Here is a 44,787-nt window from a genome sequence, read left to right as displayed (position 1 = left end):
CATGCATGCGCAGCCGCGGCCTGCAGGATGTAGGCGAGTCCCGTCCGCTCCGCCAGAAAATGAAGAAGCCCGCCTCGCGCGGGCTTTTTCATTTGTGCTTCAGCGCGAGCGCCACCGTTGGCGCCGCTACGAGAAATTCGCGATTGCATCCGCCCGCGACTGCGTTATCGTGGCGGGATGCGTTCTTGACCCCTGCGCGATGCTCGATCCGACCGACCTGCGATTGTTGTACCAGCTCCGGCCTGCGGAGCCCGGCGATTTCCCGTTTGCCGAAGCGCTGACGCACGGCAACATGGGCGGCTATTACAAGCGCCATGGGCTTGTCTGGCGCAGCGACCTGTTCTATGCGAGCTGGCGCGAATCCGAGAATTTCATCCTGGAGGCCGACGGCGAACGCATCGGCGTGCTGCGCGTGACGGAGGAAGGCGATTCGCTGCATATCCGCGACGTGCAGATCGCGGCCGGCCATCGCGGGCAGGGCGCCGGTACCTACATGCTCGACATGTCGCATCGCTGGGCGCGCGCCCGCGGGTTGCACGAACTGCAGTTGCGCGTGTTCGTCGACAATCCCGCCGCCCGGCTCTACCAGCGCATGGGCTACCGCGTCACGGGGCCGAGGCTTGCCCAGCTCGGATCGATCCGCCACATGGTGCGCCCGGTCTGAGCGCGTAAAGATTCGACGCGCTCAGCGTCCGTTGCCGATCGCATCGTCGTCGGATACTTCGTCGTCCGACGCGATGCTGCCTTCCGGGCCGCGGTGTTCATAGCCGCGCAGCATGAACGCGCGCGGGCTTTCGCCGAATGCGCGCCGGAACATTGCCGAAAACGCACTCTGGCTTTGATAGCCGAGCTCGCGTGCGATATGCGACAGCGGTCGACCCTGGTTCAACAGCGGGATGGCGCGCGCGAGCAGCGCCTGCTGCCGCCATTGCGAGAAGCTCACACCGAGTTCCTGTTTGAACAGTCGCGAGATCGTGCGCGTGCTCGCGCCGACTTCGCTCGCCCAGTGTTCGAGCGACTCCGCATGCGCGGGTTGTGCGAGCACCGATTCGCACAGCGTGCGCAGTCGTTTCTCGTCGGGCATTGGCACCGCGAGCGGCAGCGGTTCGGCGTGGCTCAGTTCGTCGAGCACGAGCCCGCACAGCAGACGCTCGCGGGTGCTGCTCAGGTCGCGTGCGTCGAGCGCGACGATCAGCTCCCGCAGCAAGCCCGTCACTTCGACGACCCGGCATGCATCGAGCCCGCCCGGCACGATCGACTCGTCGATATACAGCGTGCGCAAATACGCCTCTTCGACAATCACGACCTCGTGCGTAATGTGCGGCGGCACCCAGATCGCACGGGACGGCGGCACCATCCACGTCGTCCCGGTCGTTGCGACCCGCAGCACGCCGCGCGACGCGTACGCGAGCTGCGCCCACGCGTGCGTGTGCAGTGGGATCCGGCGGCCGGCATCTACCTGCCGCGCGCGAACGCGCATCGGGTGAGCGCGCGTGGGCGCGAACTCGGGCGGGATGTCGATCACGTCGTAGGGATTCGATGCGTCGGCTTGGACAGGCGGATTCATGGACGACTCGGGCTGCGCGGCGGCGATGCCGTTATTTTAGAAGGCGCCGCTCAGGTGTATGCGGCGGTTTTTCGTCCGATAATGCACCGTTCAAATGAACTTTGTATGGGGCCGTGCGAATTCCGGCGTGCGGCACGAGCCGGCACCGGGCAGTGCCGCCCGTCGACAAGAACCTTCGGGCCGCCGCTGCGGTCTATCGATGCGGCCGTGTTTTGTGCGTTTTGCGGGCGAGCGACGCGCACGCGGCGTCCGGTCCGGCAAGACCTGAATCGAAGAGGAGAACCAGATGCGCTACGTATTCGTCTACGGCACGTTGAGAGCGGGAGAGGCCAACGACATCGGTCATGCGGCCACGCGGCACGGGATCGCCGCGCCGGCGCTGCTCGGTGCGGCTGCGCTGCCCGGCGAACTGTACGATTTCGGCACGTATCCGGGGATGATCGCCGGCTCGGCCAGCCAGTCGCTCGTATGGGGCGACGTGTATGAAATCGACGAGCAGTTGATGCCCGTGCTCGACGAGATCGAGCGCGTCTATCCGGGCGTCGACACGCTGTTCCGTCAGGAGCCGGTGAGCGTCGAACTCGGCGGCCGTGAGTACGCGTGCGTCTACTATCCGGTTGCCGCGCACGCGGCGGCCGACCGTCCGCGCATCGCGTCGGGCGACTGGGTGCAGCATCGCCGCGAGCGGGAAGCCGCCTGAGCCTCCATACGACCGGCAACAGCACCACCAATGAAAACAGCGCCCCGCAGGGCGCTGTTTTCATTGGTGGTGCATAGGGCAGGCGGGTAGAACGGCGAAGACCAGACCAGACCAGACCAGACCAGACCAGACCAGACCAGACCAGACCAGACCAGACCGGGCAGGGCCCGGTCCGGCCGTCAGATTTCCTCGTACAGCGGCAGCGTCAGGAATTCGGTGAAGCCTTCCGACGTCGACATCTGTTCGAAGATCGCCGCGGCACGCTCGTACGGCTGCGTGTTGCCGCCGACAGAGCGCTTCACGTTGTCGAGCTCGACCTTCGCGTATTCGCGCACGAGTTCCGCAGTGACCTTGCGGCCGTCGTCGAGCACGCCCTTCGGCGAGCGGATCCACTGCCACACCTGCGAGCGGGAGATCTCGGCCGTGGCCGCGTCTTCCATCAGGTTGTGGATCGGCACGCAGCCGTTGCCGTCGAGCCATGCGCCGAGATAGTGGATACCCACGTTGATGTTGTTGCGCAGGCCGGCTTCGGTGATCGGGGCTTCAGGCTGGAAGTCGAGCAGGTTCTTGCCTTCGACCTGCACGTCGTCGCGCTGCTTCGCGATCTGGTTCGGCTTGTCGCCGAGCACCTTGACGAATTCTTCCATCGCGATCGGCACGAGGCCCGGGTGCGCGACCCAGCCGCCGTCGTAGCCGTCGGTCGCGTCGCGCTGCTTGTCCGAGCGCACGCCGCCCATCGCCTTCTCGTTCGCTTCCGGATCGTTCTTGATCGGAATCAGTGCGCTCATCCCGCCGATCGCCGGCGCGTTGCGCTTGTGGCAGGTCTTCAGCAGCAGCAGCGCGTATGCGCGCATGAACGGCACCGTCATCGTGATCTTCGAACGGTCGGCCAGGCAGAAATCGCGGTCGTTCTTGAACTTCTTGATCGCCGAGAAGATGTAGTCCCAGCGGCCGGCGTTCAGGCCCGAGCTATGTTCGCGCAGTTCGTACAGGATTTCGTCCATCTCGAACGCGGCGAGGATCGTTTCGATCAGCACGGTCGCGCGGATCGTGCCGCGCGGCACGCCGACCACTTCCTGTGCGGCGACGAAGATGTCGTTCCACAGGCGTGCCTCGAGATGGCTTTCCATCTTCGGCAGGTAGAAGTACGGGCCCGAGCCGCGCGCGATCAGTTCCTTCGCGTTGTGGAACAGGAACAGCGCGAAATCGAAGATGCCGCCGGACACGCGCTGGCCGTCGACCGTCACGTGCTTTTCGTCGAGGTGCCAGCCGCGCGGACGCACGATCAGCGTCGCGACCTTGTCGTTCAACTGGTACGACTTGCCGTTCTGCTCGAGCGAGATCGTGCGGCGCACCGCGTCCTTCAGGTTGATCTGGCCGTCGATCTGGTTCGTCCAGCTCGGTGCGTTCGAATCCTCGAAGTCCGTCATGTACGAGTCGGCGCCCGAGTTCAGCGCGTTGATGATCATCTTGCGCTCGACGGGGCCGGTGATCTCGACGCGGCGGCATTGCAGGTCGGCCGGCAGCGGCGCGACTTTCCAGTCGCCTTCGCGGATCGCCTTCGTGTCGGCCAGGAAATCGGGGCGTTCGCCGGCATCGAGGCGCTTGGTGCGCTCGACGCGGGCCTGCAGCAGCGCCTTGCGGCGAGGTTCGAACGTGCGGTGCAGCGCTGCGACGAGTGCGAGCGCTTCGGGCGTCAGGATCGCTTCGTAACCCGGCTTGATTTCGCCGGTGATCGCCATGCCTTGCGGCAGCGTGATCGGGGTGCTCATGAGTCTCATCTCCTTGGTCGGTCAGTTGCGGTTTCGGTGAAGGGGGAAGGCGGCAGCGCCGCGAACGTCATGCGCCCGGGCTGGGGCGCGCGCGGTTTGCGGGTTTGCCGGACGGAGCCGGGGTGGCGAGGAATGCGAGCAGGTCGGCCATGCCGGTGCCGGTGCCGTCGGGCGGCGCGCCGAGTTCCTCGGCGGGCGCGCCCGTGCGGTTGAGCCAGAACGTCGTGTAGCCGAACCACGCGGCCCCCGCGACGTCCCATGCGTTCGACGACACGAACACGATGTCGCGCGGGTTCGCGCCGAACGCGGCAGTGCCGAGTGCGTACGCGACGGGGCTCGGTTTGTACGCGCGGACTGCATCGGCCGACAGCACGCGATCGAACAGGCCGTTCATGCCGGCGCTCTTGATCGCGATGTCGAGCATCTGCGGGGTGCCGTTCGACAGGATCGCGAGCGGCGGGCGCGGTTCGAGCGCGCGCAGCTTGCGCAGCGCGGGCAACGTGTCGGGATAGGTGGACAGGCACGCGTATTCGTCCATCAGCCGCTTTTCGGCCGCGCTGTTCAGCGCGAGCCCGAGCCGGCGTGCGGCGAACCGCAGCGCGTCGAGCGTGATGTCGCGGAACGGGCGATAGCGCGCGCCGGCCGGATCGGCCAGCGTGCGCAACTGCGAGTATTCGATTTGCTTGCGTCGCCACAGCTGCGACAACCGTTCCCCATGTCCGGGAAACATCTGCTCCGCAGCGGCCAGCACCGCACGCACGTCGAACAACGTGCCGAATGCGTCGAAGATGATTGCGTCGGGAGAGGAGAGTGTCGTTGTGGCCGACATAGCCTTGCGCTCCAGTTTCAGAGGTCGGATCGATTCTATTCGTGATCGCAGGTGCTAAAAAAGACGCTAATCATCACTTGATCTTTTACTTTCATATACCTAATCTTGAGCGGCTTCAGTCATGTGAAGGGCGGAAACCCCGTCCTTTCGAGTCATGGACCGGTTCAAACAGATCGAAACGTTCGCCGCGGTCGCGGCTAAGGGCAGCCTGTCGGCGGCCGCGCACGCGGAAGGCGTCGCGCCGGCCATCATCGGCCGTCGTCTCGATGCGCTCGAGGAGCGGCTCGGCGTCAAGCTGCTGGTGCGCACGACGCGCAAGCTCACGCTGACCTTCGAGGGCTCGGCATTCCTCGAGGATTGCCAGCGGATCATCAACGACATGCAGAACGCCGAGGCGAGCGTGTCCGCCGGCGGCGTGAAGGCGAGCGGCCACCTGCGCATTTCGGCGCCGGCCGGGTTCGGGCGACGTCACGTCGCGCCGCTCGTACCCGAATTCAGCGGCGCGCATCCGGACGTGTCGGTGACGCTGGATCTGTCCGACCGGATGGTCGACCTCGTCAACGAGGGGTTCGATTGCGCGGTGCGGCTCGGCGAGCTTCCCGACTCGTCCCTCGTGTCGCTCAAGCTCGGCGAGAACCGCCGCGTGTGCGTGGCGTCGCCCGCGTATCTCGCGCGGCGCGGCACGCCGGTCACGCTCGCGGAACTGGCACGCCACAACTGTCTCGCGCTTGCCGCGAACGCGAACCAGCAGCGCGGCTGGGCGTTCCAGGAGGACGACAAGGTCGTGTCGATTCGCGTGAACGGCACGATGGAGTGCTCGGACGGGGCGGTGCTGCACGAGTGGTGCCTCGCCGGTTACGGCCTCGCATGGCGATCGTGGTGGGAGGTGGGCGAGGACATCGCGGCCGGCCACCTCGTCAGCGTGCTCGACGCGTTCGCGGCGCCGCCGATCGGCATTCACGCGGTATTTCCGCAGCGCCGCCACCTGCCGTTGCGCGTGCGCCTTTTTCTCGATTACCTGAAACATACGTACGAAAGGCCCGGGTACTGGGGCGAGTAGGGTGTCTGCCGCTCGAGCCGATGCCGGTGGCGGGCCGTGCCGGCCCGCGTGTTTCCGATATGAGGGCGAACCCGCTGCCGGCGCCGGTCGCGCCGTTTCGCGCACTACAATCGAAACTGGCATGCGCGACGCGTCGCGGCCGGATCGCACGGGTTCGCGGCGCACGCGGTGCGACTGACGCAGGAGGGCGCGATGTTCCGGCACATCCTCGTTCCAACCGACGGTTCCGAACTGTCGCAAAAGGCGATCGACGGTGCGATCGATCTGGCGCGGGCGGTCGGCGCGCAGGTCACGGCCTATGCGTGCCTGCCGCAATATCCGTACTCGCCGTTTTCCGAAGTGATCATCGAGCCGCCCGCCGATTTCCGGGCGCGTAGCGAGCGTGAGGCACGTGCACATCTCGACGAGGTGCAGGCGGCCGCGCGGGAGGCCGGCGTCGTCTGCGACAGCTGGACGAGCGTGCATCCGTCGCCTTATCTCGGCATCATCGAGGCGGCCGAACGCGGCGGCTGCGACGTGATTTTCATGGCGTCCCACGGACGTCGCGGGCTCGGCAGCCTGTTGATCGGCAGCGAAACGCAGCGCGTGCTGACCCATACGAAAATTCCGGTGATCGTCTATCGGTAGGCTGGCGGCCGTCTTCGCCGCGCGGGCGGCAGCACGGCAGCGCCGCAGAAAAAGGGCGCGCCGGACGAAGCCGGCGCGCGTTGCGACTGGCGGCACGGAGCCGCGCGGCCGGTCGCGCGAATCATCGCGCGCCTGCCGTCTCCTCCCTGATTTTTATTCGGTACGGCCCGATGCGGCGCCGTCGCGTGACGGACGGGCACCGGTGCGACACTTGCGCGTGTCAGGCGACCTTCTTGCCGTCGAAGAACTGTTCATCTTCGGTCGAGCCGTGCAGCGCGGTCGTCGATGCTTCGCGCTCGACCGTCTGCGTCACCGCGTCGAAGTAGCCGGTGCCGACTTCGCGTTGATGCTTGACCGCCGTGAAGCCCTTGTCGGCCGCCGCGAACTCGGCTTGCTGCAACTCGACGAACGCGCTCATTTGCGTGCGGGCGTAGCCGTGCGCGAGGTTGAACATCGAGTAGTTCAGCGCATGGAAGCCGGCCAGCGTGATGAACTGGAACTTGTAGCCCATCGCGCCGAGTTCCTTCTGGAACTTCGCGATCGTCGCGTCGTCGAGGTTCTTCTTCCAGTTGAACGACGGCGAGCAGTTGTACGACAGCATTTTGCCCGGAAACTGCTTGTGGATCGCTTCCGCGAACTTCTTCGCGTACTCGAGATCCGGCTTGCCGGTTTCGCACCAGACGAGGTCGGCGTACGGCGCATAGGCGAGGCCGCGCGAGATCGCCTGCTCGATGCCCGGCTTCGTGCGGAAGAAGCCTTCGACCGTGCGCTCGCCCGTCAGGAACGGCTTGTCGTTGTCGTCGACGTCGGACGTGATCAGGTCCGCTGCTTCCGCGTCGGTACGTGCCACCAGCACGGTCGGCGTGCCCATTACGTCGGCCGCGAGACGCGCCGCCGAGAGCTTCGCGACCGCCTCGCGTGTCGGCACGAGCACCTTGCCGCCCATGTGTCCGCACTTCTTCACGGAAGCGAGCTGGTCTTCGAAGTGGACGCCCGATGCGCCGGCCTCGATCATCGCCTTCATCAGTTCGAACGCGTTCAGTACGCCGCCGAAGCCGGCTTCCGCGTCTGCGACGATCGGTGCGAAGAAGTCGACATAGCCTTCGTCGCCCGGGTTCTTGCCTTCCGACCACTGGATCTGGTCGGCACGCGTCAGCGTGTTATTGATGCGCTTGACGACGAGCGGCACCGAATTTGCCGGGTACAGCGACTGGTCCGGGTACATTTCGCCGGCGACGTTCGCGTCGCCCGCCACTTGCCAGCCGGACAGATAGATCGCCTTCAGGCCGGCTTTCACCTGCTGCATGGCCTGGTTGCCGGTCAGCGCGCCGAGGGCGTTGACGAACGGCTCTTCATTGATGAGGCGCCACAGTTTTTCGGCGCCGCGCCTGGCCAGCGTGTGCTCGACCACGATCGAGCCGCGCAGGCGGACCACGTCCTCAGCCGTGTAGCTGCGCTTGATGCCCTTCCAGCGCGAATCGGTTTCCCATTGTTTTTGCAGTTCCTGTGCCTGTTGCTGACGCGACATGATGCGCTCCTTGATGTGCGTGTTGCCTAATGGGTCAAAACGGACGGTGGCGATGCTGTTCTCGAAGCGGGCGGGTGCTGCGTTCCGGTTCGTGAAGTCTTGTATAAGAGTCTAGGTAAATCGACCGGAGCGGGACAGGGACTTTTTTAGGATGGGCGGAAAATATTTACTCTTATAAATCAATTGCTTGTGATTAACATTTCGCAATAAGGAACGTATTTTTCCATTCCGCAATTGTAAGGTTGTGCCACGCAGCATGATTTTTTACGACGCAAAAAAATTTTCCGCATCGTGAAATGTGGCGCGGGGCGAAAAAAAACCGGCGCGGATGCGCCGGTCTGCGGATGGTGGGGTGGCCATCCGTGGGGCGGCCGAGAGACCGCCCGTGCGTGCTTACGATGCGGAATTGCTGCGACGCGGGCCGCTGCTGCGCTGGCCGTCGCGACGCGGGCCGCCGTCACGGCTACCGCTCGGCTTGCCGCTCCAGCCGCCGCCATTGCCGCCGCCGTAGCTGCGGCCGTTGCCGCCGCCGTGACCGCCACCCGGCTTGCCGCCGAAACGACGACCGCCGTTACCGCCACCTGGACGGCCGCGGCCGCCGTTGCCGCGATCGTTGCGCGGGGGTGCCTTGCGCGGTTCGAAGCCTTCGATCACGTTGACCGGCAGCGGCGAGCGCACGAAGCGCTCGATGCGCTTGAGCGCACCTTGCTCGGCGTGGTGCACGAGGCTCACCGCGGTGCCCGAACGGCCGGCACGGCCCGTACGGCCGATACGGTGCACGTAGTCTTCCGCGAACTTCGGCAGGTCGTAGTTGAACACGTGCGTGATGCCGGGGATGTCGATACCGCGTGCCGCGACGTCGGTCGCAACCAGCACGCGCACGCGCCGCTCGCGCAGCGCACGGATCGTGCGGTTACGCGCGCCCTGCGGCAGGTCGCCGTGCAGCGCAGCCGATTCGAAGCCTGCGTCGGCGAGACGGCCGGCGAGCTGGTCGGCGTCGATCTTGGTCGCCGTGAAGATGATCGCCTGGTCGAGCGCGTCGTCGCGCAGCAGGTGATCGAGCAGGCGATCCTTGTGGTCGCGGTCGTCGACGTAATGCACGGTCTGCGCGATGTTCGCACGCGATTCGAGGCGTTGCTGGATTTCGATGCGCTCCGGATCCTTCAGCAGGCGGCTCGTCAGCGAACCGATCTTGCCGTCGAGCGTGGCCGAGAACAGCATTGTCTGGCGCGACTCGGGCGTTGCGGCGACGATCGTTTCGATGTCGTCGATGAAGCCCATGTCGAGCATGCGGTCGGCTTCGTCGAGCACGAGCATCTTCAGCTCGGACAGGTCGATGCGGCCACGCTCGAGGTGGTCGAGCAGACGGCCCGGCGTCGCAACCAGGATTTCCGGGTTCTTCGCGAGCAGCATCAGCTGCTGGCCGTAAGCGACGCCGCCGAGGATGCTGACCGTGCGCAGGCGCTTCAGGTGCTTGCCGTAGGTCGACGCGGCCGTGGTGACCTGCATCGCGAGTTCACGGGTCGGCGTCAGCACGAGCAGGCCAGGGCGGGCGACCGGCTGCGGGCGGCGCACACGGCGGTCGCCCTGGTTCGGTTCACGCGGCGCGCGCGGTTGCTGCGCCAGCGTCTTCTGGAGTTGCGCGAAGCGTTCGATCGCGGGCAGCATGAATGCGGCAGTCTTGCCCGAACCGGTCGGGCTCGATACCAACAGATCCCGACCGGCGATGCCGGCCGGAATCGCGCGCTGCTGGACCGGCGTCGGCTTGGCGTAGCCGGCGGCCTGCAGCGCGGAGACGATCTCCGGCGACAGCCCGAGCGACGCGAAAGTCGGCTCGTCCGACGCCGGTTCGACCGCGGCCGGTGCGGCGGCGTCGTCGAGACCGAGCGCCTGGTCGGCGATCGCGTTGAGCGGGCTGGTGTTGATGCTCGAAGTCATAACAATCCTTGAAACACAGTGGGTGAAACGTCGGCGCCAATCGCGCATACCCAAGTCGTCGGATTCAGCGAGCAAATCGGGAAACGGGTGCAATCCGCCGAACCTTCGGCGGATGAGGCATTAGAAGCTGTTTTGGGTGCGGCGCGCTTCTGGAGCGGGGCCGCCAGCCTAGTTGACGACCGCGAGGGTCGAAGCAGGAGGGGACAGGTTCTAAACCGGATTGGAGCTTAACGCTACGAGGCGTCAGGCCGGAACGGCTTACGAGCCGAGCGCGGAGGTGACGCAGGCCGCATTATAAAGAATTTTGCTGCGCTGCGCCACTGATTTGATTGCCTATTGCGGGCGGAGGCGTAGCGATCAGGACGCCGTGCCGTTCTTTAGCGATTCGACGAGCTCGATGTACTGCTGCTTCGCCGCATCCTGCGACGTGCCTTTCAGCGCTTCCCACGCATCGTACTTGTACTTGCCGACGATGTCGGTGAAGCCCGGCTTGTCGCCGTGCGCGTCGCCGTCGGTGGCCTGCTTGAAGAGTGCGTACAGGCGCAGCAGGGTCAGGTTGCCGGGGCGCTCGGTCAGTTGCTTGACGTCGACCTGGGCCTGGTCGAATTGGCTGGTGAGTTCGCTCATCGCGTGTCTCCGTAAGGGTTTCAAGTCGGGCGATCTTAACAAGCGAAGCGCCACGCGGGGTCGAGCGATCCTTCCAAACCGCCGGCGGCACGGGTGCACGTGGTGGAATCGGGCCCGATCGTCCGTGGGAGCGGGGCGCCGCATTACAATATCGGCCATGACGCAAACAGTGCTCCTCGCCATCGATACGTCGACCGAATACTGCTCGGTCGCGCTGCTGCGCTCGGCTCAGGCCGATGACGCCCTTTCCACCCCGCAAACCTGGGTCCGCCACGAGCCGACGGGCGCCGTGTCGAGCACGCGCGTGCTGCCGGCAATCCAGGAGCTTTTCGCCGAGTCGGGCCTGACGCTCGCCGACTGCGACGCGATCGCGTTCGGCGCGGGCCCCGGCTCGTTTACCGGGCTGCGTACCGCGACCGGCATTACCCAGGGACTCGCGTTCGGGCGCGGGCTGCCGGTCGTGCCGATCGGCACGCTGCTCGCGTGCGCGGAGCACGCGCGGCTGCGGGCGCCTGACACGACGCGTGTGCTGACTGTGCTCGACGCGCGAATGGACGAGGCGTACTGGGCCGACTTCGCGTGGGACGACAGTACGGGCGACTGGCGCACGCTGCATCCGGCTTCGCTCGATGCGCCGGGTGCCGTCGGCGTGCCCGACGCGCGGTTTACGCTCGCGGGCAACGCGGCGGCTGCATTCGGCGCGCAGTTGCCGGCCGCGGCACGCGCGGCCGTGATCGACGGCGAAGCGCTGCCACATGCGCTGGCGGTCGCGCATGCCGCGCTGCGGGCGTTTCGCGCCGGCCGTGCGGTGCCGGCCGACCAGGCCGCGCCCGAATACGTACGCGACAAGGTCGCGCAGACCACCGCAGAGCGGGTCGCGGCGCGTGCCGAGCAGGCGGGCGGAGCGAAAGGATGACCGGCGTACTGCTGAGCGACCGCTATCTGTCGCCGATGACCGATACGGATCTCGACGAGGTCGTCGCGATCGAGCAGGTCGCATACGAATTCCCGTGGAGCCGCGGCAACTTCGAGGATTCGCTGCGCAACGGCTATTTCGGCGTGTGCCTGCGGCACGTGACGGGCGCGCTCGTAGGTTACTGTGTGCTCATGCCGGTGATCGACGAGATGCATCTGCTGAACCTGTGCGTCGCGCCGGCCGCCCAGCAATCGGGCGCGGGTCTCGCGCTGCTGCGTGAAGCCGTGCGCGTTTCACGCGCGGAAGGGCTCGACGGCGTGCTGCTCGAGGTGCGACCGTCCAATCTGCGCGCGGTCCATCTGTACGAACGCTTCGGTTTCGTCACGATCGGTCGGCGCAAGAACTACTATCCGGCGCGGCATCGCAGCCGGGAGGACGCGATCGTGATGCGTCTGACGCTGAACAAGGATGGAGGGGACGCGCATGGCGTGGGCTGAAGCAGCGCTCGAGGAGATGGGGCTCGCGCAGCGCTGGGTGCGGCGCGGGCAACACGCGGAAAGTGCCGCAGCGACCGGGGCGTCCGCTGCGGTGGACGAGCCGTCTGTCGTTGCGGCGGAAACCGTCGCGCAAGCGCCGCAGCCGGCGGTTGAGCCGGCGCGCGACACGCAGGTCCCGGTAGCCCGTGAACGCGCACGTGACGATGCGCCGCCGGTTGGCAGGCCCGCGCGCGCTGCGGTGCCGCCCGATGGCGCGGGCAATGCTGCCCGGGCGGCGATCGTTGAAGGTCGTGCTCCCGTGCAGCGCATGCCGGCGGCTGCCTCGGACGACATGCCGCCGGTCACCGACGACGATTTCGCGTGGTTCGACGCCGCGCCGCCGGGCGATCCGCTGCCGGCCGCCGAGCCGCGTCCTGCCGCAACGCCGGTTGCGGCGCTCGACTGGGATGCGCTCGCCGCGCGCGTGGCCGATTGCACGAGCTGCCGTCTGTGCGAGAAACGCACCAACACCGTGTTCGGTGTCGGCGATCGCGACGCGGACTGGATGCTGGTCGGCGAAGCGCCGGGCGAGAACGAGGACAAGCAGGGCGAGCCGTTCGTCGGTCAGGCCGGCAAGCTGCTCGACAACATGCTGCAGTCGTTGTCGCTCAAGCGCGGCGAGAACGTCTACATCGCGAACGTGATCAAGTGCCGGCCGCCCGGCAACCGCAATCCGGAACCCGACGAGGTCGCGCGTTGCGAGCCGTACCTGCAGCGCCAGGTCGCGCTCGTGAAGCCGAAGCTGATCGTCGCGCTTGGCCGTTTCGCCGCACAGACGCTGCTGAAGACGGACGCGAGCATCGCGTCGCTCCGTGGGCGCGTGCATCAGTACGAGGGCGTGCCGGTGATCGTTACCTACCACCCCGCGTATCTGCTGCGTAGCCTGCAGGACAAGTCGAAAGCCTGGGCCGACCTGTGCCTCGCCCGCGACACGTTCCTGCGCGCAGGCAGCGCCGACGCGAACGAGCCGTCCGGACAATGACGACCGGCGCGGCGTTCGCGTTCGTCGATACGCTGCGCGATGTCGCGGTTCGCGACCTGGGCTGGCTTCTCGCGAGCCCGAGCTTGCTCACCGCGGCGCCTGGCGCGCCGCTCGCGCATCCGTGGTCGGATGCGGTCGAACGGGTGGCCGTCGAAGCGTGGCTCGTCGCGCTCGACGCCGCGCCCGAGCCGCTGCACCGGGCGCTCGACGGGTTGCGTCCCGTACGGCTCGGCCGCTATGCCGAATGCCTGCTCGAATATTTCCTCACGCACGGGCCATCGCTGCGGCTCGTCGCCGCCAATTTGCCGCTGCGCAGCAACGGCAAGACGCTCGGCGAAGTCGACTTCCTTGTCGACGCGCCAGGCGGGCAGCGCCTGCACTGGGAGCTCGCGGTGAAGTGCTATCTGTGTGCACCGGTGCGCGGCGACGCATCGCTCTCGGATTTCGTCGGGCCGAATCTCGTCGACCGCCTCGATCGCAAGCGCAGCCGGCTGCTCGACCATCAGCTGAGGTTGAGCGATCGCCACGGATTTGCGTTGCTCGGCTACGGCGCGCCGACCGATGCGCAGATGTTCGTCAAGGGATGGTTGTTCTATCCGCATGGAGAGCCGCTGCCGCCGGTGTCCGCGGAAATCGCGGCGGATCATGCTCGCGGCTTCTGGCTCACGCATGCGCAGTGGCCGGACTGGGCTGCCGCGCAACCCGACGGCGTGGCCTGGAACGTACTGGCGCGACTCGCATGGCTTGCGCCGCGGTATGGTGCGGCCGACGTCGTGCCCGAACCGCTGGCGAACGCGCTTGCGCTGCCGTCGGTATTGACGGCGCGCCAGGCCCCCGCGCTGATCGGCGTTCATCGACAGGACGGCGACGGCGCATGGCGCGAGATGTCGCGCGGCTTCATCGTGCCGGACGACTGGCCTGCACGTGCGCAGGCGTTTGCGGCAGAATAAGACTGACGCCGCGTCACGCGGCGCTTACCACCAGCGATGGAAGTGATGGACGGGCCCGACGCCGTGGCCGACGTCGAGCTGGCCGCTCGCGACGATCGCACCGGTGAGATACGCCTTCGCTTCGCGTACCGCGCTGTCGAGATCGGGCTGCTGCGGCAGCAGCGCCGCGATCGCCGACGACAGCGTGCAGCCCGTGCCGTGTGTGTTGCTGACGGGCACGCGTGTGCCGTCGAGCCGCACGTCATGTGCCGCATCGACGAGCCAGTCGGGGCTTGCAGTTGCATCGGGCAGGTGACCGCCTTTCATCAGCACGGCGCGCGCGCCGGTCTTCAGCAGCGCGTGGCCTTGCCGGACCATGTCGTCTTCGGTCGTCGCTGGCGCATCGCCGAGCAGCGCTGCCGCTTCGGGCAGGTTCGGCGTGACGACGGTGGCGAGTGGCAGCAGGACGTCGCGCAACGCGTCGACTGCCTCGGACGCGAGCAGCGCATGCGAACTTTTCGAGATCATCACCGTGTCGAGCACGACGAAGCGCGGTGCATAACGCCGCAGCGCGTCGGCGACCGCGTGCACGATCGCCGCGTTCGCGAGCATGCCGATCTTGACCGCGTCGATGCGGATGTCGTCGAACACGGCGTCGAGTTGCGCGGTGACGAACGACGCGTCCGGCGTGTGGACACCGGTCACGCCGCGCGTGTTCTGCGCGGTCAGCGCGGTGATCACGCTCGCGCCGTACGCGCCTAGCGCGGAAAACGTCTTCAGGTCGGCCTGGATGCCTGCGCCGCCGCCCGAGTCGGAGCCGGCGATCGTCAGGACGTTGGGTATCGGGTGCGTCATGATGGCAAGGCGCCGGTTCGGAGACCGGCGCCGACGGACGGAAACGGGAAGTGTAGCGTCAGTGCCGCGATTCGCCGATCAGCGCGACCGAATCGAACTGACGCTGGTTCGCCTGGTGGCGGCGCATCACGAGCCACATCGTCAGGCACACGAATGTGCCGAACAGCACGATCACGACGCCGACCGGCACGTCGAGCCAGACCAGTACCGCGTACAGGCACAGCATCACGAGCACCGACAGGTTCTCGTTGAAGTTCTGGACCGCGATCGAGTGGCCGGCCGATAGCAGCACGTGGCCTCGATGCTGCAGCAGCGCATTCATCGGAACCACGAAATAGCCGGACAGTGCGCCGACGGCGATCAGGAACAGGTACGCGACGATCAGGTACACCGGCAGTCGCAGGTGGCCGAGGTGCAGTGCCCAGTGCGACGGGAACAGGTTGCGCGTATAGAACGCCATCAGCATGACGGCGATACCCATGATGATGCCCACGGGCAGCACGGTGAGCGACTTCTTCAGCGGGATGCGCGCGGCGGCCGCGATCGCGCCGCCCGCGACGCCGACCGCCACCACGGCCTGCAGGATCGCGCCTTCGGACAGCGACATGTTGAGCGAAACTTCGGCCCACTTCAGCACGATGAACTGCAGCGTCGCGCCCGCGCCCCAGAACAGCGTCGTGACGGCGAGCGAGATCTGGCCGAGCTTGTCGCGCCAGAGCACCATGAAACAGTCGGCGAAATCGGTGAGGAGCTTGACCGGGCCGCGCTCCTGCTTCGGGTAGCGCGCGCCGGTGTCGGGAATCCGCAGGTTGAAGATCGCGGCGATCACGTAGATCGCCATGATGATCACCATTGCCGCTTCGGCGGGCGTGCCGATCCAGGCGGGGGTGTGCGCGATCACGTGCGACGCGATGTGCGGGCTGATCAGCGCACCGCCGAGCACGGTGCCGAGAATGATCGAACTGACGGTCGTGCCTTCGATCCAGCCGTTCGCGGCGACGAGCCGGTCGGCCGGCAGCAGTTCGGTCAGAATGCCGTATTTCGCGGGCGAGTAGGCCGCGGCGCCGAATCCGACGATGCCGTACGCGATCAGCGGGTGGGCGCCGAACAACATGATCATGCAGCCGACCACCTTGATCGTGTTGGTGATGAACATCACGCGGCCCTTCGGGCGGGAATCGGCGAACGCACCGACATACGCCGCCAGCACCACATAGGACAACACGAAGAACAGCTTGAGCAGCGGTGTCATCCAGTTGGGAGCGTGTAAGTCTTTCAGCAGGGCGATGGCGGCGATGAGGAGCGCATTGTCGGCCAACGACGAGAAAAACTGCGCGGCCATGATGGTGTAAAAACCTTTTTTCATCTGATGCGATGCTTTCGTCGCTGCGGCAGGGCCGCGTAGGCCGCCTGGTATGCGATCGGCTTATTCCGTTCGAAATGGGTTGTGCGCACGGCTTTATAACACGAAAATACGACAATTCGGACTAGCAAGATTCCCCGATCGTTCCGCAAATTGTCGGCTTCGGTGCTCAAAAGGCGCGGTAAGCTGATGATTCGCAAGCGTCTTTACGTAAAATTCCCATGCCGCGCCCGATCTCCGCCACCATCCATACCGCCGCCCTCGCGAACAATCTCTCCGTCGTCCGCCGATTTGCCGGCCCGTCCAAGGTCTGGGCGGTCGTCAAGGCCAACGCGTACGGCCACGGTCTCGCACGTGCGTTTCCCGGCCTGCGCGGCACCGACGGCTTCGGCCTGCTCGACCTCGACGAGGCCGTGAAGCTGCGCGAGCTCGGCTGGGCCGGCCCGATTCTGCTGCTCGAAGGGTTCTTCCGCTCGACCGACATCGACGTGATCGACCGCTACAGCCTGACGACGACCGTCCATAACGACGAGCAGATGCGGATGCTGGAGACGGCACGGCTGTCGAAGCCCGTCAACGTCCAGCTCAAGATGAACAGCGGGATGAACCGGCTCGGCTACGCGCCGGAGAAATACCGTGCCGCGTGGGAACGTGCCCGTGCGTGCCCCGGCATCGGCCAGATCACGTTGATGACCCATTTTTCGGATGCCGACAACGAGCGCGGCGTCGCCGAGCAGCTCGCGACGTTCGAGCGCGGCGCGCAAAGCATTGCCGGTGCGCGCAGCCTCGCGAATTCGGCTGCCGTGCTGTGGCACCCGGATACGCATTTCGACTGGGTGCGTCCGGGGATCATGCTGTACGGCGCATCGCCGTCGGGGCTGTCGGCCGATATCGCCGATACCGGGCTGAAGCCCACGATGACGCTGGCGTCCGAGCTGATCGCGGTGCAGACGATCGCGAAGGGCCAGGCGATCGGCTATGGCTCGACGTTCTCCGCGCAAGCGCAAATGCGCATCGGCGTCGTCGCGTGCGGCTATGCGGACGGCTATCCGCGCGTCGCGCCCGAGGGCACGCCCGTGATCGTCGACGGCATCCGCACGCGGATCGTCGGCCGCGTGTCGATGGACATGATCACCGTCGACCTGACGCCGTGCCCGCAGGCCGGCGTCGGTGCGCGGGTCGAGCTGTGGGGCAACGCGCTGCCGATCGACGACGTCGCGCGCCATTGCGGGACCATCGGCTATGAACTGATGTGCGCGGTCGCCGCCCGCGTACCGGTGCGCGCGGAATAAGGGCGTCGCGCGTGGCCAAACAGAAAACCGTCTACGTCTGCAGCGAGTGCGGCGGACAAACGCCGAAGTGGCAGGGGCAATGCCCGTCGTGCCAGGCCTGGAACACCCTCGTCGAATCGGTTGCCGAATCGCCGGCGGCCCATCGCTTCCAGTCGCTCGCGAAGCGGGCGCCCGTGCAGCGTCTGGTCGACATCGAGGCGGCCGACGTGCCGCGCTTCTCGACGGGGATCGGCGAATTCGACCGCGTGCTCGGCGGCGGGCTGGTGCCGGGCGGCGTCGTGCTGATCGGCGGCGATCCGGGCATCGGCAAGTCGACACTGCTGCTGCAGTCGCTCGCGGACATCGCGAGCGAGCGGCGAGCACTCTATATCAGTGGCGAGGAATCGGCCGCGCAGATCGCGTTGCGCGCACAACGGCTCGCGCTGCTCGACGGCGGCGCGCCGGTGGCCGAGTTGCAGCTGCTCGCGGAGATCCAGCTCGAGAAGATCCAGGCGGCGATCGACGCCGAGCGGCCGGACGTGGCCGTCATCGACTCGATCCAGACCGTTTATTCGGAGGCGCTGACGTCGGCGCCCGGTTCGGTCGCGCAGGTGCGCGAATGCGCGGCGCAGCTCACGCGCATCGCGAAGCAGTCCGGCACCGCGATCATCATGGTCGGGCACGTGACGAAGGAGGGCAACCTTGCCGGCCCGCGCGTGCTCGAGCACATCGTCGACACGGTGCTGTACTTCGAAGGCGATACCCATTCGTCGTTCCGGCTCGTGCGCGCGTTCAAGAACCGCTTCGGTGCGGTCAACGAACTCGGCGTGTTTGCGATGACCGAGCGCGGGCTGCGCGGTGTCGCGAACCCGTCCGCGCTGTTCCTGTCGCAGCACGAGCAGGTCGTGCCGGGTTCGTGCGTGCTCGTCACGCAGGAAGGCACGCGCCCGCTGCTCGTCGAAATCCAGGCGCTCGTCGATACGGCGCACGTGCCGAACCCGCGCCGGCTCGCGGTCGGTCTCGAGCAGAACCGGCTCGCGATGCTGCTCGCGGTGCTGCACCGACACGCCGGCATCGCGTGCTTCGACCAGGACGTGTTTCTGAACGCGGTGGGCGGCGTGAAGATCACCGAGCCGGCCGCCGACCTGGCGGTGCTGCTCGCGATCCATTCGTCGATGCGCAACAAGGCGCTGCCGAAGGGGCTGATCGTGTTCGGCGAGGTGGGGCTGGCGGGTGAGATCCGGCCGTCCCCGCGCGGGCAGGAGCGGCTGCGGGAAGCCGCGAAGCTTGGATTCACGGCTGCGCTGATCCCTAAGGCGAACGCACCGAAGCAGCCGATCGAAGGACTGAACGTGATGGCCGTCGAGCGGCTCGAGCAGGCGATCGACCGCGTACGCGATCTCGAATGACCGCGCCTGGCCGGCGCCATCGCATGCCGGCACGCGGTGATCTGTCGCGTAATTCAATGTAAAGAATATGTAGGCTTCTGTAACCCGCCGGACATTGCTTTTCCCTATCCTTTGCCGGATTGTCGAACCGCGCAATGCGAAGGGAACCTATGTTGAAACAGTATGGGGAAGCGCCGAGCGGACGCCTTTACAACCTGCGCGGCTGCCGCGTGTCGGAGCCGATCGTCCACCCGTGGGGCGGCGGATGCCGGATCGTCGAATGGATCGATGACGAAGGGCGCCTCGCACGCCGCGTCGTCTCCGAGGACGTGACGGAAGCGGAAGTCGCCGCGGCGATTCGCCGCCCGACCGAAGGGCGGCGTTACTTGATGGGCGACGACGAGCAGATGCCGCGCGATACGTTACCGCGGCGTTGAGCGGGCGGCGTGGCGAAGCGCCGACCAGGCGGCCGGGCCAGGGTGCCCGGCTTTGTCGTTTACGGGCCTGGAGCAGGCTCGTCGCTCGCTGAAATGCCGCGTGCGCGGTGCTGCCGGTGGCGGGTCCGTCGGATGGCCGTCGGGCTGTGTCCGGCCTCAGCCGATCTGCTCGAGTTCTTCCTGTAACGCGAGCCAGTCTGCCTCGACGGTTTCGAGCCGCGTGTTGACTTCCCCGAGCGTGCGGATCACTTCGGTCAGTTCGGTCTTGCGCGCGGCCTCATAGCTCGCCGGATCGGCGACGAACGCGTCGAGGCGCGCCTTCTCCGCGTGCAGCGTTTCCATTTCTTTCTCGAGCTTCGTGATGCGGTTCTGCAGCGGTTTCTTCAGTTGCGACAGCCGCTGGCGCTCTTCGGCCGCCTGACGTTTCTGATCCTTGCGGTTGACGCCCGGATCCGCGCCCGCCGCCGCCGCACTATCGGCCTTGGCGGCCGCGCGCTGTTCGGCCGCGTGCTGCAGCAGCCAGTCGCGGTAGTCGTCGAGGTCGCCGTCGAACGGTTGCAGCCGGTGTTTCGCGACGAGCATGAACTGGTCGGTCGTCGCGCGCAGCAGATGGCGGTCGTGCGACACGAGGATCAGCGTGCCTTCGAACTGCGCGAGCGCCATCGTCAACGCGTGACGCGTTTCGAGGTCGAGGTGGTTCGTCGGTTCGTCGAGCAGCAGCAGGTTCGGCTTCTGCCAGATGATCAGCGCCAGCGCGAGCCGCGCCTTCTCGCCGCCGGAGAACGGGCCGACGGGGCTCGTCGCCATGTCGCCCGAGAAATTGAAGCCGCCGAGGAAGTCGCGCAGTTCCTGTTCGCGCGTGTCCGGCGCAAGCCGCGCCAGGTGCGCGAGCGGCGAATCGTCTTCGCGCAGCGTTTCGAGCTGGTGCTGCGCGAAATAGCCGATCGTCAGTCCCTTGCCGTCGCGCACGTGGCCCGACAGCGGCGCGAGCGTGCCGGCCAGCGTCTTGATCAGCGTCGACTTGCCCTGGCCGTTCGCGCCGAGCAGCCCGATGCGCTGGCCGTTCTGGATCGACAGTGCCACGCGTTCGACGATCGGGATTTCCGCGCCGTCGTCGGCATGGTAGCCGCAGCGGACATCTTCCATCACCATCATCGGGTTCGGCGCGGCATCGGGCGTGCGGAATTCGAACGTGAACGGCGACGCGATGTGCGCGGGCGCGATCAACTCCATTTTTTCGAGCGCCTTCATCCGGCTTTGCGCCTGCTTGGCCTTGGTCGCCTTGGCCTTGAAGCGGTCGACGAAGCTTTGCAGGTGTTCGATCGTCTTTTGCTGCTTTTCGTATGCGCTTTGCTGCAGCGCCAGCTGTTGCGCGCGCAGCACTTCGAACTGCGAGTAGTTGCCGCCGTAGCGCTTCACCTGGCGATTTTCCAGGTGCAGCGTGACGTTGCAGATCGAATCGAGGAATTCACGGTCGTGCGAGATCACGACGAGCGTGCCGGCATAACGGTGCAGCCAGTCTTCGAGCCAGACGATCGCGTCGAGGTCCAGGTGGTTGGTCGGTTCGTCGAGCAGCAGCAGGTCGGAGCGGCACATCAGCGCTTGCGCAAGGTTCAGGCGCATGCGCCAGCCGCCCGAGAAGCTGGCCACGGATTCGCGCGTTTGCGCGAGGGTGAAGCCGAGGCCGAGCAGCAGTGCTTCGGCACGCGCGGGCGCGGTATAGCCGTCGGCGTCGGCGAAAGCCGCGTGGGCGTCGGCTTCGGCTGCGCCGTCATGCGCGGCCGATGCGGCGGCGATGCGCGCTTCGATCTCGCGCAGCGCGGTGTCGCCGTCGAGCGTGTAGTCGAGCGCGGAGCGGTCGACGGCGGGCGTTTCCTGCGACACGTGGGCGATTCGCCACGACGGTGGCATCGAGAAATCGCCGGCGTCGGAATGCAGCTCGCCGCGCAGGACCGAGAACAGCGTCGATTTGCCGGCGCCGTTCGCGCCGATCAGGCCGGCTTTCTCGCCGGGATTGAGGACGAACGAGGCCGACTCGAACAGCGGCTTGGTGCCGCGCGCAAGGCTGAACTGATTGAAACGGATCACGGCGTGAATGACTGGCCAAAACCGCTATTCTAGACTGCGCGCGACTCGCCCCGGGCATCGGCCGCTCGGCGGATGCCGCAACGGCGCGATTTCGCCTAGACTCCACGTCGATCCGGTTTCGTAAAAGGAGTACCCGATGTCCACCCTGTATTCGTTCAGCGCAGAGACGCTTGCCGGCCAGCCGGCCTCGCTCGATGCGTACCGCGGCAAGGTGCTGCTGATCGTCAACACCGCGAGCGAGTGCGGTTTCACGCCGCAGTACGCGGGGCTGCAGAAGCTGTACGACCAGTACGCGGCCCGCGGTTTCTTCGTGCTCGGTTTTCCGTGCAACCAGTTCGGCAAGCAGGAGCCGGGTGACGCCGCGCAGATCGGCACGTTCTGCGAGCGCAACTACGGCGTCACGTTTCCGATGTTCGCAAAGATCGACGTGAAGGGCGATCACGCGCATCCGCTGTATCGCTATCTGACCGGCGAAGCGCCTGGCATCCTGGGCCTGAAGGCGATCAAGTGGAATTTCACGAAATTCCTGGTCGATCGCGACGGGCGCATCGTCAAACGCTACGCGCCGTCGACGAAGCCCGAGGAAATCGCCGCGGATATCGACAAGCTGCTGTAACCGCATGAAGCGGCGGGCGGGCCGAACGGGCTGCGTGCCGCCGCGGGGCGAGCAGGGCAGGGAACGCGCGGGAGCGCGCCGTCGTGATTGTCGCCAGCGGCGGCGTTCGTGCGTTCGTTACAGGATCGGCGCGAACAGGCGCGCGACGTGCATCGCGATGCGCCGCCAAGCGGGCGATGTCCGATACTCGCTCGCATCGACCTCGTAGGCCTGCGCGAAGTCGACGTCGAGCATTGCCTCGACCTCGTCGGCGAAGGTGCGATCCACGGTCAGCACCATGATCTCGAAATTGAGCCGGAACGAGCGATTGTCGAGGTTCGCACTGCCGATTGCGGCCGCCACGCGGTCGATCAGCACCACTTTCTGGTGCAGGAAGCCCGGCCGGTAGCGGAACACCTTCACGCCGGCATCGACGAGATCGCGCGCGTAGAGCTTCGACGCCTCGAACACGACGTAATGGTCGCGCCGGCTCGGGATCAGGATGCGTACGTCGACGCCGCGCATGACCGCGAGCTTCAGCGCGGCGATCACCGCTTCGTCGGGCACGAGGTACGGCGTCGTGATCCAGACCCGTTCACGCGCCGCGTTGATCGCCTCGACGAAGAACAGCGACCCGGTTTCCTGCTTGTCGGCGGGCCCCATCGGCACCACGAGGCAATGCATCGCGTCGTCGGGCAGTGCCGCCGGCGGTGCGGCGAGCGGCGGCAGCGTCTGTGTCGCCCAGTGCCAGTCTTCGGCGAACACGTACTGAATGCTGGTGACCACCGGGCCGCGTATCTCGATGTGAGTGTCGCGCCATGGCGACAGGCGCCGGTTCGCGCCGAGATATTCGACGCCGACGTTGTGCCCGCCGACGAACGCGCGGTTGCCGTCGACGACGACGATCTTACGATGGTTGCGGAAGTTGAGCTGGAAGCGGTTGACGAACTTGCGGTGGGTCGCGAACGGATGGACCTCGACACCGCCGCGGCGCAGCGTGTCGACGTAGCTGTGCGGCAGGTCGAAGCTGCCGATACTGTCGTACAGCAGGTAGCAGCGCACGCTGGCCGCGGCGCGGGCGAGCAGTGCATCGCGCAACATCTGGCCGAGCGCGTCGTCGCGCACGATGAAGAACTGGACCACCACGTAGTCGCGCGCCTCGTCGATCGCCGACAGGATCGCGGAGAACGTTGCATCGCCGTTGACGAGCGTGCGCACCGCATTGCCGCCGACGAACGGCATGCCGCCGAGCCGCGTGAGCGCGAGCACGGCGGCACGGCCGATCGCATCGGCGGCCGGCCCGTCTGCCGCGTCGGCCTCGAGCCACGGCGTGCGCGGTGTGTGCGTGCGCAACGCTTCCATCTCGTGGCGTCGTGCGTCGACGTAGCCGGAGAACTTGCTGCGGCCGAGGAACAGGTAAGGGATGAGTGTCAGGTACGGCATCGCCGCGAGCGACACGGCCCACGCGATCGCGCCCTGCGACGTGCGGGTGTTCATGATCGCGTGACATGCCGCGATGATCCCGAGCGCGTGGATGGCCAGGATCAGGGTGCCGAGGTGTAGCCAGTCGAGGGTCATAGGCGCGTGACGGACTCCTGAAGTCGTGCGGCGCGGCGGCCGCTTACGCGCATCTTACCGAACCGTGCGATGCAGTGGTATGTCGTACCGCACGGTTCGGTCCCGGGGTGCCGTCAGGCCTTGCGCGGCAGGTCCGACGCCTGGATCAGGAACACGCTGTCGTCGCCGGCGCTGGTGGGCAGCCACGTGAGATCGAGACCACCGAACGCGGCGTCGACGTTCTCGCGTTCGTTGCCGATCTCGACGACGAGCACGCCGTCGTCGTGCAGCCACTTGTGCGCTTCGGCGATGATCCGTCGCACGATGTCCATCCCGTCGTCGCCGCCGGCGAGCGCCATCTCCGGCTCGTGCCGGTACTCGGGCGGCAGTGCCGCCATCGACGTTGCGTTCACGTACGGCGGGTTCGTCAGGATCACGTCGTAGCGCGTATCGGGTTCGGCGCGGAACGCGGGCAGCGGCGCGTACAGGTCGCCGCGATGCAGCGCGATGCGATCGTCGAGGCCGTAGTCGCGTACGTTGATTGCCGCGACTTCGAGGGCCTTGTCGGACAGGTCGACCGCGTCGATCTCGGCGTTCGGGAACGCGCTGGCCGCGAGGATCGCGAGACAGCCCGAGCCGGTGCACAGCTCGAGCACCGCGCCGACCTGCTCCGGATCGGCGACGTACGGCTGCAGCCCGTCGTCGAGGAGTTCGCCGATGAACGAGCGCGGCACGATCACGCGCTCGTCGACGTAGAAGCGATGGCCGTGCATCCACGCTTCGTGCGTGAGATACGCGGCCGGCACGCGCTCCGTCGCGCGTCGCTCGATCACCGCGAGCACCGCGGCGATTTCGTCGGGCAGCAGGCGCGCATCGAGGAACGGCTCGAGCGTGTCGAGCGGCAGGTCGAGCGTATGCAGCACGAGGTAGGCGGCTTCGTCGTACGCATTGTCCGAGCCATGGCCGAACGAGAGCTTCGCCTTCGAGAAGCGCGTGACTGCGTAGCGCAGCAGGTCGCGAACGGTTGCAAAAGGTGTCGTCATGCGAGGCTCCATCAGGCGATCAGTTGTTCGAGCACGCGGCGGTACACGTTCTTCAGCGGATCGACGAAACGCAAGTCGATGTGCTCGTCGATCTTGTGGATACTGCCGTTCGGCGGGCCGAACTCGATCACCTGCGGGCAGATGCGCGCGATGAAGCGTCCGTCGGACGTGCCGCCCGTCGTCGACAGTTCGGTCGTGATACCCGTCTCGGCGCGGATCGCGTTCTCCAGCGCGTTCGACAGTTCGCCGCGCGGCGTGAGGAACGGCAGGCCGCTTACCGACCACTTCAGCGTGTATTCGAGGCCGTGCTTGTCGAGGATCGCATGCACACGTGCCTGCAGGCCCTCGACGGTACTTGCCGTCGAAAAGCGGAAGTTGAACATCAGGTCGGCGTGGCCGGGGATCACGTTGGTCGCGCCGGTGCCTGCGTGCAGGTTCGACACCTGCCACGTGGTCGGCGGGAAGTATTCGTTGCCTTCGTCCCACTGTTCGGCAGCGAGCTCGGCGAGCGCCGGCGCAAGCAGGTGGATCGGGTTCTTCGCGAGATGCGGGTACGCGATGTGGCCTTGCACGCCCTTGACGATCAGTTCGCCCGACATCGAGCCGCGGCGGCCGTTCTTGACGACGTCGCCGAGTTCGGCGGTCGACGTCGGCTCGCCGACGATGCAGTAGTCGAGGCGTTCGCCGCGCGCTTCCAGCAGCTCGACGACCTTCACGGTGCCGTCGGTAGCCGGGCCTTCCTCGTCGCTCGTGATCAGGAATGCGATCGCGCCGCGGTGGCCGGGGTGAGCCGCGACGAATTCCTCCGACGCGACGACGAATGCGGCGAGCGACGTCTTCATGTCGGCCGCGCCGCGGCCGTACAGCTTGCCGTCGCGATGGGCCGGGATGAACGGCGGCGAGGTCCACTGTTCGAGCGGGCCGGTCGGCACGACGTCGGTGTGGCCCGCGAACGCGAGCAGCTTGCCGTCGCGACCGTCGGCGCCGCGCTTGACGGCCCACAGGTTGGTCACGCCATGCGACGCGATGGTTTCGCATTCGAAGCCGAGGGCGGCGAGGCGCTCGGTCATGATCTGCTGGCAATGCTGGTCGTCGGGCGTGACGGATGCGCGGGCGATCAGCTGTTCGGTAAGGGCTAGGGTGGCGGACATGGTTCGGACCACTTTGGATAAAAAATGCCGGCGCGGTGGCCGGCAGCGATGAGACGTCGGGCTGCGCCCGCGGGCGCAGCGTGCGCGGCCCTAGGCGGCAAACAGCGCCGCGTACTGATCTGCCACGAAGCCGAGCGATTTCACGCGGCCGTTGACGACGAGCACGGGGCGCTTGATGACCGACGGCTTGTGGATCATCAGCGCGACCGCGCCGGACTTCGTTTCCGCGGCCGCCTTCATGGCGTCGTCCAGGCCGCGCCACGTGGTACCGCGCTTGTTCACGAGCGCGTCGAGCGACACGTCCTTCAGCCAGTCCTCGACGAGCGGTGCGCTGACGCCGAGCTTCTTGAAGTCGTGGAACTCGAATTCGACGCCGTGATCGTCGAGCCACACGCGGGCCTTCTTCACGGTGTCGCAGTTCGGAATGCCGTAGACGACCACGGTACGCGGCTTGGCCATCAGTCGCCTCGCAGCAGCTCGTTCAGGCCGACCTTCGCGCGGGTCTTCGCGTCGACCTTCTTCACGATCACCGCGCAGTACAGGCTGTGCGAGCCGTCCTTCGACGGCAGGTTGCCGGCGACCACGACCGAGCCGGCCGGGATGCGGCCGTAGGTGACTTCGCCCGTTTCGCGATCGTAGATCTTCGTGCTCTGGCCGAGGTACACGCCCATCGAGATCACCGAATTCTCTTCGACGATCACGCCTTCGACGACTTCCGAGCGCGCGCCGATGAAGCAGTTGTCTTCGATGATGACGGGGTTCGCCTGCAGCGGCTCGAGCACGCCGCCGATGCCGACGCCGCCCGACAGGTGCACGTTCTTGCCGATCTGGGCGCACGAACCGACCGTTGCCCACGTATCGACCATCGTGCCTTCGTCGACGTATGCGCCGATGTTCGTGTACGACGGCATCAGCACGACGTTCTTCGCGATGAACGAGCCGCGGCGCGCAATGGCCGGCGGCACGACGCGGAAGCCGCCCGCGGCGAAGTCTTCGGCCGTGTAGTTCGCGAACTTCGACGGCACCTTGTCGTAGAACTGCGAGTAGCCGCCGGCGGGCATGGGTGCGTTGTCCTCCAGGCGGAACGACAGCAGCACGGCCTTCTTCAGCCACTGGTGCACGGTCCAGTTGCCGTCGATTTTCTCGGCGACGCGCAGCGCGCCTTTGTCGAGCTGCTCGATCGCGTGAGCGACGGCTTCGCGGACTTCGGCAGGCGCGGCCTTCGGCGACAGCTCGGCGCGGTTTTCCCAGGCGGTATCGATGATTTGCTGAAGTTGTTGCGACATGTTCGTTTTCGCAGGAGATGAATGGAATTGATCGGTATGGACGTCTTACTGCGCGAGAGCCCGGCAGAAATCGACGATGCGTTGCGCGCCCTCGACGCATTCGGGGGTGCCCGCGACGAGCGCGATCCGGATGAAATCGCGGCCCGGATTCGTGCCGTGCGCATCACGCGCCAGGTACGAGCCGGGCAGAACCGTCACATTATAGTCGGCGTACAGGCGGCGGGCGAACTCGGTATCCGACAGGCCGGTGCGCGCGACGTTGGCCCACAGGTAGAACGCGGCGTCGGGCAGCTTCACGTCGATCACGTCGGCCAGCATCGGCGTGACGGTATTGAACTTCTGCACGTACAGCGCGCGGTTCTCGCGCACGTGCGCCTCGTCGTTCCACGCGGCGATGCTCGCATGCTGCCAGACCGGTGACAGCGCGGCGCCGTGATAAGTGCGGTACAGCAGGAATTTCTTCAGCAGCGCGGCATCGCCGGCGACGAAGCCCGAGCGCATGCCCGGCACGTTCGAGCGCTTCGACAGGCTCGACAGCATCACCAGGCGCTCGAAACCGCGGCCGAGGCGGTGCGCGGCCTCGAGGCCGCCGAGCGGCGGCGCCGCTTCGTCGAAATAGATTTCCGAATAGCACTCGTCGGACGCGATCACGAAGCCGTGACGGTCGGACAGCGCGAACAGCTCGCGCCAGTCGTCGAGCGTCAGCACGGCGCCCGTCGGGTTGCCCGGCGAGCACACGTACAGCAACTGCGTGCGCGCCCAGACTTCGTCGGGTACGGCCGCGTAGTCGCACGCGAAGTTGCGCGCCGGGTCGCTGTTCGCGAAATAGGGTTCGGCACCGGCCAACAGCGCCGCGCCTTCGTAAATTTGATAGAAAGGATTCGGACAGAGTACGATCGCCTTCTTGCCGTCCTCGGTCGGGCGTGCGTCGATGACCGTCTGTGCGAGCGAGAACAGCGCCTCGCGCGACCCGGACACCGGCAGCACCTGCGTCGCCGGATCGATCGGCGGCAGCCCGTAGCGGCGTTCGAGCCAGTGCGCGATCGACGTGCGCAGCGCGTCCGAGCCGGCGGTGGCCGGGTACGACGCGAGGCCGTCGAGGGCCGCGACCACGGCGTCGCGGATCAGCGCCGGGGTCGGGTGCTTGGGCTCGCCGATGCCGAAGCTGATCGGTTTCAGGCTGGCGGACGGCATACCGGCACCGGGCGTCACGTCCTTGAACAGGGCGCGCAGCTTTTCGAAGGGATAGGGCTGGAGCGAGTCGAGTCGAGGGTTCACGGGCGAAGCGGCCATCGCGGCCTGGTTGGAACGAAAGGGGGCGGCCCAGGGGCCGCGCGGCTGCGAACGGGCGCCGACGGCGCGCGGTTCGCAGCGAGCGATTATAGCGTGACGCAATGCGGTCACGGCCCGCCGGAACGGCGGCCGGGCCGGTCGAATAAAGGGTATCGAACCAAATGAACAACCCGGTACGCGGCAGCCTGCCGACGCTGGCCATCCTGATCGGCGCCTCGGTATGGGGCCTGATCTGGTATCCGCTGCGGATCCTCGCGTCGCTCGGCCTCACCGGCACGCTCGCGAGCGCGCTGACGAGCGCCGTCGCGTTCCTGTTCGTGATCGTCGTGCGCCACCGCACGATTTCGACGCTGCGCTGGCACTGGGTGGTGCCGGGCATCGCGATCACGGCCGGCGTGACGAACCTCGGCTTCGTGTGGGGCACGATCCACGGCGAAGTGTTGCGCGTGATGCTGCTGTTCTACCTGACCCCGGCGTGGACTGCGATCTATGCGCATTTCCTGTTGCGCGAACGGCTGACGTGGGCGGGCGCGGGGCTGGCGGCGCTGTCGATCGGCGGCGCGATGCTGATGCTGTGGTCGCCGAAGCTCGGCGTGCCGCTGCCGGCCAACCCGGCCGAGTGGGCGGGGCTCGCGGCCGGACTGAGTTTCGCGATGAGCAACGTGCTCGTGATCAAGACGAGCCGCGAACTGCCGGAGATGCGCGCGGAAATGCGCACGGCGACGCTGTTCGGCGGCGCGGCGGTGTTCGGCGCGATCGCGTCGCTGTTCGAGGGGTTGCCGGCCGCGCCGGCGGGCAACCAGTTCGGCACCGCGGCGCTGATCATCGTCGCGATCGGCGTGACGATCGCGGTGAACAACCTGCTCGTGCAATACGGGCTCGCGCGGGTACCGGCGAACCGCGCGTCGATCATCATGCTGTTCGAGATCGTGATCACCGCGCTGTCGGCGTGGGTGTTCGCGAACGAACTGCCGACCGCGCGCGAGTGGGCGGGTGGCGCGTGCATCGTGCTCGCGACGCTGCTGTCGAGCCGGGTCCATCGTGCCACGCCGGCGCCGGGCAAACCCGGCGACGGGCGGGACGGCGCACGCGCGATGGTATGATGGAAGCCGTTTGCGGGGCCTAACGCTGGATGCGCGCGGCCCCGCTTTTGAATTCCGGGGCGCGTCGCGCACACGGGCCGTTCGGCCCCGCGCATCGCGGCCCCGTCCGTTTCACACCTTCTTCACATCCGATACCGCCGTGCGTCTGAGCTCGATCAAACTCGCTGGCTTCAAATCCTTTGTCGATCCCACGCATTTCCAGGTTCCGGGCCAGCTTGTCGGCGTGGTGGGCCCGAACGGGTGCGGCAAGTCCAACATCATCGATGCCGTGCGCTGGGTGCTCGGCGAGTCGCGCGCGTCCGAGCTGCGCGGCGAGTCGATGCAGGACGTGATCTTCAACGGCTCGACCGCCCGCAAGCCCGGCAGCCGGGCAAGCGTCGAACTGATCTTCGACAACTCCGACGGCCGTGCGGCCGGACAGTGGGGCCAGTACGGCGAGATCGCCGTGAAGCGCGTGCTGACGCGCGACGGCACGTCGAGCTACTACATCAACAACCTGCCGGCGCGCCGCCGCGACATCCAGGACATCTTCCTCGGCACCGGTCTCGGCCCGCGCGCGTACGCGATCATCGGGCAGGGGATGATCGCGCGGATCATCGAGGCGAAGCCGGAAGAGCTGCGCGTGTTCCTCGAGGAAGCCGCGGGCGTGTCGAAGTACAAGGAGCGCCGCCGCGAGACCGAGAACCGTCTGCACGACACGCGCGAGAACCTGACGCGCGTCGAGGACATCGTCCGCGAACTCGGCGCGAACCTCGAGAAGCTCGAGGCGCAGGCCGTCGTCGCGACCAAATACAAGGAACTCGTCGCCGACGGCGAGGAGAAGCAGCGCCTGTTATGGCTGCTGCGCAAGAACGAGGCCGCGGGCGAGCAGCAGAAACAGCAGCGGGCGATCGAGCAGGCGCAGATCGACCTCGAGGCGCAGACGGCCAAGTTGCGCGAGGTCGAGTCGCAACTCGAGACGCTGCGGGTCGCGCATTACTCGGCGAGCGACGCGATGCAGGGTGCGCAGGGCGCGCTCTACGAGGCGAATGCCGAAGTGAGCCGCCTCGAGGCCGAGATCAAGTTCATCGTCGAATCGCGCAACCGCGTGCAGGCGCAGATCGCTGCACTGAACGCGCAGCGCGAGCAATGGCGCGCGCAGGCCGAGAAGGCGCAGGACGAACTCGAGGAAGCCGAAGAGGCGCGCGCGATGGCCGACGAGAAGGCCGCGCTCGCTGAAGACAATGCGGCGGCGAAGCACGACGCGCTGCCGACCCTCGAAGCGAAGTGGCGCGACGCACAGACGCAGCTCAACGACGAGCGCGCGCGGATCGCACAGACCGAACAGTCGCTGAAGCTCGAAGCCGCGCATCAGCGCAACGCCGACCAGCAGCTCCAGCAGCTTCAGCAGCGCCACGAGCGTCTGAAGTCCGAGGCGGGCGGGCTCGACGCGCCGGACGAGGCGCAGCTCGAAGAGTTGCGCATGCAGCTCGCCGAACAGGAAGAGATCCTCGCCGAATCGCAGGCGCGGCTTGCCGACGCGCAGGAAACGGTGCCGCGCCTCGACGGCGAGCGCCGCGCCGCGCAAGAGCGCGTACAGGCCGAAAGCGCGCAGATCCACCAGCTCGAGGCGCGGCTTGCCGCGCTGAAGCAACTGCAGGAGAACGTGCAGACCGAAGGCAAGATCCAGCCGTGGCTCGACAAGCACGAGCTCGGCGCGCTGCCGCGCCTGTGGAAGAAGCTGCACGTCGAACCGGGCTGGGAAGCGGCGCTCGAGGCGGTATTGCGTGAGCGTCTCGCCGCGCTCGAAGTGTCGAATCTCGACTGGGTGAAGGCGTTCGCGACCGACGCGCCGCCCGCGAAGCTCGCGTTCTATGCGCCGCCCGCGGCCGGCGAACCGGCTGCCGCGGCAGCCGGGCTGCGCCCGGTGCTGTCGCTGCTGCGCATCGACGATGCGGGCATCCGCGCGGTGCTGAACGACTGGCTCGGCAATGTGTACGTCGCCGACGACGTCGCGCAGGCGCTCGCGACGCGCGCGCAACTGCCGGCGGGCGGTGCATTCGTCGTCAAGGCCGGCCACATCGTCACGCGGGTCGGCGTGCAGCTGTACGCAGCCGATTCGGAGCAGGCCGGGATGCTGGCCCGCCAGCAGGAAATCGAAAACCTGACGCGCCAGGTGCGCGCACAGGCACTCCTTGCCGACGAGGCGCGCACGGCCGCCGTGCGGGCGGAAGCCGCGCACACGCAGGCCACCCAGGCGCTGGGCGACGTGCGCGCCCAGGCCGAACGCGCGACGCAGCGCGTGCACGCGCTGCAGATGGACGTGCTGAAGCTCGCGCAGGCACATGAACGCTACACGCAGCGCAGCACGCAGATCCGCGAGGAACTCGAGGAAATCGGCGCGCAGGTCGACGAGCAGCGTGCACTGCGCGCGGAGTCGGAAGCGAACTTCGAGCGTTTCGACGGCGAGCTTGCCGAGTTGCAGGCGCGTTTCGAAGACAACCAGCTCGCGTTCGAAGCACTCGACGAATCGCTGACGCAGGCACGCCAGGAAGCCCGCGACCTCGAGCGCGGCGCGAACGACGCGCGCTTCGCCGCGCGCAACGCCGTCACGCGGATCGACGAGCTCAAGCGCAGCATCCAGGTCGCGCACGAGCAGAGCGAACGCGTCGCCGCCTCGCTGGAAGATGCACGCGCCGAACTCGAAACGATCAACGAGCAGACCGCGCATACGGGCCTGCAGGACGCGCTCGAAATTCGTGCGGTCAAGGAAGAAGCGCTGCAGGCCGCGCGGATCGAACTCGACGACCTGACCGCGAAGCTGCGCGCATCGGACGAGCAGCGTCTCGTTGCCGAACGTTCGCTGCAGCCGCTGCGCGACCGCATCACCGAGCTGCAACTGAAGGAGCAGGCCGCGCGCCTGTCCGTCGAGCAGTTCGCCGAGCAGCTCGCGGCGGCCGAGGTCGACGAGGAAGCGCTGCGCGACAAGCTGACGCCGGATCTCAAGCCGTCGTACCTGCAGGGCGAAGTCACGCGCCTGAACAACGCGATCAATGCGCTCGGTCCGGTGAACATGGCCGCGCTCGACGAGTTGAAGGCCGCCAGCGAGCGCAAGTTGTTCCTTGACGCGCAGTCGGCCGACCTGACCGACGCGATCACGACGCTCGAGGACGCGATCCACAAGATCGACCAGGAAACCCGCACGTTGCTGCAGGGCACCTTCGACGAGGTCAACCGTCACTTCAGCGACCTGTTCCCGCGCCTGTTCGGCGGCGGCCAGGCGAAGCTGATCATGACGGGCGACGAAATTCTCGATGCCGGCGTGCAGGTGATGGCGCAGCCGCCGGGCAAGAAGAACGCGACCATCCACCTGCTTTCGGGCGGCGAGAAGGCGCTGACCGCCACCGCGCTGGTGTTCGCGATGTTCCAGTTGAACCCGGCGCCGTTCTGTCTGCTCGACGAGGTCGATGCGCCGCTCGACGACGCGAACACCGAGCGTTTCGCGAATCTCGTGCGTGCAATGTCCGACAAGACACAGTTCCTTTTCATCTCGCACAACAAGATCGCGATGGAGATGGCGCAGCAACTGATCGGCGTGACGATGCAGGAGCAGGGTGTGTCGCGGATTGTCGCGGTGGACATGGAAACCGCCGCGGGTTTTGCGCAGAATTGACGTTTGACGAAACCGAATCGCGTTCGCGCGGCGCATGGGCGCCCGTTCGCGGTTCCGACGAAAAAGAATTGCTGATGGAGCGTGCATGGACGAGTTGACACTCGGTTTGATCGGCGCGGGCGCCGTCGTGGTGGGCGGCGTCGTGGTCTACAACGCGTGGCAGGGCGCGAAGGTGCGGCGCAAGATGCCGCGCCCGATGCCGGAAGAAGCTGCCGAGGCGATGAATCGCCCCGAGCGCGACGATGAGCGGCCGTTCATCGAGCCGGTGCGCCAGCCCACGCGGCGCGAACCCGCCGCTGCGCCGGCGGCCGCCTTGAGCGCGTCGACCGACGCCGCGCGCGTCGAGCCGACGTTCGGCGGCGTAGCGCCGGCGGACACGCCGGCCGACCTGCAGGCCGAGGCGACCGGCACCGACCTGTCGCCGGAGTCGACCGAATCGACTGCATCGACGGAACAGGCCGTCCACGAAGGTTCGGTGGCTGCCACGTCCGACGCACCGGCGTCCGCGGTATCGGACGAGCCGGTTGAACCCGTGCTGCCGGCTGCGACGACGATCTCGTCGGCGCCTCCCGCGATCGTCGACCGCCGGATCGACTGCATCGTGCCGATTCGTCTCGGCGGATTGCTTCCAGGCGACAAGATACTGCCGGCCGCCCAGCGGCTGCGCCGTGCGGGCAGCAAGCCCGTGCATATTGAAGGCAAGCCGGAAGGCGGCCAGTGGGAGCTGCTGCAGAACGGTGTGCGCTATGAAGAGCTGCGCGCGGCCGCACAGCTTGCGAACCGCAGCGGCGCGCTCAACGAGCTTGAATTCTCCGAATTCGTGACGGGCGTCCAGCAGTTCGCCGATGCAATCGACGGCGCACCGGAATTCCCGGACATGATGGAGACGGTCGCGATGGCGCGCGAGCTCGACGGCTTTGCCGCGCAGTGCGATGCGCAGCTGTCGATCAACGTGATGTCGGACGGCGCGCCGTGGTCAGCGAACTACGTGCAGGCTGTTGCATCGCAAGACGGGCTGCTGTTGTCGCGCGACGGCACGCGTTTCGTGAAACTCGACGCGAAGCAGAACCCCGTGTTCATGCTGCAGTTCGGCGACACGAACTTCCTGCGCGACGACCTCACGTACAAGGGCGGCAACATGATCACGCTGGTGCTCGACGTACCGGTCGCCGAAGAGGACATCCTGCCGTTCCGGCTGATGTGCGATTACGCGAAGTCGCTGTCCGAGCGGATCGGGGCGCGCGTCGTCGACGATTCGCGCCGGCCGCTGCCGGAATCGACGCTGGTCGCGATCGATCAGCAGTTGATGAAGTTGTACGCGAAGCTCGAGGAAGCGGGTATCCCGGCCGGTTCGCCGGTCACGCGTCGCCTCTTCAGTCAGTAACGCGTTTTGCGGGCGGCGGCATCCGGCGCCGCCGCTCGTCGCTGCAGTGCCGCACACACGCCGCCCGCGTGCGCTGCGAGGGGGCGTGTGGCACGCATTGCGTGTCGCCGTCGCGGCATCAAACTGAGATAATCGAACATCCGATTTTTCAGAACGAATCTGTCGCCAGCATGGCCCGAACCCAAGCCGAACCGCCAGCCAGCCAGCCCGACGCGCGTGCCGCGTGGCTGCGCGACCAACTCGAGCGGGCGAACCACGCCTACTACGTGCTCGACCAGCCGGATTTGCCCGACGCCGAATACGACCGGCTGTTTGGCGAGCTGCAGCAACTCGAAACCGATCATCCCGAACTCGTGACGCCCGATTCGCCGACGCAACGCGTCGGCGGCGAAGTGGCAAACGGCTTCACGCCGGTCGTCCATGACGCACCGATGCTGTCGTTGAACAACGGCTTCGCCGACGAGGACATCGTCGCGTTCGACAAGCGCGTCGCCGATGCGCTCGACAAGACGACCGACCTCGCCGGCTCGGTGACCGACCCCGTCGAATACGCGTGCGAGCTGAAGTTCGACGGACTCGCGATCTCGTTGCGCTATGAGCGCGGCGTATTCGTGCAGGCGTCGACGCGCGGCGACGGCACGACGGGCGAGGACGTGACGCAGAACGTCCGCACGATCCGCTCGATTCCGCTGAAGCTGAAAGGTGCACACGTCCCGGCCCTGCTCGACGTGCGCGGAGAGGTGCTGATGTTCAAGCGCGATTTCGCACGCCTGAACGAACGCCAGCGCGCGGCCGAGCAGCGCGAATTCGCGAACCCGCGCAATGCGGCGGCGGGCAGCCTGCGCCAGCTCGACCCGAAGATCACAGCGCAGCGTCCGCTGTCGTTCTTCGCTTACGGCATCGGCGTGCTGGACGGCATGCCGATGCCCGACACGCACAGCGCGCTGCTCGACTGGTACGAGTCGCTCGGCCTGCCGGTGAACCGCGAGCGCGAAGTCGTGCACGGTGCCGAAGGCTTGCTCGGCTTCTTCCACAAGGTCGGCGAGAAGCGCGAGTCGCTGCCGTACGACATCGACGGCGTCGTCTACAAGGTGAACCGGCGCGATGAACAGGATCGCCTCGGCTTCGTGTCGCGCGCGCCGCGCTTTGCACTTGCGCACAAATTCCCGGCGCAGGAAGCGCTGACCAGGCTCGTCGCGATCGACGTGCAGGTCGGCCGCACCGGTGCGATCACGCCCGTTGCACGGCTCGAACCCGTGTTCGTCGGCGGCGCGACGGTGACCAACGCGACGCTGCACAACGAGGATGAAGTACGCCGCAAGGACATCCGGATCGGCGATACAGTGATCGTGCGGCGAGCGGGCGATGTGATTCCGGAGGTCGTCGGCGCGCTGCTCGATCGCCGGCCGGCCGATGCGGTCGAATTCGTGATGCCGACCGAATGCCCGGTGTGCGGCTCGAGGATCGAGCGGCTGCCCGACGAGGCGATCGCGCGCTGCACGGGCGGCCTGTTCTGCCCGGCGCAGCGCAAGCAGGCGCTGTGGCATTTCGCGCAGCGCCGCGCGCTCGACATCGACGGGCTCGGCGAGAAGATCATCGACCAGCTCGTCGAACTGAATCTCGTGCGCACGCCGGCCGACCTGTTCAATCTGGGTTTCGCGACGCTCGCGGAACTCGACCGGTTCGCCGACAAGTCCGCACAGAACCTGCTCGACTCGCTCGAGAAGGCGAAGCACACGACGCTCGCGCGCTTCATCTACGGACTCGGCATCCGGCATGTCGGCGAGTCGACCGCGAAGGATCTCGCGAAGCATTTCGGTTCGCTGACCCCGATCATGGACGCGTCGATCGACGAGCTGCTCGAAGTCAACGACGTCGGGCCGATCGTCGCCGAGTCGCTTCACCAGTTCTTCGCGGAAGAGCACAACCGGACCGTGATCGAGCAACTGCGCGCGCCCGGCAAGGTCACGTGGCCGGAAGGGCCGCCCGCGCCGAAGGCGCCGCAGGGTGTGCTGGCCGGCAAGACGGTCGTGTTGACGGGTACGCTGCCGAACCTCACGCGTGACGCCGCGAAAGAGATGCTCGAAGCGGCGGGCGCGAAAGTCGCGGGCTCGGTATCGAAGAAGACGGATTACGTGGTCGCGGGTGCCGAGGCGGGCAGCAAGCTCGTGAAGGCCGAGGAGCTCGGCATTCCCGTACTGGACGAAGACGGACTGCACCAACTCCTGGAGGGCAATACGCCATGATTCGCGAGATCCTGAAGATGGGCGACCCGCGCCTGCTCGAAGTCGCCAAACCGGTCGAGCGGTTCGATACACCCGAGCTGCACGAGATCGTCGCGGACATGTTCGAGACGATGCATCACGCAAACGGTGCGGGGCTCGCCGCGCCGCAGGTCGGCATCGGGCTGCAGATCATCATCTTCGGCTTCGGCAGCAACAACCGTTATCCGGACGCACCGCCCGTGCCCGAGACCGTGCTGATCAACCCGAAGATCGAGTACATGCCGCCGGACATGGAAGAGGGCTGGGAAGGCTGCCTGTCGGTGCCGGGCATGCGCGGCGTGGTCAGCCGTTACGCGAAGGTGCGCTACAGCGGTTACGACCAGTTCGGCGCGAAGATCGATCGCGTCGCCGAAGGTTTCCACGCGCGCGTGGTCCAGCACGAGTACGATCACCTGATCGGCAAGCTGTACCCGATGCGGATCACCGACTTCACGCGCTTCGGCTTCACCGAGGTGCTGTTCCCGGGGCTCGATCCGGCCGACGACGATTGACCGGCACGCGGACGCCTGCGCGGCGTGACATGCCGTCGCTGCACCGGAAAAGGAAAAGCCCGCGCAAGCGGGCTTTTCCTTTGCGTGGCACGCGCAGCGTGCTCGCCGTCAGAACGTCAGAACGACTCGTCGGCCGACAGATAGCGCCATTGCCCCTGCGGCAGCGCGCCCAGCATCACGCGGCCCATGCGCACGCGCTTCAGGCCGATCACTTCGAGGCCGACTAGCTCGCACATGCGGCGGATCTGACGCTTCTTGCCCTCGCGCAGCACGAAGCGCAACTGCTCGCCGTTCTGCCAGCTCACCATCGCCGGCTTCAGCGCGACGCCGTCGAGTTCGAGGCCGTGGCGCAGCTTCGCGAGTGATTCCGCCGGGAAGTGCTGGTCGATGTCGATGAGCCGCTCGCCGAAGCGCACGCGCACCAGGTATTCCTTGTCGATGTCCGACTGCTCGCCGATCAGTTGCTTTGCGATCCGGCCGTTTTGCGTCAGCACGAGCATGCCGGTCGAATCGATGTCGAGGCGCCCGGCCGGCGCGAGTGCGTGCAGGTGCTGCGGCGAGAAGCGAACCTGCGAGCGGTCGCCGCTCCACTGGTTCGCGCGCGTGATCAGCACGGATGCGGGCTCATAGCCGTCTTCCGCCTGACCGGACACGTAGCCGACCGGCTTGTGCAGCAGGATCGTCACTTGCGCGGCCTGCGCGGCGCTGGCGCGCTCGTCGATCTCGATCTTCTGGTCGGGGCGGACCTTGGTGCCGAGCGTGTCGATGCGTTCGCCGTCGACGAGCACCCAGCCTTTCTCGATCCATTCGTCGGCTTCGCGGCGCGAGCACAGGCCGAGCTCGGACATGCGCTTCGACAGGCGCATCAGGCCAGTTTCGTCGCCGTGATCGATGTCGGCCTCGCGGCGCTTGACGGGTTGCGCGGTTTTCAGTGGCGCGCCGCCCGAGCGGCGCTCGGTGCTGCTGCGTTCGCCGAAGCTGCGCTTCGCACCTTCACCGGCTGCCTTGTCGCGATAGGGCGCGCGCGTGCTGCCTTCGGCACCTGCGCGGCGCGGCCGCGCATCATCGTCGTTGCGGCGGGCCGGGCGATCGGACGACGTGCGGCGTTCGCCGAAGCTGCGCTTCGCGCCTTCACCGGCTGCCTTGTCGCGATAGGGCGCGCGCGTGCTGCCTTCGGCGCCTGCGCGGCGCGGCCGCGCATCGTCGTCGTTGCGGCGGGCCGGGCGATCGGACGACGTGCTGCGTTCGCCGAAGCTGCGCTTCTCGCCGTAGCCGGCTGCCTTGTCGCGGTAGGGCGCGCGTGCGCCGCCTTCGGCATCCGGGCGGCGCGGCCGCGCATCGTCGCTGCGGCGAGCCGGGCGGTCGGACGACGCGCCACGTTCGCCGAAGCTGCGCTTCGCGCCTTCACCGGCTGCCTTGTCGCGATAGGGTGCGCGCGCACTGCCTTCGGCGCTGCGATACGGACGTGCATCGCCGCGCTCGCCGCGACCACCCGGTTTCGCATCGCTGCGATAGCCGCGTTCCGCACCGCCGTCACGCGGTGCCCGCTTTGCCGGAGCGCGCTCCGCATTCGGGCGTTCCGTGCCGCGCGGCTTGAATGCACGTTCGCCGGCGGCTGCCGGCGCAGACGCCTTCTTCGGGCGCGGCGGCTTGTCGGCCGCGGACGGTGCGGCGGGGCGCACGGCCTTGCGGGCGACGAGGCTGCCGGAGCGGACAGGGGCGCGGGTCGGCGACGCCGGCTTCGGATTCTTGACGGTTAATTTGGTGCGCATAAACGCTGGGATTCATTCAGACTGCGATCGCGCGCAGCAATTCGGTTTCGAGCTGGATCTGCAGGCGGTTGTCGGACAGGCTGGCACCGTCGAGCAGGAAGATATCCTCGACGCGTTCGCCGAGCGTATTGATCCGCGCCGCGTGGACGCCGACCTGATGCTCGGCCAGGACGCGCGCGATCGAATAAAGGAGGCCCGGCCGGTCGTTCGCGGACACGGACAGGATGTAGTACTGGCCGCGCTCGTCGGCCCGTAGGTCGACGCGCGGCGTGATCGGAAACGTCCGGGACAGCCGCGACAGACGGCCCTTGGACGGCTCCGGCAGCGATGCGGTTTCGGCGAGCCGCGTCGCGAGTTGCTGTTCGACGAGATTCGCGATGTCGCGGTAACGCACGTCGCGTTCGGTCTGCGTGACGATGAAGTTGTCGAGCGCATAACCGTGCCGTGTGGTGCTCACACGTGCATCGAGCACCGACAGCCCGTTGCGGTCGAAATACGCGCAGATGCCCGCGAACAGGTCGGGGCGGTCCTTCACGTACACGAGTACTTGCAGCGCATCGCCGATCGGCGACGGCCGCGCGCGGACGATCGCGGTTTCGGCATTCACATGCCGGTACAGCACGCGCGTCTGCCATGCGATGTCGGCCGCGTCATGGCGCAGGAAGAAGCCGATGTCGAGCTGATCCCACAGCGCGCGGTGCGCGTCGTCGGGCACGGTCTCGAGGCGCAGCAGCGCAAGTGCTTCCTCCTGCCGCGACTTCAGCTCCGAATGCGCGTCGGGGTTCGCGCCGCCGAGCACCGCGAGCGTGATCCGGTACAGATCCTCGAGCAGCTTGCCCTTCCACGCGTTCCATACCTTCGGGCTCGTGCCGCGAATGTCGGCGACGGTCAGCAGGTACAGCGCAGTGAGCCGGCGCTCGGTGCCGACGAGTTCGGCGAAGCGCTTGATCACTTCCGGATCGCTTGTGTCCTGCTTCTGCGCGACCTGGCTCATCGTCAGGTGATGCTGGACGAGCCAGACGATCAGCGCCGCATCGTCGCCGGTAATCCCGTGCTCGCGGCAGAAGCGCCGCGCGTCGGCCATCCCGAGCGTCGAGTGGTCGCCGCCGCGGCCCTTCGCGATGTCGTGGAACAGCGCGGCCACATACAGCACCCACGGGCGCTCGAAATTGCCGATCAACTGGCTGCAGAACGGGTACTCGTGCGCATGCTCCGCCACTGCGAAGCGGCGGATGTTGCGCAGCACCATCAGGATGTGCTGGTCGACCGTGTACACGTGATACAGGTCGTGCTGCATCTGGCCGACGATGCGGCGGAAATTCAGCAGGTAGCGGCCCAGCACGCTCGTCTGGTTCATCAGGCGGAACGCGTGCGTGATGCCTTCGGGCTGCTGCAGGATCTGCATGAACGTGCGGCGGTTCTGCGGTTCGCGCCGCCACGCGTTGTTCATGATTTCGCGCGAGTTGTACAGCGCACGCAGCGTGCGGGCGGACAGGCCCTTCACGCCCCGGGTCGTCTCGTACAGCAGGAACGCTTCGAGGATCGCGTCGGGATGGCGCTCGAACACGCTGTCGTCGACGATCTCGAGCATGCCTTGCTTCTCGACGAAGCGGTCGGGCGACAGCACGCGCGTGATGCCGCTCGTCGCGGGGAACAACTGTGCCTCGATGTTCTGGATCAGGATCGTCGCGAGCTGCGTGACGGCCTTCGCTGCCCAGTAGTAGCGGCGCATCAGCTGCTCGCTCGTGCGTTTGGCCGGCGTCGGCCGGTAGCCGAAGCTCTCGGCCGCCTGCGTCTGCAGGTCGAAGACGAGCATGTCCTGGCGGCGGCCGGCGATCACGTGCAGCCGCGCGCGCAGCGTCTTCAGGAATCCTTCGTTGCGGCGCAGCTCGCGCGCTTCGCGCTCGGTGATGAGGCCGCGCGTGTCGAGTTCGCGCCAACTGCTGCCGAAACCGGCCGCGCGCGCGATCCACAGGATCGTTTGCAGGTCGCGCAGCCCGCCGGGGCTTTCCTTCACGTTCGGCTCGAGGCTGTACGGCGTGTCCTGGAACTTCGCGTGGCGCTGGCGCATTTCGAGCACCTTCGCGGTGAAGAACGCGCGCGCGTCGAGCGCCTCGTGATAACGCACGGTGAAGCGCTCGAACAGCGCGGTGCTGCCGACGATGCGGCGCGCCTCCAGCAGCGAAGTCTGCACGGTGACGTCCTGCGACGCCTCCTCGATGCACTGGGCAACGGTACGCACGCTGCTGCCGATCTCGAGACCGAGATCCCATGCCATGCCGATGAAGCGCTCGATCCGCGCGTCGAGCGCGGGGTCGTGTGCATCGGGCAGCAGCACGAGGATGTCGACGTCGGAATGCGGTGCCAGCTCGGCGCGCCCGTAGCCGCCGACGGCGACGAGCGCGAGCGTCGCGGGCAGCCCGCAGTCGTCCCATACGCGCCTGAGCGCATCGTCGGTGAGTTTCGACAGCGCGTGCATCAGCGACGCGACATTCGTCGCGCTGCGAAAGCGCTCGAGCATGTCGGTCTTGGCGGCCTTGAATTCGGCGCGCCGCGACAGCGCTTCGGGCGAGGGGGCGGCGTGAGCGCTCATGGGAGGTCGTTCAGGTGCGGGCAGGGCGGGCTGGCGCGACCGCGCTCAGACCGCGGTGGCCGGTTGCGCGAACACCGGCCGCGCGGGCGTGCCGGCCGACACGGTCAGCACGTCGTAACCCGTTTCGGTGACGAGTACCGTGTGTTCCCATTGCGCGGACAGGCTGCGGTCGCGCGTCTTGACGGTCCACTGGTCGGGCATCGTGCGGATGTCGCGCTTGCCGGCGTTGATCATCGGCTCGATCGTGAAGATCATCCCGGCCTTCAGCTCGATGCCGGTGCCCGGACGGCCGTAGTGGACGACCTGCGGATCTTCGTGGAACACCGTGCCGATGCCGTGGCCGCAGTATTCGCGCACAACGCTGTAGCCCTGCGCTTCCGCGTGCTTCTGGATCGCATAGCCGATGTCGCCGAGGTGTGCGCCCGGCTTGACCTGGTCGATGCCGAGCCACATGCACTCGTAGGTGGTCTGCACGAGGCGCTTCGCGAGGATCGAGCCTTCGCCGACGATGAACATCCGGCTGGTGTCGCCGAAGTAGCCGTTCTTGATCACGGTGATGTCGATGTTCAGCGCATCGCCGTTCTTGATTACCTTTTCGCCCGGGATGCCGTGGCAGATCACGTCGTTGACCGAAATGCAGGTCGCCTTCGGGTACGGCGGATAGCCGGGCGGCTGATAGTTCAGCGGCGCGGGGATCGTGCCCTGCTCGTTGAGCATGAATTCGTGACAGAGCCGGTCGAGCTCGGCGGTCGTGACGCCCGCGACGACATGCGGGGTGATGAAGTCGAGCACTTCGCTCGCGAGACGGCAGGCGACGCGCATCTCGGCGATGTCGTGTTCGTTTTTGAGCGTAATAGCCATCGAGGTATGCCTGGAATGCGGTGAATTGACGGATTATCGCACCTTATGGCGGCCCTCGCAGCCCCTGCGGGTGGTGCGGATGCGGGTTTTCGCGGATTGTCCGGCCTGCTGCCGCACGGCAAGCAAAAGTGGCGGGCGACTTGAGAGCCGACAAATCGGCGTGCTATACTCTCTGGCTAAGTCGACATCCAAATGCCGAACCTGCTTCGTGCGGGGCGGTAGTAGCGATGAAAGGCTTGCGGCACGGGCATTTTCGCACGTGCCGAATCGCAAGCCGGCGCAACCAGGGTGCCGGCCGCGCGGAACGAGGGTCCTTCGGACGCGTTCGCGCGGCGGTACGGCAGCCGGCTTAAGACCCAACCCTCGTGGAGAATTTACATGGCAGTTACGATGCGCCAAATGCTGGAAGCGGGTGTCCACTTCGGTCACCAGACGCGCTTCTGGAACCCGAAGATGGCTCCGTTCATTTTCGGTCACCGCAACAAGATTCACATCATCAACCTCGAAAAGACGCTGCCGATGTTCACGGACGCGCAGAAGTACGTGCGCCAGCTGGCAGCTAACCGCGGCACGATCCTGTTCGTCGGTACGAAGCGTCAGTCGCGCGACACGATCGCTCAGGAAGCGCAGCGCGCGGGCATGCCGTACGTCAACGCGCGCTGGCTCGGCGGCATGATGACCAACTTCAAGACGCTCAAGGTTTCGATCAAGCGCCTGAAGGACATGGAAACGGCAGTCGAGGCAGGCGAGCTCGAGAAGATGAGCAAGAAGGAAGCGCTGCTGTTCGAACGCGAAATCGCCAAGCTGCAGAAGTCGATCGGCGGCGTGAAGGACATGGGCGGCATTCCGGACGCGATCTTTGTCGTCGACGTCGGCTACCACAAGATCGCCGTCACGGAAGCGAACAAGCTGGGCGTGCCGGTCATCGCCGTGGTCGATACGAACCACTCGCCGGAAGGTGTGGATTACGTGATCCCGGGTAACGACGACTCGAGCAAGGCAGTCGCGCTGTACGCTGAAGGCGTGGCCGACGCGATCCTCGAGGGCCGTGCGAACGCGGTCAACGAAGTGGTCCAGGCTGCACGCGGCGACGACGAATACGTCGAGGAAAACGCGTAACTGGCCCCGAGCCGGCGCAAAAAGGGGGCTCTCAACAGGCCCCCTTTTTTTAAGCTTGTGCGCCGGACCTGATCGTGCCGAATCGGTGCGGGTCCGGAAACGAATCTCGGCCGTTCGCGTCCAAGCGGGCGGCGTTGTGAATACAGACTCAAGGAGCGAATGATGGCGGCAATTACCGCAAGCATGGTGGCAGAACTGCGCGCAAAGACCGACGCACCGATGATGGAGTGCAAGAAGGCGCTGACGGAAGCCGACGGCGATCTGGCCAAGGCTGAAGAGCTGCTGCGCGTCAAGCTCGGCAACAAGGCGAGCAAGGCGGCTTCGCGCGTGACGGCAGAAGGCGTCGTCGCATCGTTCGTCGGCGGCAACGCAGGCGCGCTGGTCGAACTGAACTGCGAAACCGACTTCGTCGCGAAGAACGACGACTTCCTCGCATTCTCGAAGACCGTTGCAGAACTCGTCGCGACGCAAAACCCGGCTGACGTGGCTGCGCTGTCGGCGCTGCCGCTGGAAGGCTCGACGGTCGACGCAGTGCGTCTGGCCCTGATCGGCAAGATCGGCGAAAACGTCTCGATCCGCCGTTTCGTGCGTTTCGAAACCGCGAACAAGATCGCAACGTACCTGCACGGCGCGCGTATCGGCGTGATCGTCGAGTACACGGGTGCGGAAGAGCAGGTCGGCAAGGACGTCGCGATGCACATCGCCGCGATGAAGCCGGTCGCTCTGTCGTCGGCCGACGTGCCGGCGGAACTGATCGACACGGAACGCCGCGTCGCCGAGCAGAAGGCTGCCGAATCGGGCAAGCCGGCTGAAATCGTCGCGAAGATGGTCGACGGCAGCGTCCAGAAGTACCTGAAGGAAGTGTCGCTGCTGAACCAGACGTTCGTTAAGAACGACAAGCAGACGATCGAGCAGATGCTGAAGGCAGCGAATGCGGCAGTGCAGAAGTTCGCGCTGTTCGTGGTCGGCGAAGGCATCGAGAAGCGTCAGGACGACTTCGCCGCCGAAGTGGCCGCGCAAGTCGCAGCAGCAAAGCAGCAGTAAGCAGTCAGGTAGTATCCGCGGCGGGCGTCCGCTCCGCTGCGGCCGGCGGCGCGGGCGCGCCCGGCGCGGCCGCGCACCGCGGCCGCAGCCCGCCCGGCCGCGCGGAAGATACGCAAGGAGAGAAGAAGCGGGGGAGAGTGAGGAA

General features: G+C 66.7%; 37 protein-coding genes. 19 read left to right on the top strand and 18 right to left on the bottom strand.

What is annotated here, in order from left to right:
- The first annotated feature begins 199 nt into the window (after positions 1-199).
- Positions 200-664, top strand: coding sequence for a GNAT family N-acetyltransferase (locus DIE13_RS30010; RefSeq protein WP_096507298.1), 465 nt, complete (start codon positions 200-202; stop codon positions 662-664).
- Positions 665-685: 21 nt separating this feature from the next.
- Here DIE13_RS30010 and DIE13_RS30005 read toward each other — a convergent pair whose 3' ends face one another.
- Entirely contained in the window at positions 686-1,567 is an 882-nt protein-coding gene (locus DIE13_RS30005) for an AraC family transcriptional regulator (protein WP_124830645.1), read from the bottom strand.
- Between the two features lie 286 nt (positions 1,568-1,853).
- Between DIE13_RS30005 and DIE13_RS30000 the strand changes: the two genes are divergently transcribed.
- Positions 1,854-2,267, top strand: coding sequence for a gamma-glutamylcyclotransferase (locus DIE13_RS30000; RefSeq protein ID WP_124830644.1), 414 nt, complete (start codon positions 1,854-1,856; stop codon positions 2,265-2,267).
- A gap of 179 nt (positions 2,268-2,446) precedes the next feature.
- Here DIE13_RS30000 and aceB read toward each other — a convergent pair whose 3' ends face one another.
- Both aceB and DIE13_RS29990 read right to left on the bottom strand, forming a co-directional pair.
- A complete protein-coding gene (gene aceB / locus DIE13_RS29995; RefSeq protein ID WP_124830643.1) occupies positions 2,447-4,039 on the bottom strand; it encodes a malate synthase A in 1,593 nt (530 codons plus the stop codon).
- A gap of 67 nt (positions 4,040-4,106) precedes the next feature.
- The gene (locus DIE13_RS29990) at positions 4,107-4,868 is read right to left on the bottom strand and encodes a haloacid dehalogenase type II (protein WP_124830642.1); all 762 of its coding nucleotides are present in this window, start codon (positions 4,866-4,868) and stop codon (positions 4,107-4,109) included.
- A 154-nt stretch (positions 4,869-5,022) separates the two neighbouring features.
- Between DIE13_RS29990 and DIE13_RS29985 the strand changes: the two genes are divergently transcribed.
- Entirely contained in the window at positions 5,023-5,928 is a 906-nt protein-coding gene (locus DIE13_RS29985; protein ID WP_096507303.1) for a LysR family transcriptional regulator, read from the top strand.
- Positions 5,929-6,120: 192 nt separating this feature from the next.
- A complete protein-coding gene (locus DIE13_RS29980) occupies positions 6,121-6,555 on the top strand; it encodes a universal stress protein (RefSeq protein WP_096507304.1) in 435 nt (144 codons plus the stop codon).
- Positions 6,556-6,775: 220 nt separating this feature from the next.
- On the opposite strand, the gene aceA is transcribed toward DIE13_RS29980, so the two are convergent.
- The 3 genes from aceA to DIE13_RS29965 all read right to left on the bottom strand — a co-directional run bounded on the left by aceA (position 6,776) and on the right by DIE13_RS29965 (position 10,648).
- Complete coding sequence (gene aceA / locus DIE13_RS29975; protein WP_124830641.1) at positions 6,776-8,083, bottom strand: isocitrate lyase; 1,308 nt, start codon at positions 8,081-8,083, stop codon at positions 6,776-6,778.
- Between the two features lie 393 nt (positions 8,084-8,476).
- Complete coding sequence (locus DIE13_RS29970) at positions 8,477-10,021, bottom strand: DEAD/DEAH box helicase (RefSeq protein ID WP_124830640.1); 1,545 nt, start codon at positions 10,019-10,021, stop codon at positions 8,477-8,479.
- A gap of 357 nt (positions 10,022-10,378) precedes the next feature.
- Positions 10,379-10,648, bottom strand: coding sequence for an acyl-CoA-binding protein (locus tag DIE13_RS29965; RefSeq protein WP_124830639.1), 270 nt, complete (start codon positions 10,646-10,648; stop codon positions 10,379-10,381).
- A gap of 148 nt (positions 10,649-10,796) precedes the next feature.
- Between DIE13_RS29965 and tsaB the strand changes: the two genes are divergently transcribed.
- From tsaB to DIE13_RS29945, 4 genes are read left to right on the top strand one after another with little or no spacing between them, the layout of a single operon-like run.
- Positions 10,797-11,564, top strand: coding sequence for a tRNA (adenosine(37)-N6)-threonylcarbamoyltransferase complex dimerization subunit type 1 TsaB (gene tsaB / locus DIE13_RS29960; RefSeq protein WP_124830646.1), 768 nt, complete (start codon positions 10,797-10,799; stop codon positions 11,562-11,564).
- Positions 11,561-12,061: a ribosomal protein S18-alanine N-acetyltransferase gene (gene rimI, locus DIE13_RS29955; protein WP_124830638.1), complete on the top strand. Its 501-nt coding sequence runs from the start codon at positions 11,561-11,563 to the stop codon at positions 12,059-12,061. Before tsaB ends, rimI begins: the two co-directional genes overlap by 4 nt.
- Positions 12,048-13,082, top strand: a complete 1,035-nt coding sequence (locus tag DIE13_RS29950; protein ID WP_124830637.1) for a uracil-DNA glycosylase — start codon at positions 12,048-12,050, stop codon at positions 13,080-13,082. Before rimI ends, DIE13_RS29950 begins: the two co-directional genes overlap by 14 nt.
- Positions 13,079-14,032: a DUF1853 family protein gene (locus tag DIE13_RS29945; RefSeq protein ID WP_124830636.1), complete on the top strand. Its 954-nt coding sequence runs from the start codon at positions 13,079-13,081 to the stop codon at positions 14,030-14,032. The genes DIE13_RS29950 and DIE13_RS29945 overlap by 4 nt, the downstream gene beginning before the upstream one ends.
- A 24-nt stretch (positions 14,033-14,056) precedes the next feature.
- Here DIE13_RS29945 and thiD read toward each other — a convergent pair whose 3' ends face one another.
- Together thiD and lplT are read right to left on the bottom strand one after the other, a co-directional pair.
- Positions 14,057-14,866 (bottom strand): bifunctional hydroxymethylpyrimidine kinase/phosphomethylpyrimidine kinase, encoded by an 810-nt coding sequence (gene thiD, locus DIE13_RS29940; RefSeq protein WP_124830635.1) that lies wholly within the window; start codon positions 14,864-14,866, stop codon positions 14,057-14,059.
- 58 nt (positions 14,867-14,924) lie between these two features.
- Positions 14,925-16,232, bottom strand: a complete 1,308-nt coding sequence (lplT, locus tag DIE13_RS29935) for a lysophospholipid transporter LplT (RefSeq protein WP_124830634.1) — start codon at positions 16,230-16,232, stop codon at positions 14,925-14,927.
- Positions 16,233-16,450: 218 nt separating this feature from the next.
- On the opposite strand from lplT, the gene alr reads away from it, so the two are divergent.
- From alr to DIE13_RS29920, 3 genes are all read left to right on the top strand, one after another.
- Positions 16,451-17,521 carry an alanine racemase gene (alr, locus tag DIE13_RS29930; RefSeq protein WP_124830633.1) on the top strand — a complete coding sequence of 357 codons (1,071 nt, stop codon included), beginning with the start codon at positions 16,451-16,453 and terminating at the stop codon, positions 17,519-17,521.
- 11 nt (positions 17,522-17,532) lie between these two features.
- Positions 17,533-18,909, top strand: a complete 1,377-nt coding sequence (radA, locus tag DIE13_RS29925) for a DNA repair protein RadA (protein ID WP_124830632.1) — start codon at positions 17,533-17,535, stop codon at positions 18,907-18,909.
- Between the two features lie 149 nt (positions 18,910-19,058).
- Entirely contained in the window at positions 19,059-19,325 is a 267-nt protein-coding gene (locus DIE13_RS29920) for a DUF2866 domain-containing protein (protein WP_124830631.1), read from the top strand.
- Between the two features lie 156 nt (positions 19,326-19,481).
- Here the strand turns inward: DIE13_RS29920 and DIE13_RS29915 are convergent, their stop codons facing one another.
- Positions 19,482-21,413, bottom strand: coding sequence for an ATP-binding cassette domain-containing protein (locus DIE13_RS29915; RefSeq protein WP_124830630.1), 1,932 nt, complete (start codon positions 21,411-21,413; stop codon positions 19,482-19,484).
- A 136-nt stretch (positions 21,414-21,549) separates the two neighbouring features.
- Here DIE13_RS29915 and DIE13_RS29910 point away from each other — a divergent pair, with 136 nt between their 5' ends.
- The gene (locus tag DIE13_RS29910; protein ID WP_124830629.1) at positions 21,550-22,029 is read left to right on the top strand and encodes a glutathione peroxidase; all 480 of its coding nucleotides are present in this window, start codon (positions 21,550-21,552) and stop codon (positions 22,027-22,029) included.
- A gap of 117 nt (positions 22,030-22,146) precedes the next feature.
- Here DIE13_RS29910 and cls read toward each other — a convergent pair whose 3' ends face one another.
- The 6 genes from cls to dapC all read right to left on the bottom strand — a co-directional run bounded on the left by cls (position 22,147) and on the right by dapC (position 28,338).
- Positions 22,147-23,586: a cardiolipin synthase gene (gene cls, locus DIE13_RS29905; RefSeq protein WP_124830628.1), complete on the bottom strand. Its 1,440-nt coding sequence runs from the start codon at positions 23,584-23,586 to the stop codon at positions 22,147-22,149.
- A gap of 113 nt (positions 23,587-23,699) precedes the next feature.
- On the bottom strand, positions 23,700-24,608 hold the full coding sequence (prmB, locus tag DIE13_RS29900; protein WP_124830627.1) for a 50S ribosomal protein L3 N(5)-glutamine methyltransferase: 909 nt from the start codon (positions 24,606-24,608) through the stop codon (positions 23,700-23,702).
- An 11-nt stretch (positions 24,609-24,619) separates the two neighbouring features.
- Positions 24,620-25,759: a succinyl-diaminopimelate desuccinylase gene (gene dapE / locus DIE13_RS29895; RefSeq protein ID WP_124830626.1), complete on the bottom strand. Its 1,140-nt coding sequence runs from the start codon at positions 25,757-25,759 to the stop codon at positions 24,620-24,622.
- A gap of 90 nt (positions 25,760-25,849) precedes the next feature.
- Positions 25,850-26,218 (bottom strand): ArsC family reductase, encoded by a 369-nt coding sequence (locus tag DIE13_RS29890; RefSeq protein ID WP_044847939.1) that lies wholly within the window; start codon positions 26,216-26,218, stop codon positions 25,850-25,852.
- A complete protein-coding gene (gene dapD, locus DIE13_RS29885) occupies positions 26,218-27,045 on the bottom strand; it encodes a 2,3,4,5-tetrahydropyridine-2,6-dicarboxylate N-succinyltransferase (protein WP_124830625.1) in 828 nt (275 codons plus the stop codon). Before dapD ends, DIE13_RS29890 begins: the two co-directional genes overlap by 1 nt.
- 45 nt (positions 27,046-27,090) lie before the next feature.
- Entirely contained in the window at positions 27,091-28,338 is a 1,248-nt protein-coding gene (gene dapC / locus DIE13_RS29880; protein ID WP_124830624.1) for a succinyldiaminopimelate transaminase, read from the bottom strand.
- Positions 28,339-28,499: 161 nt separating this feature from the next.
- Between dapC and DIE13_RS29875 the strand changes: the two genes are divergently transcribed.
- The 5 genes from DIE13_RS29875 (at position 28,500) to def (ending at position 37,253) form a co-directional block, all read left to right on the top strand.
- Positions 28,500-29,441, top strand: coding sequence for a DMT family transporter (locus DIE13_RS29875; protein WP_124830623.1), 942 nt, complete (start codon positions 28,500-28,502; stop codon positions 29,439-29,441).
- A gap of 139 nt (positions 29,442-29,580) precedes the next feature.
- Positions 29,581-33,093 carry a chromosome segregation protein SMC gene (smc, locus tag DIE13_RS29870; protein ID WP_124830622.1) on the top strand — a complete coding sequence of 1,171 codons (3,513 nt, stop codon included), beginning with the start codon at positions 29,581-29,583 and terminating at the stop codon, positions 33,091-33,093.
- 85 nt (positions 33,094-33,178) lie between these two features.
- On the top strand, positions 33,179-34,477 hold the full coding sequence (locus tag DIE13_RS29865; protein WP_124830621.1) for a cell division protein ZipA C-terminal FtsZ-binding domain-containing protein: 1,299 nt from the start codon (positions 33,179-33,181) through the stop codon (positions 34,475-34,477).
- Positions 34,478-34,647: 170 nt separating this feature from the next.
- Positions 34,648-36,723 (top strand): NAD-dependent DNA ligase LigA, encoded by a 2,076-nt coding sequence (gene ligA, locus DIE13_RS29860; protein ID WP_124830620.1) that lies wholly within the window; start codon positions 34,648-34,650, stop codon positions 36,721-36,723.
- Positions 36,720-37,253: a peptide deformylase gene (def, locus tag DIE13_RS29855; RefSeq protein ID WP_124830619.1), complete on the top strand. Its 534-nt coding sequence runs from the start codon at positions 36,720-36,722 to the stop codon at positions 37,251-37,253. Before ligA ends, def begins: the two co-directional genes overlap by 4 nt.
- 116 nt (positions 37,254-37,369) lie before the next feature.
- On the opposite strand, the gene DIE13_RS29850 is transcribed toward def, so the two are convergent.
- The 3 genes from DIE13_RS29850 to map are packed head-to-tail and all read right to left on the bottom strand — an operon-like array spanning position 37,370 to position 42,479.
- A complete protein-coding gene (locus tag DIE13_RS29850; RefSeq protein ID WP_124830618.1) occupies positions 37,370-39,025 on the bottom strand; it encodes a pseudouridine synthase in 1,656 nt (551 codons plus the stop codon).
- 16 nt (positions 39,026-39,041) lie between these two features.
- Entirely contained in the window at positions 39,042-41,618 is a 2,577-nt protein-coding gene (locus DIE13_RS29845; RefSeq protein WP_124830617.1) for a [protein-PII] uridylyltransferase, read from the bottom strand.
- 45 nt (positions 41,619-41,663) lie between these two features.
- Positions 41,664-42,479, bottom strand: coding sequence for a type I methionyl aminopeptidase (gene map / locus DIE13_RS29840; RefSeq protein WP_124830616.1), 816 nt, complete (start codon positions 42,477-42,479; stop codon positions 41,664-41,666).
- 378 nt (positions 42,480-42,857) lie between these two features.
- On the opposite strand from map, the gene rpsB reads away from it, so the two are divergent.
- Both rpsB and tsf read left to right on the top strand, forming a co-directional pair.
- Complete coding sequence (rpsB, locus tag DIE13_RS29830; protein ID WP_124830615.1) at positions 42,858-43,598, top strand: 30S ribosomal protein S2; 741 nt, start codon at positions 42,858-42,860, stop codon at positions 43,596-43,598.
- 162 nt (positions 43,599-43,760) lie between these two features.
- The gene (gene tsf, locus DIE13_RS29825; RefSeq protein WP_050012901.1) at positions 43,761-44,642 is read left to right on the top strand and encodes a translation elongation factor Ts; all 882 of its coding nucleotides are present in this window, start codon (positions 43,761-43,763) and stop codon (positions 44,640-44,642) included.
- The last annotated feature ends 145 nt before the right edge of the window (positions 44,643-44,787 follow it).

The sequence above is a fragment of the Burkholderia sp. Bp9016 genome (assembly GCF_003857765.1).
In the GTDB taxonomy this organism is placed as follows: Bacteria; Pseudomonadota; Gammaproteobacteria; order Burkholderiales; family Burkholderiaceae; genus Burkholderia.
This window is presented reverse-complemented; position numbering and strand designations above follow the sequence as displayed.

Coding starts and splice junctions, on each gene's coding strand:
- DIE13_RS29845 (WP_124830617.1), bottom strand. CDS start 41,618: ATGAGCGCTCACGCCGCCCCCTCGCCCGAAGCGCTGTCGCGGCGCGCC.
- DIE13_RS29875 (WP_124830623.1), top strand. CDS start 28,500: ATGAACAACCCGGTACGCGGCAGCCTGCCGACGCTGGCCATCCTGATC.
- alr (WP_124830633.1), top strand. CDS start 16,451: ATGCCGCGCCCGATCTCCGCCACCATCCATACCGCCGCCCTCGCGAAC.
- DIE13_RS29965 (WP_124830639.1), bottom strand. CDS start 10,648: ATGAGCGAACTCACCAGCCAATTCGACCAGGCCCAGGTCGACGTCAAG.
- DIE13_RS29980 (WP_096507304.1), top strand. CDS start 6,121: ATGTTCCGGCACATCCTCGTTCCAACCGACGGTTCCGAACTGTCGCAA.
- ligA (WP_124830620.1), top strand. CDS start 34,648: ATGGCCCGAACCCAAGCCGAACCGCCAGCCAGCCAGCCCGACGCGCGT.
- rpsB (WP_124830615.1), top strand. CDS start 42,858: ATGGCAGTTACGATGCGCCAAATGCTGGAAGCGGGTGTCCACTTCGGT.
- thiD (WP_124830635.1), bottom strand. CDS start 14,866: ATGACGCACCCGATACCCAACGTCCTGACGATCGCCGGCTCCGACTCG.
- dapD (WP_124830625.1), bottom strand. CDS start 27,045: ATGTCGCAACAACTTCAGCAAATCATCGATACCGCCTGGGAAAACCGC.
- tsf (WP_050012901.1), top strand. CDS start 43,761: ATGGCGGCAATTACCGCAAGCATGGTGGCAGAACTGCGCGCAAAGACC.
- aceB (WP_124830643.1), bottom strand. CDS start 4,039: ATGAGCACCCCGATCACGCTGCCGCAAGGCATGGCGATCACCGGCGAA.
- DIE13_RS29945 (WP_124830636.1), top strand. CDS start 13,079: ATGACGACCGGCGCGGCGTTCGCGTTCGTCGATACGCTGCGCGATGTC.
- map (WP_124830616.1), bottom strand. CDS start 42,479: ATGGCTATTACGCTCAAAAACGAACACGACATCGCCGAGATGCGCGTC.
- lplT (WP_124830634.1), bottom strand. CDS start 16,232: ATGAAAAAAGGTTTTTACACCATCATGGCCGCGCAGTTTTTCTCGTCG.
- dapC (WP_124830624.1), bottom strand. CDS start 28,338: ATGGCCGCTTCGCCCGTGAACCCTCGACTCGACTCGCTCCAGCCCTAT.
- DIE13_RS29990 (WP_124830642.1), bottom strand. CDS start 4,868: ATGTCGGCCACAACGACACTCTCCTCTCCCGACGCAATCATCTTCGAC.
- DIE13_RS29985 (WP_096507303.1), top strand. CDS start 5,023: ATGGACCGGTTCAAACAGATCGAAACGTTCGCCGCGGTCGCGGCTAAG.
- DIE13_RS29850 (WP_124830618.1), bottom strand. CDS start 39,025: ATGCGCACCAAATTAACCGTCAAGAATCCGAAGCCGGCGTCGCCGACC.
- DIE13_RS29865 (WP_124830621.1), top strand. CDS start 33,179: ATGGACGAGTTGACACTCGGTTTGATCGGCGCGGGCGCCGTCGTGGTG.
- aceA (WP_124830641.1), bottom strand. CDS start 8,083: ATGTCGCGTCAGCAACAGGCACAGGAACTGCAAAAACAATGGGAAACC.
- cls (WP_124830628.1), bottom strand. CDS start 23,586: ATGACCCTCGACTGGCTACACCTCGGCACCCTGATCCTGGCCATCCAC.
- DIE13_RS29950 (WP_124830637.1), top strand. CDS start 12,048: ATGGCGTGGGCTGAAGCAGCGCTCGAGGAGATGGGGCTCGCGCAGCGC.
- DIE13_RS30000 (WP_124830644.1), top strand. CDS start 1,854: ATGCGCTACGTATTCGTCTACGGCACGTTGAGAGCGGGAGAGGCCAAC.
- DIE13_RS30010 (WP_096507298.1), top strand. CDS start 200: ATGCTCGATCCGACCGACCTGCGATTGTTGTACCAGCTCCGGCCTGCG.
- DIE13_RS29890 (WP_044847939.1), bottom strand. CDS start 26,218: ATGGCCAAGCCGCGTACCGTGGTCGTCTACGGCATTCCGAACTGCGAC.
- rimI (WP_124830638.1), top strand. CDS start 11,561: ATGACCGGCGTACTGCTGAGCGACCGCTATCTGTCGCCGATGACCGAT.
- DIE13_RS30005 (WP_124830645.1), bottom strand. CDS start 1,567: ATGAATCCGCCTGTCCAAGCCGACGCATCGAATCCCTACGACGTGATC.
- DIE13_RS29910 (WP_124830629.1), top strand. CDS start 21,550: ATGTCCACCCTGTATTCGTTCAGCGCAGAGACGCTTGCCGGCCAGCCG.
- DIE13_RS29970 (WP_124830640.1), bottom strand. CDS start 10,021: ATGACTTCGAGCATCAACACCAGCCCGCTCAACGCGATCGCCGACCAG.
- prmB (WP_124830627.1), bottom strand. CDS start 24,608: ATGACGACACCTTTTGCAACCGTTCGCGACCTGCTGCGCTACGCAGTC.
- def (WP_124830619.1), top strand. CDS start 36,720: ATGATTCGCGAGATCCTGAAGATGGGCGACCCGCGCCTGCTCGAAGTC.
- DIE13_RS29920 (WP_124830631.1), top strand. CDS start 19,059: ATGTTGAAACAGTATGGGGAAGCGCCGAGCGGACGCCTTTACAACCTG.
- dapE (WP_124830626.1), bottom strand. CDS start 25,759: ATGTCCGCCACCCTAGCCCTTACCGAACAGCTGATCGCCCGCGCATCC.